This is a genomic window from Akkermansia muciniphila (assembly GCF_030848305.1).
Taxonomy (GTDB): Bacteria; Verrucomicrobiota; Verrucomicrobiia; order Verrucomicrobiales; family Akkermansiaceae; genus Akkermansia; species Akkermansia muciniphila_A.
Window position 1 is genome coordinate 173,015 of sequence record NZ_CP114598.1, and the last position, 57,671, is coordinate 230,685.

Consider the following 57,671-nt stretch of genomic DNA (forward strand, 5'->3'; position numbering starts at 1 on the left):
CTTCCCATGTTCCCGGTCGGCGTCCAGGCTGATATCCTCAAACAAATGGTTGTCCAGCAGCAGGGGACGCCACCCACGCACCTCCGGCCTCTTCAAATAGGACCGTTTGGCCCAATACAGGGGAATCACCGGGGATTCGGAAAGCATCAGCGCTTCCGCACGGGCCAGCAGGGCCATGCGCTTCTCCTGGTCTCCCGTGGCGCGGCTCTCCGCCAGCAGGCGTTCATACTCCGGATGAGACCAGCCCGTATTATTGTTCCCGGAGGCGGAACCCCACAAATCCAGAAAACTGGAAGGGTCCAGATAATCCCCGGACCATGAGGAGGAACTAAAATCATACTGCATGGAATTCTGCGCGAACTTGTAGGCCGTCCACTCACAGGAACGGATATCCACATGAATCCCCAGATGCTTTTTCCACATGCCCTGGATGGCTTCCGCCATCGTCTTCTGAACTTCGCGGGATGTAGTCATCAGCTCCAGCCGGGGAAACCCCTTCCCGCCGGGAAAACCGGCCTGGGCCAGCAGGGAACGCGCTTTCTCCGGATTGAACTCCACCCCATGCGGCGTCTTGTATCCGGCGCCGTCCGGCGTAAAGCCGAAGCACGGCTGGCCGCCGCCGCACACCACATCCCGCACCAGGGCCTCCCGGTCCACCGCCAGGGAAAGGGCCCGCCTGACCCGGGTGTCATCCAGAGGCGCACGCGACGTATTCAGACGGTAAAAAATAGTCACGTAATAATCATCCTGGCAAAAATCATCCCCTCCGCGCTCCCGGGCATAAGCCGTCATCTCCGGAGGCACATTGTTGGTGACATGAAGCTTGCCGTTGAAAAACATGCGGGTTTCCGTAAAGCCGTTCACGGTAGGAAGAAAACGGACTCCATTCAGCCGGACGGCGGAAGCGTTCCGGTACCGGGGATTGCGGCGCACCTCCACATAATCATTGAACCGGTGCTCCGCCATGAGAAAAGGTCCGTTCCCTACGGCCGCTCCGGGCCGCATCCATCCCCCCGTCCTGTCCAGCATGCCGCCGCGGGCTTCCACGGCATGGCGGGGAACCGGGAACCAGGTGCAGTGAAGCAGCAGCAGGGGAAGCTGGGGCATCGGGGAACGCAGCTCCATCTCCAGGGTATAATCATCCGCGGCGCGCACGCCCACGCGGGCTTCCTCCCATAAATCCGGCTTTCCGGCCCGAACATCCTCCAACATCCGCGCCGCAATCTTCCGCGCTCCTTCCTCCGGCATCCCGGCCGGCCACTCCATCAGGGAAGGAGCATCCCGCAGAGCCTCCAGCTCACCGGCTCCCATGCCGTCCAGCCTCTCCCAATCCACCCCGGCCAACACTTTCTCATCCAACCCCTCTTCCCCGGCCAGCCGGGAACCGGGACCGCACAGCAGCAGGCTGCGCCTGTTCCGGTTATAGGCTTCCGCATTCTTCAGCGGATAAAGCATGTCCGCGTACCTCCCGCCAAACCCCGGATGAAGCAGGCGATGATAGGCATAAACGAAATCATGAGCCGTCACAGGAACGCCGTCGCTCCACACGGTTCCCTTCCGCAGGGCAAAACGCCACTTGTCCGCCTCCGGACTGTGCGTCCACGACTCCGCCACAGCGGGATGAAAAACGGCATCATCCCTGGAATCCCCGCGCAGCAGCCCCTCCATGACGGCATTGATCATCTTGAAATCGGAAACGGAAGTGGCGATGTGGGGGTCAAAACTCTGGGGCTCCGCATTATTGCCCACGATGAGCACTCCTGCCTCCTGAGCCCGTTCCACGCTCGTGCGCGTATCGCATCCGGCGAGCAAAAGCATCACACAGAACATCATGAACAGGCGCATGGCGGGATTCTGTCAGGTTTCCTTCCCGTACGCAAGGCTTCACGTCAAGAAATACGGCGGCAAATCCACAACGGCCGGAGCGCCCGACCAGGAGCGGAAGGCCCCCCGGAACCTTTATCCCGCCCGGCTCTCAGTTCTGCGGCTTAACAATATATTTTCTTTCGTACGATCATCATACACATAAAATTTCACGGAAAGAAAGAAGCCCCTCTTCCTTGTTGGTCTTTTATAAAACGGGGGGGTTTATCCTGTTCCCCCGGTTATTCCTCCTCTAAATCTTTCCCATGTTTAAATTCAAACACCGAACATCCCGTATCTTGACCGTACTCGTGGGGATAATCTCCATTCAGGCAGGAAATGCCGTCACCGCCTCGTGGCTCAGACCTTATATTAATGGTGAAGAAATAGTCGGAACTACGCTGGAAAGCCGTTACAGCGCGCCTGACGGAGAATCCGCCAATCCCGTAATCCGGTGGGAAAAAGCAGATGTCCGGGACGGAAAAACCGTAGTGGTTCAGCAGGGCCGTGATGCGGAATCCTACACCCTGACGGACAAGGATGCAGGAAAATATTTCCGGATTATTGTGGGCTGCGGAACCAAAGACGCGGCTGCCAGCCAGTGGATCGGCCCGGTCATCACGGAAAAACAGGCGGAAAGCATCAATAACCGTTTCCATCCCGGCAGGAGCTACCGGGAAAATGTGGACGAGCTTCAAAAAGAACTATCTGAAAAACTCCGAAACGCCGTATACTTTACCGTAAATACGGACAAGCTGCATGGAGCTCCCTGCGCGATGGCCGGAAATAAACGAATCCCTCTGCCCGAAGATATCAGACCTTTCCGGGAAAACGGGAAAATCTATATCAGCCAACCCTTTGTACAGGCCGTTTTCAACAGGGAACTGCCCGATGAAATCATGGAGGAAGCAGCCGGACAGAAAGCTTATGAAATAAATAATGTGGCCAGGGTTCTGCAACTCAACCTCTGGCTGGGAGACAAGGCAAAATCTCCCGTACCAAACTTTCGCATGCAGCCCATGGCGGAAGGGCTGGTGATTCTCTCTCCTGAAAAAGACATCTTCTCTCCAGTAGAAGACCGTGACCTGATTAATGAAGCCGTCAACGGACTCTTCGATTTCAAGGCCGATAATAAACAGTTAAAATGGTTTCGGGATGCCAAATTCGGCTTGTTTGTTCACTGGAACCCTTCTTCCCTGCTGGAACGGGAAATAAGCTGGGAACGCAATGCTGCGCGTCCCAAAGACAGCGCCAGCGGCCATAACAATACTGTAGACTTTGAGTACGACTCCGCCCACCGCCGCTTCACCCCCAAGCAATATGACCCCAGAAAATGGATGTCCGTCGCCAAAAAAAGCGGTATGAAATATGCCGTGCTGACCACCAAGCATCACGACGGCTTCTCTAACTTCCCCTCCGACTACGACACGTTCACCATTGCCGCCACTCCCTACGGCAAAGACATCGTGGAACAATTCGCGGCGGCAGTTCATGCGGCCGGGCTCAGACTGGGATTTTATTATTCTGGACGAGACTGGTACAATCCCTACTACTTGACCGACCAGCACTACCGCTATCTGGAATACTACTTCGGCCAGGTCAGCGAACTGCTCACCCGCTACGGCCAGGTGGATGTGCTCTGGTTCGACAGCCTGGGCAATAGCTCCCTCAACCAGTGGGATCCCCGCACTATGATGCGCCGCATCAAGCAGTACCAGCCGGACATTCTGATCAACAACCGCATGAACAGCACCCGCGGAGGCAATAAGGAACCGCTGCCCGACGACCTGAAAGGGGATTTCCTGACGCCGGAATGCAAGCTAGGCCCCTTCAATACCCAAACGCCCTGGGAAAGCTGCATGACCGTAGCGGATATCCCCGGCACCCGCTGGACGGGCAACTGGTCCTACACATCCAAGGCAATACCCAAGCCCGTCGAAACCTCTATCAGATTCCTGATCAATAACATTGTCAAGGACGGCAACCTGCTTTACAACATCGGCCCCACTCCACTGGGAACATTTGATCCGAAACAGACTGAAACTTTCCTGTCCATGGGAAAATGGATTGCTCTCTACAGGGAGGCTATTTACAACACCCGCGGAGGCCCCTACAGGGACCAGCCATGGGGAGGCAGCTGCTACAGGGCGGATCACAACGGCAAAAAAACCGTTTATCTTCACGTCAGCCCGCTGATTGCCCGACAAGGAAAAGAGCTAAAGGGAAATACCCCCCTGTTCATCAAAGATATCGGGGAAAAATTCACGAGAGCGACCCTCATTGTGGACGGCATCGGAAACGGAAAAGCCGTCAGGCTTGAAAAGGAAGGAAACCAGTACAAAATCACTTTGCCCGAGGGTGTCACCTGGGACAGGTTGGACACCGTCATCAAACTTCAATAACCCAACAGCATGCTATTCCCGCACTCTCTCCTGGACCGGATTTTTAATGCCGGAGAAGAGTGTTGCCGCCACACGACACTCTTGCTTAGCCCATATACCCGACCTGACGGAATCGGCAGCGAATCCTGACTTTCATCACTCCCGCAGCAGGATGCGCCGGCAACGCGTGCCGCAGGAAAACAGCGGCCTTCATGAGCCACCATGTCTCCTTTCCGTCATCCCTTTTGAGTAACCGGAGAAACAGAGGGAAAGCAAAAACCCCGCAACGGCAGAAAACCGTTGCGGGGCCGATTCCCAAATCAGGGGAAAGGAAAAAGCAGCTTTAATTATTTGCTCTGCGCTTTTTTGGCGGCGTCAATCTGGGCCTTGATCTTATCCTTGTTGGCAAGAACGCCGGCCTTGATGCGAGGGGCCTGCATCCCGATTTCCGTTCCCGGCTTCAATTCGGCCACCTTATCCAGAATCAAAACGGCGCCGTCCACATCACCGGTGGAATTCAGATAGGTTCCGAACTCCATCATCAGCAACTGCTGCTGTGTTTCCGGCAGAAGCTTGTCACGGTCGGGATACGCCTTAACCACCTGAAGGGCTTCCGCAGGCGTCGTCTTGTCCGTCAGCTTGCCGGCAAGATAATTCTGCACGTCCTTCTGTTCCTTTTTAAGCAGGTCAGCATGGGCGTCTGCAGCTTTCAAGCCGGACTTGTCCTCTTTGTCCAGCTTCTTGATTTCCGCTTTCACGTCACCATAAAAATTGTCCACATATTCCTTAGGAGCCAGCTTGAGCACTTCCATCAAAGCGGCAACCTTCGCTTCATCCGTAGCAGCCTTGGCGACATTCGCTTCCGCGGCGCTTAGCGCTTCCTTGTTCTTCAGGGCATCCTGCATGGCTTTCATGACATCATCCCCGGAACGCCCCCCGACAAATCCCCCAAAAGGCTTGCCGGAAGCGTCCGCAAACACAACGGTCGGGAATCCCCGCACGCCGTACTGCTGGGCAAGTTTTTCATTGGCGGCTTTCATTTCCTTGGACTGTTCCTTGCCGCGCGGATAATCCAGCTCCACCAGAACGAAATTTTTCTGCGCTTCCTTCTGGAAGTCCGGCTTGCTGAATACGTTGGCGCGGAGCTGCATGCAGGGAGGGCACCAGTCGGAACCGGTGAACTCGATCATTAAATCCTTTTTCTGTTCGGCGGCCTGTTTTTTGGCGGCATCCATATCGGTAATCCACCCTTCCGCGGCAAAACAGGGAGCGACGCAGGCGGCAACAACTACTGGCAGAATTTGTCTAATCATATCTACAATTTGATATTGTAAAATCGGACAGCCCGCGTCAATCCCTTGTTCAATAATTTTTGGAAAATTCCAGACGGAAAGCATTTCCCGGGAAAAAATGCTTTCCGGAAACCAAAGTCACAGCCGGGCCGAACCGAAGGGAAAAGGGTATTGTCGCACAAAATCAGGGGTTGCCTTTCAGCCTGTTTTCACTTATGTACTGAACCTATCATGAATACGGTTTTAATCATTGGAGCAGGCGGCGTTGGACATGTGGTAGCCAATAAATGCGCCCAGCTGCCGGACATTTTTCAAAGCATTCATCTGGCCTCCCGCACGAAAAGCAAATGCGATGCCGTTGCGGAGGACGTACGCTCCAGAACGGGCGTCAGCATCACTACCCATTCCGTAGATGCGGACGACGTGCCCGCTACCGTGACCCTCATCCGGGAAATCAAGCCGCAGCTGCTGATCAACGTGGCCCTGCCCTACCAGGACCTCACCCTGATGGAAGCCTGCCTGGAAACCGGCGTCAACTACCTGGATACCGCCAACTATGAACCCCGTGACGTAGCCAAATTCGAATACTCCTGGCAATGGGCGTACCAGGAGCAATTCCGCAACGCCGGGCTTTTCGCCCTGCTGGGTTCCGGCTTTGACCCCGGCGTCACCAATGTCTTTACGGCATGGGCCCTCAAGCATCACTTTGATGAAATCCATACGCTGGACATCATTGACGTCAATGGCGGCAATCATGGCAAGGCTTTCGCCACCAACTTCAACCCGGAAATCAACATCCGGGAAGTAACGGCGCCCTGCCGCCACTGGGAAGAAGGAGCCTTCCGGGAAACCGCCCCCATGAGCATGCACCGGAGTTTCGCCTGCCCGCAGGAAGTGGGCACCTATGAAATCTACCGCATGTACCATGAAGAAATGGAAAGCCTGGTCAAGCACATCCCCACCATCCGCCGGGCTCAATTCTGGATGTCCTTCTCACCGAACTACCTCAAGCACCTGGAAGTGCTTCAGAACGTGGGCATGACCCGCATTGACCCGGTCATGTACAACGGAGTTGAAATCATCCCGCTGCAATTCCTCAAGGCCGTACTGCCGGACCCCGGGGACCTGGGCAAGACGACCAGGGGAAAAACCTGCATCGGCAACGTCATCACCGGAATCAAGGACGGCCAATTCAAGGCTGTGTACATTTACAACATTTGCGACCATGAACAATGTTTTGAAGAAGTAGGTTCCCAGGCCATTTCCTATACCACCGGGGTTCCGGCCATGATCGGCGCGGAAATGATCCTTACGGGCAAATGGACTGGCGCGGGAGTCTTCAACATGGAACAAAATGATCCGGACCCCTTCATGGACGAACTTAACAAGCGCGGCCTTCCCTGGCACTGCGTGGAGCTCACGGAAGAACAGGCCAAAGCCCTGCAAGTCCAATAATAACCAACGGAAGCCTCATCATCAAGAGCACCCCAAAGAAAAAATGCATAAACAATAATACATGAAAGCGTACTTTTTTCTGGCGTTGGCTATTGTGCTGGAAACCGTAGCTACCTCCTTCATGAAAGAAAGCGAACAATTTTCCAAACTCCTGCCTTCCGCAATAACTGTCATTGGATATGCGGGCGCTTTCTACTGCCTCAGCCTGGTATTAAAAAATATCCCGGTGGGCATTGCCTACGCCATCTGGTCAGGAATGGGAATTGTGCTGATTTCCATCATTGGATGGACTGTATTTAAACAGCACCTGGACTTGCCGGCGATTTCAGGCCTGCTCCTCATCATCGCCGGGGTGCTGGTCATCAACATATTTTCAAACTCCGTCTCCCACTGATGGAGAAAAACCGGAAGAGCGCTTCTCTTGCCAGGCAAGGGATGTTTTTTCTTCAGTCAACGGCCGCCGGAATAGGCAAACGCTTCTTTATTGAAAAAGAGCGAAACTCTTTCGGCGCGCCGTCAGCCAGCCCTCCGCAAGGGAACAGTACCATCGTGCGGTGCTTTTCCGGCGCACGCATAGTTTGCTGGTCGGGAAAATAAACGGATTGCAAAAACGGAATGCCATGAAATATCTTGCGCTATTTTTTATTTTTCTATTTCAGGCGGTACAAGCGCAGGACCCCGCCCCATGGAAAATCGCGATCATCGGCGATACGCATGACTCCCCCAAGCGCATGGAAGGAAGCGAGGGAGTAGCAGTCAACTTTATCAAAACCCTCTATGGGGAAATCCTGAAACACAACGTGGACATGGTCGTCCAGGTAGGGGACATGGCGGATATTGAAGGAAGCGCCCCCGTCAAGGGTCTGTCCAAACGCAAGGAACTCAACAACATTCTGAGGGAAAAAGGCATCCCCTTTTACGCCGTGCGCGGCAATCATGACTCCCTTCCTTTCCGGGCGGAACAATTCCGGGAACTCTTCCTGCCTACGCGGAAGCAGGGCGTCCAAGGGCTGGCCACCAGAAAACTGAACTACGGCATCCGCCATAAAAACGCTTCCCTGTATTTCATGGATATTGACCTCACCCCTGACCAGCTCGTGGACTTCAGCGCATGGGTCAAACGCAACAGAAGCAAGGCCAACACCGTTCCGCGGCACTGCCTGGTTTTCACCCACCGCACCCTGCAGACGCCCATGCAATTCCGGGAATGCCTGTGGGGCCGTTACAATGACAGCGCGGCGGAACAGCAAAATATCTTTTACCGTAATCTCCGGGATGCCGGAGTGCGCTTCGTCGTCACCGGGCACCTGCACGCCCATGACCTGTATGTAATTACCTCCCCGGACGGAAAAAACACCCTTACCTCCCTGATCTGCGCCCCCGCGGGAAACAAGGTGCTCCCCTTTCCCTTTTTGCCGCCGGCAAAATCCCGGGTAAAAACCCTGCAATACCGCTCCGGCATCACGGCCTACTACATCCTGACCATTTACCCGGATTCCATGACCCTAGACACCTACGCCGCCCCCAACAACGGCATTACCGACGAAGGCCCCCAAAGCGGAGAGTTCCACAAATTGAACTCCTATGCAATTCCGATGGATTAGAACATACCGCGGCCCCCGTTTCTTTCATAACGCGGCATCCCGGAATCTGCCTGCTCCCGTCTGCCATGCCCCCTGGCGTCCCTGGCGAAACAATGAAATTTCCGGGAAGTTTCCAATCCTCCATGTTATTTCATATGCCCGGAGCCACGGGACTTGATCTTTCTATCGTGCTGGCGCCCCCGGCCGCCCTTATATAAAAACTCCGTTTTTCCATCGCGGCCTACAGTCCGGTCAATCAGGTCTCCGATTTCCTGATCAGCGTACCCGGCCTTTTTAAGATATTTGACCACTTCACCAGCCTGCCCCGGATAAAAGCGGACCAGCATCTCCACAAACGCAGGCTCCAATCTCTTTTCCAAATGATACTTACCATTGTCATTGCTGTCTTCATTACGGTATCCCGATCCACACAGCAGCCGAATTTGGAAATCGTCACGAGATGGCATCGCTGCGGCCCCCAGATGTCCTGCCTGTAAAATGCCGAAAAACTGAAATGGCACCGAACTTCCATGATTTCGCGGCCGTCAAGACGTTCCGTTCCCTCTCCCCCTTCTCCATCATGGATGCGCCATGAACATATCCAATCCCACGACTGGGGGGAAACGGGCATGTTCCACGTCTGCGGCAACAACCGTACAGGAAAACCATGCGACCTATTAAAAGGATTTTTTATATTGTTAACAACAGTCACCATCAGACGCGAATGATATCCCATTGCCATTTTCCATTATTCAACAGCAAAAAATTCTAACATCCCGCAGCCTTTGCCTGCTACAAGATTCTGATGCTCTTCACGCCATAATACATTGCCGCGCCTCTGTTGACGTAGTCTTCCGGGTTTTGAGACAGGTCCACCCAGAAAATGAAAGAGCACCACGGGGAGGGAGGAGAGAGGGGAGGAACAATGATTTCCTGCATGCCGGCCTTTTTCTGCTCCAGAATCAGGCGGACGCGCTTTTCATGCTGCCCGAACAGAAGCAGATGATCATGAATGGTTGAAAAAACACATATTCCGGACAACGCCAGAAAAACAGCCACAGTTATCTGCGGACGGGGCACGGCACCGGGGATGCCGTACCACATACGAAGAAGGGCCAGCACGCCGATACCGAACAGCAGGGTGGCGGAAAACATGGCATGGTCCGCCGGAATGACGGCGGCGGCGAAAGAAAGAGCCATGGCATAAGACGCCAGAATATATGCCGCCGCTATTCCAAAGGGAATTTTCCATGCCCGGAAAGAGTTCCGGTCTCTGTGGAATTTTTTCCAGAGAACCCAGGCAGCCGCCACGCCCAGCAACACCGGAAGAGCCAGGTATTCATGCATCCGGAGCAGGAGCGAAGGGAGAGCTTCCCATCTGCTCCAAAAACCGGAAAGGGGTTCCGCACAGCCGGGAGTGGCGGAATGCATCCGGGCGGAAATGCCGGGCGCAAGCAGCATGCACAGGGAACCTGCCACCTGAAACGCAAGACCCGCATAAAACCACAGGGGAAGTTTTTCCTTCCGCACCAGGCGGACAAAGACGAACAAGGCTCCCAGCAACAGCCAGGTTCCCGGAATATTGTTTTCATTGGTCATGCCCGCCGGAAATCCCAGAACAGCCGCAGCGGCAAACTTTCCCCAGCCATTGTTCTTTCCGGCATCCCCTTTTCTCCCGGATTCCGCGTCTTCCAGCAAACCGCGGTACAGACACAGAAAGCCCAGCCAGACGGCGGCGCCCCAGGAATAGTTGGTGGCGCCGGAGAGCCAGTAAATCGTGACGCCGGGCCGGGCCGTGCACGTGAACAGGAGGAGAAGCCCCAATCCGAACAGCCGCACGTCCGGCCAGGAACGGGGATCCACCCTGCACCCGGAAGCCAGATAAAACATCATCAGCGCAAGGCCGACCTGCACAAAGGGGTTGATCAACATGAAGAGCCATTTCCCCGCCGTCGCTACGGCAAAGGCCAGGTATTCCCCGATTCTGGGATTCCAGGTCATGTAGGAGGCTACGCAGCGTTCCCAAACCATGCTGGAAGAGAAGCAGTGCTCCATGCCCGTCAGGGCATGATGATACGTGTCAGAAGTGAGAGGACTCCACCAGCTGAGCAGCGCCGTATATAATAAGGCGGCTGCGGTCAGCGCCCAAAACCACACCTTGGACGTGCGGGGGGACATCATCAGCTCGGATCCGGTTTCCTTTTCCGCAGAGCGGGAGGCAGATCCAGGTCTTCCCCGTCCAGAATGAGAGGACGCACACGGGCAAAAAGGCCGTGGCCCGCACGCTCTTCTTCCCCTTCCTCCGGAGGCAAGCCCTCTTCCAGTTCCTTGATATCAGGCATCGTGTCTGATTCCAACTCCGCCTCCGTTTCAGAACTTTGCGCAACAGGCGCGGATTCCAGAAGCGTTTCCTGCGCATCCGGCATATCGGAGACAGGCCTTACAGGCACCAGTTCCTCTTCCAATTCACGTTCATCCCTCTTGGGGACGGGGACAGAAAGGTCCGGCTCCGGATGCCGTTCCGGTTCGTCAACCGGGGCAGGAGGCGCGGGCTGAATAATAGTTTTTCCCTCTCCGAGGAAAGATTTTTCCTCCGGCACAAGCACTGTCTGCGGCTCCGCCTCCCGCTGAAACGCAACAGACGGGGAAACAGACGGCTCTACCACAGGCACGACGCCCAGCACGGTCAGGGACAGGCGGTCTTCCGGCTGCTGCGCCACGGAAGCGCCGATGTGGAGGCGCACGCCCCTTCCCAGGATTTCCGCCACACCGTCCACCAGGTCTTCCAGACGCTGCAGCGTCAGGGAACCTCCGCCGCGCACCAGAACCAGGACATCGTCCACTTCTCCCAAACGTTTTTCCAGAAAAAGCGGTGAATGACGGACCTGGTCCAATATATCCGCCACGGACGCATCCGCAGACGCTTCACCCACGCCAAAGGTGCAAATCCCTTTTCCCGTTCCGGCTACGCTGAGCAGGTCGTCCAGCCCCACCCGAAGCAGAGTTCCGGAAGAATTCAACAGAGACGGCACAATAAGCACGGCGCGGGCAATAAGGGCATTAACCACGGAAAAGGCTTCCAGCACCCCCTTGTCAGGGTCTATGAGGCTTTCCATGGCGTCATTATCAAACCGCAGCACCATGTCGGAATACAGGGCAAGCCGGGCCAAAGCTTCATCCGCCTGGGCAGCGCGCCGTTCCCCTTCAAACCTGAAGGGACGGATGACAACGCTGACGACATAAGCCCCCTGCTCCTTGGCCAGGCGGGCCGCTTCCGGAGCTACGCCGGACCCCGTTCCCCCTCCCAGCCCGGCGACAAGAACAGTCAACGCGCTGCCTTCCAAAGCACGGAGAATGGAAGATTCGCTTTCACAGGCCGCCTGAGTTCCTACGGAGGCATCTCCGCCGGAACCGAGTCCCCTGGTAAGCCTGGCGCCCAAATGGACCTTGCACGGAACGGCTGAGGCGTTCAATAGCCGGGCATCAAGATTCATGGCGCAAACGGAAACTGGCTGGGGAGCCAGCAGCAGCACTTCCTCCATTACCTTGGTTCCTGCGGCCCCAATGCCGCACAGGCAGATTTTTCCGGGCAGGCCGGACGGCCCCTGGGGAGAAATTTCCAGCATGGTTGTTAATTTGGATAAAGGTTGATCAGGAGTTCTTCTTTCCGAAGAAGCCCAGCATCCGTCCCAGCCAGCTGCGCTGCTGCGGCAGCTCGGCATCCAGAATCTGGGCATACCGTATCAGGCCTATGGCCGTGCAGTAGCGCGGATCATCCAGGTAGGAAGGCGCTCCGTTTTTAACCAGCGTAGGCCGGCTGATGGCCACGCCGAACACGTGGGAGGCCAGTTCCCCCACGCCGCGCATCAGGCTGGCGCCCCCGCACAGGTAAACGCCGTGGCAGCGGTTGCCCTTGAAGGTGTCCTTGGGCAGGGAGGATTTGACCAGATTGAAAATTTCCAGCAGTCGGGAACGGATGATTTCATTCAGCACATTGCGTTCGATGGCGGCATCCTTCATATGCCCGTCTCCACGCACGCGCACCATCTCGTTGGTTTTCCCGGAAAAGCTGTTGGCGTCCCCTTCCGTCTTCTTGAGCAGTTCCGCCTGGGCCAGAGGGATGCCGGTCATCAGCGTGATGTCGTTGGAAATGTGGTCGCCGCCCAGCGGCACGCATCCGGAGGCCACAAGCTGGCCGTCCAGGTAAAGCACATAGTCCGTCGTGCCCGCACCCATGTCAATAAGCAGGGCGCCTGCCTGTTTGACCTGCCTGTTAAGCACAAACTGGGCCGTGGCAATGGGGGCGAAAACCACATCCGCAATATCCAGCGGGACTTCCCGCACGCAACGGAAAGAGTTGGTAATGCGGGATTTGATTCCGTGGATGATATGGCAGTCAATGTCCAGGGTTCTTCCTGTCAAGCCGGCGGGATTGGTCAGGTTTTCCTGCCCGTCCACGGAAAAGAGACCGGGCACTCGGTGCAGAACGAATTGTTCCGGCCCCAGGGCGACGTCCCGGGCGATTTCCGTCACCTCGTCCATATGCTCCTGGGAAATAATGCTTTCATCCGGGGGAAGACGGAACGTTCCCCGGTTGTTCTGCCCCACAATATGAGCCCCCGTCACGGACAGATAGACGGTCATGATATCCACGTCCGCATGGTCCTGGGCCATATTCCAGGCGTCGTAAATGCACTGGATGACCTTGGAAGTGTCTTCAATCTCTCCGCGAACCACGCCCTCGCTAGGAACCTCACCCACGCCGATGATTGTCACGGTCGCATCGGGCTTCACTTCGCCCACGACCATGCAAGTCTTGCTTGTCCCTATCTCAAGCCCTACGTGAATTTTTGTCTTAGCCATGAAAATCAAGGAACTATCAACGTCCTCGCACCTGATAGCACATTACTTTTCATTATTCAAGAAAGCCTGCGCGAACATACGCAGAAAACGCGGTTTTCCTCCGCGCTGCCCCGGTTCAAAGGCCTGTGGGATGGCGCACCAGGAAGTGTCTGGTATTGCGGCCGTCCACTCTCCAGCGGGGGCCTTCTCCGCGGCGCCCGCTTCCCGTAGTGTCAAACCGGAGGCCGCAGATGACCATGAAGACGTGTCCATTCTTGGCATAAATGGAAATCCAGTCCCCGGCGCCTTTCTGCCCGTAATTCAGGAAAAGCCTGGAATGGCGGGTGGACGTAAGCAGACCGGCTTCCTTCAGCACAAAGGAAGTGCTGCCGGAACAGTCATAATGGGTATCATGATGCCTCCTGTGCCCCCCGCCCAGCCGGTACGGCTTGTTGACCAGGGAATTGGCCGCCGCAATGGCGCGCTTGACCTGCGAAGGGGCATTTCTGGGGGGAATGGCTTTCCCGTTGTGAAGCACGGCCGTCTTGCCGGGCACAAAGTGGTAGGCGGGAAGACGCGCAGGAGCTTCAACTTGTTGCTGGGAGGAGCAGGAAGAGAGAAAAAGGCCGGCCAAAAGGGCGCCAGCCACAGAGAGAGTTTTGTGGGCCGTAAATGTCATGAGAATTATAAACTGCGGAATTCCCGCCTCCTTGGCAAGAAAATAAATTTCCCCCGTCCACATTACATGGTAGACGGGGGAAAGAAATCAGCAATATTTAGCCATTGGAACGGCTGTGGGCATCTTTTTCCACGGCCGTCCACAGGGAATCCAGGGAAGCCTGGACTTTCGCCAATGCTTCCTTCACAGGAGCGCCCGGTTTCCCGTGCCCGAAGAGGTAGTATTTAATCTTGGGTTCCGTTCCGGAGGGGCGCACCGCAAAACTGCGGCCGTCCGCCAAATCTACGAAAATCATTTTTTCCGCCGGAATGGGATCGCCTTCCGCATCCACCATGTCTCCCTTGGAAAAGTCCCGGATGCCGCTGACGGCTACGCCGTCCACTTCCGTGGGAGGATTGGAGGAATAGGAAGCGGCGAGGGCGGCGATTCTGGCCGCGCCGTCCGCGCCTTCCATAACCAGCGATTTTCCCATTTCCAAATATACACCGAACTGCTCAAAGAGTTCATGCAGCAGTTCCAGAAGGCTCTTGCCGATGCTTTCCGCATACGCGGCCAGTTCCGCAAAGATGATGGCGGCGGAATTGGCGTCCTTGTCCCGCACAAAGTCCTGGGCCAGGTAGCCGTAGCTTTCCTCCCCGCCGAAGACAAAGTAACGGCTGTATTCCAGACGCAGGGCGCGCGTCTGTTCTTCGCTCATCTTGCGGTAGCCCTCCCGTTTTTCCGCCGGAATGGCCTGCTCATATTTACCGAGTTTCTGGGCAATATACTTGAACCCCGTGAGGACGTTGACCACTTCATAACCGAAGTGGTGGCCGATGGCGTCCTGAAGCCCCGTCGTCACAAAGGTTTTCACCATCACGGCGCGGGAACGGTTGGAGTCATTGATGATGCCAAGATCGGACATGCTCATGCAGCGGTACCACGCCAGCAGGGAACCGATCTGGTTGCCGGTCAGCAGGTGCATCTTTCCGTCTTCCCCGCGCACGGCCACCCCCATGCGGTCCGCATCCGGGTCCGTGGCGATGACGATGTCCGCTCCGGAAGCATCCGCCTGTTCAATAGCCAGGGCCAGAGCCGGCGGATTTTCCGGGTTGGGGGAAGCAACCGTCGGGAAACGTCCGTCCTGCACATCCTGCGCCGCCACGGTCTGCACGTTGCAGCCCAGTTCCTTCAACAGAGGCACGATGATATGGCCGCCCGTCCCGTGGAGGTTGGAGTAAACGATTTTAGCTCCCCCCTTGTTGAAAAGTTCCGGACGGAGCAGCACCGTTTTCAAGCGGTCCATGTAAATACGGTCAAAGGAGGAATCCAGCACATGAAGGGTTCCGCGCCGGTCTTCCGGCAACGGTTCATATTCTTCGGAAGTCAGGGAATTGACCTCCTTGATCACGGCCTTGTCATGCGGAGGCACCAGCTGGGCTCCATCATTGAAGTAAGCCTTGAAACCGTTGTCATGGGAGGGGTTGTGGCTGGCGGTCAGCACCACGCCGGAATCCGCATGAAGCTCCCGGATGGCAAAGGAAATTTCAGGAGTGGCGCGGGGGCTGTCGAACAGGTAAATGTCACATCCCAGGTCCGTGCCGATTTTTGCGCAGAATTCGGCAAAGTCACGGGAAAAGTGGCGCGTGTCGTGTCCGATGACCAGGCGGGGCTTCCTGCCCGGGTCCGTAGCCTCCACATGTTTGTTCACATAAATGATCAGGCCACGCATGGCCCGCCCCACATTGAAGTAGTTCATGCAGGCGGTCCCCACGCAGGGATATTCCGGCCGGCCGTTCACGCCGCCGTTCCCCTGCTCCGCCCGGGTGACGATGTTGCCGATGGTGCGTCCCCGCAGCCCCCCCGTGCCGAAGGCCAGCGTTTTGTAAAAACGGTCGTTCAACTCCTGCCATTCCCCGGCGGCGGCCAATTCTTCTACGGCCTCGCGCGCTATGGGGGATTTGGTACCATCCAGCAGAAGGCGGATATTGGTCCGGGAAGACTCCAAAAGCTTCCCTTCTTTAACGGCATTCATCAGGGATTCGTCCAGTATATTCATGCTGGCGGAATAGTACATCATGCCCCTTGTTTGACAATAGCTCTTTCCATCATGGCCTGAGAAAAAACGCCATATTCATTCCGGCGCGGACGCGGGAAACGCTTTCCTCCCCATCCCCTCCTATTTAGAGGGACTGGCGATCATACAGCTCCCGGTACAACGGGCAAGAGGCATAAAGCTCTGCATGGGAACCGTCCCCGACGATGCGACCGCCCTCAAACACCAGAATGCGCGTCGCCACGCGGATGGAACTGAAACGGTGGGCCACAATAAGCGCCGTCCTTCCCTCCACCAGCCGGTCCAGTTCCTGCTGGATCAGGGCCTCGCTTTCCGCATCCAGGGACGCGGTGGCTTCATCCAGAATCAGAATGGGAGCATCCTTCAGGAAAGCGCGGGCAATCGCTACACGCTGCCGCTGGCCTCCGGACAATCCGCTGCCTCCGTCGCCAAGCATGGTTTGATAGCCGTCCGGCATGCCCATGATGAAACCGTCCGCAGCCGCGGCGCGCGCCGCGGCCACCACCTCATCATCCGTAGCGTCCTGACGTCCCAGACGGATATTTTCCATAATGGTGCCGTGGAACAGGACGGGGTGCTGGGAGACGAAGGCGATATTCTTGCGCACATCATGCAGGGAAGCGTCCCTCACATCCACGCCATCCACGCGCAGGGCTCCGGAACTAACGTCATAAAACCTGGGAAGGAGGCTGGCAAATGTCGTCTTTCCGGCGCCGCTGGGCCCTACCAGCCCCACTACTTCCCCGGGGCGGATATGCACGTTGATGCCGTCCAGCACCTTGCGGGCGCCGTCATAGGAAAAGGAAACGCCGTCATAATCCAGGCGGCCGGCGGCGCGGCCCATAGGAACGGGATCAACGGCCTCCGGCATGGTATCCGGTTCTTTCAGGAGGTAATTGATGCGCTCCAGGGAAGCATAAGCGCTCTTCAAATTGGTGAGCGTCACGCCCAGCCGTTTGAGAGGGTCGTAACACATGAACAGGGCGGCGGCCAAAGCAGTGAAATCAGCCTTGGTGATGCCCATTTCATGTCCCCTTACCAGCAAAACGCCCAGGCCCAGCGCCGTCACCATTTCCAGCACGGGAACCAGGAAGTGCCTGTACTTCACCGTTCTGAGATTGATTTTGAAAAAACGCTGAATCAGCCCCAGGAAAAGTTTTACCTGCTGTTCCTGCATTCCGTAGGAACGGATTTCACGCTGGGAGGCCAAATTCTCCTGGGCGGCGGCCGTAATATTGCCCAGTTCGTCCTGAGCCTGTTTGGACTTCTTCATCACGCGGCGGCCGAAAAAGCGAATGGGCCATATGGCCAGCGCAATCAGCCCCAGATTCATCAGGACCAAAGCCGTATTCGGATCAACAAATACCTTGTACACCAGGAAGGCAAGGGCGGTCAGCAGAGTCAGGGGCTGCTTGATGATGTCATTGGCCGCAACCACCAGCCCCCCCTGCACGTTGGCGGCGTCATTGATAAGCCGGCTGATCAGGTCCCCCCGTTTCTGACGGTCAATGAAGGAAAGGGGCAGCGTCTGCAATTTGGAAAAGGCGTCCAGCCTGATTGCCTCCAGCACTTTCATGCTGACGATGCTGATCCAGTACACGTTGAAGAACGTGCCTATGCCCCGGACGGCGAAGACCAGAGGCAGCAGGGAGCATACGGCCAGCAGCACCGCCATGCGCATGTGTTCCGGGGCCACCAGCCGGGCGATCATGTCCTGGAGCTCCGGGGGAATCTGTGTATTGTCGAATACCACCGGAAATACTTTGGCAATCATCAGCGGAAAACCGAAACCGCTGGCGGCGGCGGCCAGAGCCCCGGCAGCCAGAGCGGCGATGAACAGCTTCATCACGGGCTTCAAATACCGCGCATATTCAAAAAACTGTCTTAACATGAGGCGCCTCCTTCCTCCTCCGCAATCATCTGCTGCTTATTGTAAAGTTCCCGGTACAGGGGAGAAGAAGCCATCAGCTCTTCATGCGTGCCGTCCGCAACCACGCTTCCCTTCTCCAGCACCAGAATGCGGTCCGCCATCCGGATGGTGCTGAAACGGTGGGCAATAATGAACGTCGTGCGGCCGGAAGCCAGTTTCTCAATCTCCTTCTGAATCTGTTCCTCGCTCTTCATATCCAGGGAAGCCGTGGCTTCATCCAGCACCAGGATGGGAGCGTTTTTCAGAAAGGCCCTCGCCAGGGAAACGCGCTGCCGCTGGCCGCCGGAAAGCCCTTCCCCCATTTCCCCGATCATGCGGGAATACCCTTCCCCCGTCTCATGGATAAAACTGTCCACGGCGGACATGCGCCCGGCTTCTTCCACTTCCGCGTCGGAAGCGTCCGGACGGCCGATGCGAATATTGTCCGCCACGGAGCCGCGGAACAGAACGGGATACTGGGAAACCAGCGCTATGTGGGAAAGAAGATCCTTTTTACCCATCTCCCGCACGTCGATGCCGTCCACCTTCACGCTGCCGGAAAGGACATCATAAAAACGGCACAGCAAATTAATGAATGTCGTCTTCCCTGCTCCGCTGGGCCCGACCAGGGCCACCACCTGTCCGGCCGGAATGCGGAGATCAATGTTCCTCATGACGGGAGAGTCTTGCTGATAACCGAAGCAAACATTGCGGAACACCACTTCCCCCTTCCATGCCTCCGGGCTTCTTGGATTTTCCGGTTCGGGCACGTCATCCGGAGCATTCAGCACGTGGTTGATGCGTTCCAGACCGGCATTAAGGGTTTCCGCCTTGTTATGGACGGAACCCAGCTTCTTGACCGGCTCATAGCAAAGATACATGGCCGTGGCCAGCGCGGCAAAATCCCCCATGTTCATGCCGTTCATATTGCCAACCAGCAGGGTGGCGGCCATGGCTATGGCGCTGACGAACTCAATCAAGGGGGTCAGCAGGCTCTGCCACCTGACCGCGCCGATAGACGCCTGGATATAACGGCGGATTCTGTCTCTGAACAGCCCTATCTGCTGCTGTTCCAGTTCAAAGGCCCGGATATCCCGCTGGGAAGAAAAATTCTCCTGAAGCGTGGAGGAAAGATCCCCCTGGCTGGATTGCACCACCCGGGCGCGGGCAAGCATTTTCTTTCCGATGTACCGAATGGGAATCACGCAAACGCCTACCAGGAGCATATTCGCCAGCAGAATAAGAAACTGCTGGCTGACGGAAGCCCTGTAAATCAGAAACCCTAACGCGGCCAAAAGAGTCAGGGGCTGGATAATAAGGTCATTGGCAATCTGCACCAGGCCTCCCTGGAGAAACTGGGTATCCTGCATCAGGCGGCTCAACAGGTCCCCCTTCTGCTGCCGGTCGTGAAAAGCCAGGGACAAATCCTGATACTTTCGGTAAACCTTGAGCCGCAACGTTTCCAGCACTCCCAGCCCTATTTTGGAAAGCAAATAGACATTGACAAAAGAAGACAGGCCGCGCACCACCACCACCAGCGGGAGCATGGCCGCCGTGGCCCACACCGTCACCAGGGGCAGGTTTTCCGGGCTCACATACCACAAGAGCACGCGTTCCGCCCAGGGGGGCAGCGGTTTCCCGTCAAAAATCACGGGAAACATCTCCTGTAAAATCACCGGAATGCCGAAACCGCTGGCAACAGCGGCCACCACGCCTCCGACCACAGCCCACGCCAGCGTGCCCCTATAAGGAAGAAGATACTCGCGCCACAATGCCCTGGCGCGCTGGATGGAGGATTCCTGCCCCTCTGTTGACTGTTTCCTCATAAGTATTCCGAATAGCCGCGCCCGGGAACGGACGGCGCGCAATCGGCAGGGATCATACCATGAAGACCGTGAATGACAAGCTCCTTGAAATAAAAACTGCATGAGTAAACGCCTGGGGGCGGACCTTCGGTCATCCCGGCTTGCCCGCCGCCCCGTAATGGTCTACCTTTCCGTCGCATGCTGAAGACAGGATTCATCCAACCGGAAACCATTCCCGGCCACTTTCCCCGAAACCTCAGAACCATCGTGGAACTGTACCGCTCCTGCCTGGACGCAGGCGCGGAGCTCGTCCTATGTCCGCCGCTGGCCCTCAGCGGCGTGCATACCGGTGAACTGGCTTTGCGCAGCGGCTTCCGGACCCAGCACCGGGCGGCCCTGGCCTACCTGGCACGGGAAATAGCGGACGTCCCCCTGCTGCTGGGAGCGGCGGACGCGGAAGGTATCCGATTCCATCTGTTGAGGAACGGCCTTTCCTTTCCCCGGCAGGCCGTTATCCCTCCCGCCCCGCATGGGAACGAACGCGTCCCCGTCTTTGGCATCCGGAGAACGGAGGATGAAGCCGTTTTTTCCATCGCCCCGTGGGAAGAAATTCCTCCGCCGCACGTTTCCTCCACATGCCTGCTGCTCCGCACGCCTGCCCATGCATGGCATGAGGGGCTACTGGAACAGGATGAGGCAGAAGCCCGCCGTACGGCGCGGGAAACAGGTCTCCCCGTATTGACGGCCCGCCTGGCCGGGGGAGAAGGCCCGTTTCTGCTGCCCGGCGCATCTTCCGTATGGTCCAGCAACGGACATCTTCTCAAACGGCTGCGTCTTTTTGAACGGGATTCCGCCGTCATTTCCCCGGAAAACTCCACAGGAACGGACTCCCCTCTGCCCTCCCCGGAAAAACAGCTCCGGCACGCCCTCCGCAAAGGGATGGAAGACTTCATTTTGAAAAGCGGGTATGGGGCCGTCTGCCTGAATTTGCTGGAAAATTCCGCTTCCCTTCTGTTAGCGGAACTATTGAAGGAAATGCGGCCCTCTCTGGCAGTAACGGGGTTTATCCCCTCCCTGCCCGGCATTCCGGAAGAGACAAGGGAAAAGGTTCAAGCCTTCGCCGGCGCGGCAGGCATTGGCGTTCGGACGGTTTCTCTCCCTAACAAAACCGAAGGGCTGGACGAAAGAGCCACGGCCGCATGGCTCATGCGCCAATGGGCGGAAGAAGAAGGAGCCCTGCCGCTCTCTTCTCTGACGGGAACGGATATCATGACGGCGCCCCGCTTCCTTCCTGCCGCTTTAGCCGCGGATTTCATGCCGCTGGGGGATTTATACGAGACGGAACTGGCAAACCTGTTCCCCGGTTTCATTTCCCCGGCTCCGGAGGCCGCCATGCGTGACGGATTTCTCATCCGCCTGCACCGGAAACATGAATCCGCCACGGAGCTGGCGAACCGGTTCCCGGAATCGGAAAGGGAAATACGCCGTTTGCAGCGGCAGGCCCGCGCATCCGAATGGACGCGCCTGAAACTGCCGCCCCGCCTCATGCTGCGCTCCATCCCCGGAACGCAGGAAACGCCTTATATCCATCGGCTGGCAGACTGACGCGAAACCTTCCTTTTCCTCCCGTGGCATACATTGCGCTTGCTCTTGAAGCGGAAGAAATGATTAGTAGAAGCCATGCAATTCCATATAGCAACCATGATCGGCCGCGCCGCTTTAAGGCTGGTTGACCGGTTAGGGTCAATCGGATTGCTGCTTTATCAAGTGGCTTCATGCATGTGGTCCGGCCAGTTCCGGATGCGCGTGCTTGTGGAGCAAATTGCAAAAATAGGGGTGCAATCCCAGCCGGTGGTCATCATCACCGGCGCGTTCACCGGCGCGGTGCTGGAAGCCCAGACACTGTTCCAGCTTCAAACGGTGAGAATGGAAACCATGGGCGGGGCCGTCGTCGCCGTGGGCATGTTCCGGGAGCTGGGCCCCGTCATCACTGGGCTGATGCTTGCGGGGCGCGTCGGGTCCGCCATGGCCGCGGAAATCGGCACCATGAAAGTCACGGAACAGGTGGATGCCCTCAACTCCATGAATGTGGATCCGGTAGACTACCTGGTGAAGCCGCGGATACAGGCCATGCTTATTTCCATGCCCATTCTGATGATGGAAGCCGTTCTGGTGGGCATCGCCTCCGCATACATCGTCAGCGTCACCGCTTTTAACGTAGACCAGGCCTACTGGATGCACTTCATGAGCAAATTCGTCACTATGGGGGACATCATCGTCGCCCTGGTCAAGGCTCTTGCTTTCGGCCTCATCATTTCCACCATCTCCTGCCGGGAGGGGCTGAACACCACAAACGGCGCCGTGGGCGTAGGCAAATCCACCATGCAGGCCATGGTGTACGCTTCCGTGGCCCTGCTCATCGCCAACTTTATCCTGACCATGATCCTCAACTCGTTCTTCCCCATGGGATTCATGAGATAGCCTTTCCCCGCCGCCATGCAGCCATTCATCCGCGTCCACCAGCTCAGACAAAGCTTCGGCACCCAGGAAGTGCTGAAAGGCGTAAGCTTTGACGTGGGCAAAGGAGAACTGATGGCTTTAATAGGAGGCTCCGGAGCCGGGAAAAGCGTCATTCTGAAACATCTGGACGGCCTGATGGAACCCTTGGACGGTTATGTGGAAATAGACGGCAGGCGCATCAGCGGCGCGCCGGAAAAAATCAAAAAGCAAATCCGCAGCAAAATCGGATTCATGTTCCAGCAGGGAGCCTTATTCGACTCCCTAAGCGTGGGAGAAAACGTAGCTTTCCCTCTGCAGGAGGCGGGGATCAGGGATGAAAACGAACTGGACACCCGTATTTCAGCCGCTTTGGACTCCGTAGGGCTGCTGGGACAGCAGGAAAAAATGCCGTCCAGCCTCTCCGGCGGCATGATCAAGCGCGTCGCCGTAGCCAGGGCAATCATTACCACTCCGGAATGCCTGCTCTATGACGAACCCACCGCGGGCCTGGACCCCATCGTCACGGACAGCATCAGCTTCCTCATCCGGCAGATCTGCAAGGACAAAGGCATCACCACCGTCATTGTCTCCCATGACATGCCCAGCGTGATCCGCATCGCGGACAAAATCGTCTATCTCAGAAACGGTGAGGTTTACTGGACGGGAACTCCGGAAGAACTGCTGCACTCCAAAGACGAAATCCTGCAAAAGTTCCTGTACGGGGACTCCGGGGAAAACTGGGCTGCCCTGTCCGGCAAAAATGAAAATTTCCAACGGGTTCTGCTGGAACGGGCGGAACGGGAACGCAAACAATAACCATCTTGCCACAGAGCCATGAAACAGAAACTTAAACCGGAAACATGGGTAGGCCTCTTTCTGATCGCCGGAATCCTGATGATTATCGGAGTCATCCTGGGATTCGGCAACATCAAAACATCCAAAGAGCAAACCTACCCCATCAACATTATTTTCAAAGATGCGGCGGGACTCATCAAGGACTCACAAATCCGCCTGGGCGGCGTCACGGTGGGGAAAGTCACCAAAGCCCCTGAACTCCTGCCTTCCGGCAATGAAGTCATGCTGGAAGCCAACATCCAGAGCGACGTGAAAATCCAGCAAGGGTCCGTCTTCCGGGTGGACATGCAGAACATCCTGGGCGACAAATACATTGATATCGTCCCTCCGGCCCAGCCCACGCATGAATACATCCTTCCCCATGCCACCATCATCGGTCAGCCGGAAAGCGATTTCAGCAAAATCAAAAACAATGCCGTGGGCGCCACAGAGGAAATCCTGAAAATCCTCAAGCAAATCGAAAAGAATTCAGACAACATTGACGACGCTATCCTCAACATCGGAGAGGCGGCCAAAGGACTGGCCCAGACGACCAGACTGATCAACGAGGGCGTTTTGAATCAGGAAAACCTCCAGCACCTCGGCAGCGTACTGTCTCAAATAAACCGGGCCGGAGAACAACTCCCCGGTCTCATGGAAGAAACGCGATCCTCGGTCGCGGCCATGAAAGATACCGTCCGGGATGCCCGCAAACTCATTGCCGGAGCCGAAGAAAAATTCAGCACTCTGGACCCCGCCATCAAGGAAATTCCCCCCACGCTGGCCGCACTGCGGAAAGCATCTGAACAAATCTCCTCCATCACGGCTGACGCACGTAAAAACCAGGGCTTTCTGGGATTGCTCATGTACGACGCGCGCTTCCGGGCCAACGCTCAGGAATTCATCCGTAACCTGAGGGATTACGGCATTCTGCGGTACCGGAATCCTAACGAACCCCAAGTCAAACCGGACCCCCGCGGCGGTTTTTCAGGAAGCCGCCGCTGACAGGCCGCACAATTCCGGGTGAAGCCGCTTTACACACTTGCCAATAGTGAGAAGCGTGCTAAATAATTTCCAATGTGAGAGGCGAAAACATGTAAGCCGACATGTTTTTCAACAGAAACCAACCCTTAATACTCTAATCAACCATGCAAGACAACCAAACCGAACTTGAAACGACCGCAGCAGCAAATGACACCTCCTGCTCCTGCCCTTCCGCCCGCGAGCTTGCCGTCACCAGATTCCAGCAGGCCAGGGCTTTCGCCGCGGCTAAAGTAAATCAAATCCGCAAGGCGGCTACGGAACAGGCCAGCACCATCTGCGACTACGCCCAGGAAAAGGGAGAAGTCATCCGTGACAAGGCCAAGAAGTTTCACGAAGCGGGTGAAGAATACGTGAAGGAAAAACCCACCCAGTCCGTGCTGATTGCCATGGGCGTGGGCCTTCTCATCGGCCTGCTTATCCGCCGTCGCTAACCCTCTCCTTTCATTCCGCGCCATGCGCGCCGCGCGCATGGCGTCCTCCCCTCATCAAACCGAACCATGGGACTGATTGACAAACTCAAGCGAACCTTCGTCACCCCCCTTGTGGAGGAAAAGGAAGAAGGAATGGCCATGGTCCGGTCCCTCCGGGAAACCGGGACGGCAGCCCTGGCCCATGCGGAAGCCCTGGCCGCACTGCTCAAACTGGAACTGAAGGAAGCGTCCAAACGGCTGGGCAAAAAAACGGCCCTTCTCCTGATGGGGGCTTTCATGGCCTTCTTCGGCTATCTTTTTCTGTGGTGCCTGCTGACCGTGGTCATGGCGTACTTCTGGGGATTCATCGCCGGGCTTGCCGTCACCACGGGGCTTCATCTCCTGGCGGCCGCCGCGGCGTTCATCCTTTTCTGCCGAACCCATGTAACGCCTATCGCTCCTGCGACGGCGGAAGAACTTAAAACGGATTTATCATGTCTGCAAATGGCTCTCAAGAAAAGCTCGCACTCCTGATGCGGGTGGCTTCCTCCCGGCTGGATATCGTTAATGAAGCGGACAGCCTGGTGCAAAAGACGCAGCAGCAGGCCGACCACTTCCGTAAATTGAAAAAAAAGGCCATGTCCCTGCCTGTGATCGGCTCTATTGTCGGTACGGTGGGTGGCGTTCTTCTTATCCGCATGTTTACGGGGAAAAAAAGAAGAAATCCGGCCCCTTCCCCGCAGCCGCCCGCTTCCGGAAGCTGGATTCATTCCTCCATCTTCCGTTTCATCGTTGAAATCCTGATCACCCTGGCTTTTCCTTCCCTGAAAAAAATGGGGCTCGGCCTGGCCGGCAAAAAATTCCTCAGCCTGTTTAAATAACAGGATTTTCCGGCTAAGACAGCGGCTTTTTGCCGCCTCTTGAAAAAGGTTCGGGAATGCCGTCGTCGCAAAAAAACAGAGGCATTCCCCTGCGGCGTTAAAGAAAAACCGCCCCCCCTCCCTGTCTTCCAGGGAACGCCAAACCAGGCCCGGAGGGAAAAGACAATCTCCCGCGCCGCTCCCCTGTGTGATCCTCCTTCCCTTTCCCGGGAACAAACGTCCGCGGATCTTCCGCAAAGCCCCCTTTCTCAAAATTCTGCATCTGTCGCGGAACGGCGCGAAGCCGCTTTTACAGAAATCGGTTCCCGAATATTTTTTGCTGGTCAAAAAAGCTCTGTTTTCGTTAGTATGCAGCTTTATCAGTTTGCTGCATTCACAACATGAGCGAATACATTTTGCCCCACGTCGACGGATATCTCAAACTTGGACAGGATTACGACTGTTCCGATATCCACCTTGCCGTCAACAGCCGTCCCACCTGGCGCCGGTTCGGCCAGCTTCTCCCCATCTGGGAGGAAGCGCCCAATCTCACGCCCCAGGACACGGAAGTGCTGGCGAGGGGCTTTCTGGAAGACCCGGAATGGAACCGCCTTCAGCAACGGGGGGACGTGGACTTCGCCTACGCCAATGACTTTGGCCGTTACCGCGCATCCGTGGTTAAACAGCGCCTGGGTTATGACATCTGCTTCCGCATCATCAACACGCGGGTGCGCACCATGGAGGAAATAGGCCTGCCGACGGAATACGTGGTGCCCCTCACCCGCTACACCAACGGCCTCATTTTAGTCACGGGTTCCGTAGGTTCCGGTAAATCCACCACGCTGGCCTCCATCGTGGATTTCATCAACCAGGACCGCCACGACCACATCATCACGCTTGAAGACCCCATCGAATACCTGATTCCCTCCAAAAATTGCCACGTCAACCAGCGTGAAGTGCATAAACACACGGAATCCTTCGCCCGGGCGCTCCGCGGCGCCCTCCGTGAAGACCCTGACGTCATCATGGTGGGGGAAATGCGCGACCTGGAAACCATCTCCCTGGCGCTCACGGCGGCTGAAACCGGCCACCTGGTGCTCGGCACCCTGCACACGGGCTCCGCTGCCCGTACGGTGGACCGCGTGCTGGACGTCTTCCCGGTGGAGCAACGCGACCAGATCCGCATCATGGTCAGCGAATCCCTGCGCGGCATCATCTCCCAGCAGCTGGTTCCCAGAGCGGACGGCAACGGCCGCGCTCTGGCCATTGAAATGCTGGTTAATACGCCCGCCATCGCCAACTGCATCCGCGAAGGCAAGACATTCATGATTCCCGGCTGCATTCAGACCGGGAAAGCCCAGGGCATGATCCTGATGGACGACTCGCTCCGGGCCCTGCACCAGGCGGGCCTCATCACCACGGAAGACTGCATCTTCCGCGCGGAAGACAAAACCATCATGAAATCCTTCCTGGGAATCAAGTAACCTTTAATTTTGAAACACTCCTGTTATGGCAGTCATCGACCAATACTTCAAATATCTCGTAGAAGCGGGCGGCTCCGACCTTCACCTCAGCGAAGGCCAGCCTCCTAAAATCCGCGTCAACGGGACCATCTCCGCCATTTCCGACGAAAACCTGGAAGGCCAGGCGTTCAAAAACCTCCTTGCGGAAATATGCGATCCCCAGGCTTTTCAGAAATATCTGGAAGAAGGGGACCTGGACTTTGCCTATGAAATGGATGAAACATCCCGTTTCCGCTGCAACTATTTCAAGCAGCAGCACGGCCTGGGGGCTGTTTTCCGTCTTATTCCCACCAAAATAGCCACGCTGGAAGAACTGGGCGTGCCTACGGTCGTCAAGGAATTCGCCCACATGAGATCCGGCCTTGTGCTGGTCACGGGACCCACCGGCTCCGGTAAATCCACCACGCTGGCCGCCATCATCGACTACATCAACAGCAACCAGGCGCGGCACATCATCACCGTGGAAGAACCTATTGAATTCGTCCATCCCAATAAAAAATCCATCGTCACCCAGAGGGAAGTGCCTCTCCAGACGCCTTCCTTCGCAGACGGCCTCCGGGCTTCCCTTCGTGAAGACTCCGACATCGTGCTGGTGGGTGAAATGCGTGACCTGGAAACCATCTCCCTGGCGCTCACGGCGGCTGAAACCGGTCTTCTGGTATTCGGCACCCTGCACACGAACAACGCCAGCAAAACCATTGACCGTATCATTGACGTATTCCCGTCTGACCAGCAATCCCAGGTGCGCACCATGCTTGCGGGCTCCCTCCGCGGCGTTGTGGCGCAGCTCCTGATGAAGCGCAGTGACAAACCGGGACGCGTAGCCGTCAACGAAATTCTCTTTGCCACGCCGGCCGTGGCGGCCATCATCCGTGAAGGCGCCACGCAGAAAATCCCTGACGTCATCGTCGGCGGCAAGGCCATGGGCATGCAATTCATGGATGACGCCATCTGGCAGAAACTCCAGCAGGGCATCGTCTCCCCGGAAGAAGCCTACATGAAGTGCATTGAAAAGAAGAGATTCCGCAACTTCCTCCCACCGGAATCCGCCCGTCTGGCAGACGCCGGCGGCGGAAACTAAGCTCTTTACCCTCTTTCTCCTGCCATGTCTCCCACTGGAAAGTTCACGCTCAGGCTTGTGATTTATGGAGCATTCCTGCTCTATCTGGTGGGGGACCTGTTTGTCTGGCACGGCTTTTTGGCCGGCAGAATGGACGCGTACCTGAAACCGATGCCGGGGCCGCCAGGAGACACCTCCGCCCGGATAGCGGAAGTGTATGGAGAACCTGTCACCGCCAACCAGCTTTCCCGGAGGATTACGGAACTGAAGCTGCTGCGCCAGCCTCCCGTGCTGGATATGGACGGCGGGTTCAAACTTACCCATGAACCGGACATCCCCGGCGATCTGGCTCCGCGGGCCAGGTATGACCTGATCGGCTCCTCCCTTTTGCGCCTGAAAACCAGCGTCAATGACCTCCAGCTTCCCAACCGCAATGCGGAAGCGGCGCGCGCCGTGGAACAAATCCGGTCCCGTTTTGACGGAAACACGGAACAATACCTGAAAACCCTGCATGACCAGAAACTGACGCAGGAACAATTTCAAAAAAAAATAGCAGCCAGGCTCAAACAGACGGAACAGCTCTACCGGGCAACCGCCCAGGCGGCGGAACCGTCCGGCGAAGACCTGAAAACCTGCTACAATCTGATCCGGGACCAGCTCACCCCGCCTGATTTGCGGAAAACCAGGCACATCTTCCTGGCTACCTTGCACAGGGATGAAGCCCAGGTCAGGCAAACTGCGGAAACGCTGCTGGCGCGGCTGGAGGCGGGGGAATCCTTCTCCCGGCTCGCCAGGGAATTCAGTGAAGACGAACGTTCCGCTCCCGCAGGCGGGGAACTCGGCTGGATCAACCCCGCCCGCGCAAAGGAAACCCTGGGTCTGGCTTTGGCAGACGTTCCGGACAACAAGCCGGCGCTTCTCAAAAGCCGGTGGGGGTGGCATCTTGTGGAAGCATCCCCTGTCAAAAAAGGGAAAACGCCATCCTATGAAGAAGCGCTCCCGGCTCTTAGGGATGCAGCCCGGAGCCTCAGAAAAGCTCAAGCCGTGGAATTGTACATGGACGGTCTTTTTGAAGAAGCCCACCTCAGAAACCGCATCAAAAACAAGCAGGTCCGCTGACGCTCCAATTCCGGCAAACGGACCTTCATAAAAACCGGCCCCTCCCCGCCTTCCCTTAATCCGGAACATTTCCCGGAGTCACACGGCTTCCCTGCGGCCGGCTTCCGGCAGGCATGAAACGTCTGCATGAAACGGGGAAAGGCGGCAACCTCCCTCTTATTTGCCTTTCCTGACGAATTCCGCTTGCTTTCAAACGCGGGATGAATTAAATTCCTTCCGGTATTTCCCACGGGGTATTAGCTCAGTTGGTAGAGCGTCTCGTTCGCAATGAGAAGGTCAGGGGTTCGAATCCCCTATACTCCACCATCCATCTCTTTTTCCCGCCACTGTTTTTCATTCGGGAATAACGGGTAGCCCTATGAATGGTAACTTATTTAAAATTGTACTGGTTTCAGTCGTTGCCATTCTTCTGGCCATCATAGGCGGCATCATGTCGGCGGACGGGGATCCCCTTTCCATCGTTCTGGCTGTTTCCCCTTTTGTTCTGGCCGCCTTATTCCTGATGAAAGGGAAAGTGTGGTATCTGTGGATGTTGATACCCATTCTTTTCCTGCCCATCCCCTCTTTAAGGGACTACGCCCCTCTCCTTGCTTACGGAATAACCCTTCCTTTTTACTTGTGGAACGCCATGCTCAGGCGTTCAAATTTGACGTGGAATTCCGCTCCTGTTCTGGACGCTGTCGTCCTCGTGCTGTTCATGCACGTGGGCTACATCTTCCTGAGCCACCCCTTCGCTCTGGGGCTGGATGTGCTGGAAGACTACTACGGAGGCAAGGGATATATCCTTTTCCTACAGGCCCTCCTGGCCTATCTCTGCCTGTCCTCGCTAAAAACAACCAGCCATGAACTGGGCAAAGTGCTTCAATGGGCCGTTTTCCTGACCATCGTTTTTACCCTTATCTCAACTGCCCGGAATCTCCTTTCACCGGACAGCGCCGGGGCGGATCTTGCCGCAAACGCGGGTTCTCCAGACACGCTCTCCGAAGATTCCCGGAACTCCTCTTTCCTCAGAATTTCTATCTTGGTGCTGCAACTGCTCATCATCAACTACTCCGTGTGGCAGATGATCAAGCGTCCCTGGTGGGGGGCGCTGCTTCTTCTTGGAACCGTCGGCATCCTGTTAAGCGGATTCCGCTCCGCCATGGCCCAGGTTCTGTTGCTGTTCTTCACCATCTCCCTGATCTACAAAAGGTGGTTCTTCTGCCTTCTGGTTCCCTTCTTCGGAGCGCTTCTGCTTTTGCTGCTCTCCTCTGCGGGAATGCTTCATTCCCTGCCTTTCGGCATCCAACGTACGCTTTCAGCCGTTCCTTTCCTGGACGTCAGCGCGCAAGCCAAGGCAAACGCCGAAGACTCCGTCAACTGGCGTTTTGAGATGTGGAGCTGGGCTCTGGATGACCGTGAACACTTTATTCAGGATAAAATATTCGGAGACGGCTTTTCACGGGATATCAGCATCGTGAAAGCCAATGTTTATGAAGAAGCCTACAACCTGAGCAAAGACCAAAGCGCCTTTGCATGGAACGGTCAGTGGCACAGCGGCCCCATTTCCACGATTCAAACGCTCGGCTACATCGGGATTTCCCTGTACCTCATCCTGTCCGTCGTTGGCATGACCTACGCATGGATCGTCAGTAAAATCTACCGCAATCATCAATACAAACTCGGCATCCTGTATGTTTCCGCCGTCTATTTCACCAAACCGATCTTTTTTTTCCTGATCTTTGGTGAAAGCATCACCATTGCGATGGACATCATATCCCTGGGCATCATTAAAGTACTCTACTCCTGCGCCAAGAGGGAGGGGCTCTACGTATCCCTCCATGTCCGCAAGGAATACATGCCGCTCATGATCCGGAGAACGCAGGAAAAACGGCAGGCCGCCGCAACGGCATCCATTTCCGCCTGACCGCCCCTTTCCTTCCCCGGGAAAAACAGGCGTTCCTGATGCTTGAGGCTGGACTAATTCAAAGGGAGTTGCTACCTTTCGGTGCGGTTCCTTTTCCCATGTCAGCAGATACTTCCCACCATATCATCGGTCTCATTCCGTCACGCTGGGGTTCCTCCAGATTTCCGGGCAAGCCCCTCCACCTCATTGCAGGAAAACCTCTTGTTCAGCATGTATGGGAACGCGTCTGCCGCTGTTCCCGCCTGGACGCCGTCGCCATCGCCACGGACGACCAGCGCATTTTTGACGCCGCCGAATCCTTTGGGGCCAGGGCCATCATGACCTCTCCGGACCATCCCAGCGGCAGCGACCGCCTGGCGGAAGCGGTACGTTCCTTCCCTGCCGCCACGCATGTCGTCAATATCCAGGGGGACGAACCTCTCATTGACCCGTCCCTGATTGACAGGCTGGCGGATGCCCTGGTCTCGGACGAAGCCCTCTCCATGGCCACCGTCGCCTGCCCCATCAGCGCTCAGGAGGACCTGGACAACCCGAACATCGTCAAAGTAGCCCTGGCCTGTAACGGAGACGCCCTGTACTTCTCCCGTTCCGTCATTCCCTACGCCCGCCATCCCCGCGTAGCGCCTCCCTTGCGCCATCTGGGTATTTACGCCTACCGCCGCGACTTCCTTGAAAACTATGTCCGCTGGGAGCCAACTCCCCTGGAACAAACGGAATCCCTGGAACAGTTGCGCGCACTGGAAAACGGGGCCAGAATCCGGGTCATCCTGACGGACCACGTCAGTGTGGGCGTGGATACGCCGGAGCAGGCGCAACAGGTGGAACAAATCTTACTAAACATACACTAGGAACCAAATCATGAAATACATCTTCGTCACAGGCGGTGTTGTCTCCTCTCTCGGCAAAGGGCTGGCAGCGGCATCCATCGGCACGCTGCTGGAACGCTGCGGCCTCAAGGTAACCCTTCAAAAATTCGACCCTTACCTGAATGTGGACCCCGGAACGATGAGCCCGTTCCAGCACGGGGAAGTGTACGTCCTGAACGACGGGGCGGAAACGGACCTGGACCTGGGCCATTACGAACGCTTCGTTCATTGCAGCCTCTCCCGGCTCAACAACCTCACCTCCGGCCAGGTCTTTGAAAGCGTGCTGCGGAAGGAACGCCGGGGAGACTATCTGGGAAAAACGGTTCAGTACATTCCGCATGTTACGGATGAAATCAAAAACCGCCTCTATGAAGTCACGGAAAAATCAGATGTGGACATCATCATCACGGAAATCGGAGGCACGGTTGGGGACATGGAAGGCCACATCTTCCTGGAAGCCCTGCGCCAATTCGCTCTGGAAGTGGGCCGTGACAACGTCTGCTTCATCCATGTCACCCTGCTCCCCTATATCAAGGCCGCCGGGGAAATGAAAACGAAGCCCACCCAGCAATCCGTCGCCAAGCTCCGGGAAATCGGCATCCAGCCGGACGTGATTATCTGCCGGACGGAATACGACATGAGTGAAGACGAACGCCGCAAAATCGCCATGTTCTGCAACGTGGAGGCCAAAAACGTCATTGCCTTCCGCGACGTCAAAAACACTATCTACGAATGCCCCCTGGATCTCAGCCAGGATAAAATAGACCGCATTGTCACCAGGCGCCTGGGGCTGGACGTTCCGGCGCCCAATCTGGCGGACTGGCAGCGTTACGTCGGCCGGGTCATCAGCCCCAGCCACTCCATAAAAATTGCCGTGGTAGGCAAATACATCGCCCTCCAGGACGCCTACAAATCCATCTATGAATCCTTCACTCACGCCGGAGCGGAAAATGACGCCCGTGTGGAAATTCTCCGGATAGACGCGGAAGAAATTGAGGAAAAGGGCGCGGAGGCCATGATCGGCTCCGTGGACGGCATTCTGGTGCCGGGCGGCTTTGGCGACCGCGGCATTGAAGGAAAAATCCAGACGGTGGAATACGCGCGCGCCAAAGGAATCCCGTTCCTGGGCATTTGCCTGGGCATGCAGGTGGCCGTCATTGAATACGCGCGCCACATCTGCGGCATGGATGACGCCAACTCCACGGAATTCGACCAGAAAACCACCCACCCCGTCATCAGCCTCCAGGAAGAACAAAAAGGCATCCAAGCCATGGGAGCCACCATGCGCCTGGGCGCCTACAAGGCCCTGATCCGGCCCGGAACGCTGGCGCACAAGCTCTACGGCAAGGACAGCGTCACGGAACGCCACCGCCACCGGTACGAATTCAACCCGGCCTACCGCGACGAACTGGAAAACGCAGGGCTGGTCATCAGCGCCGTCAATGACGAACACGGACTGGTGGAAGTCGTGGAACTTCCCGAACATCCCTTCTTCATCGCCTGCCAGTACCATCCGGAATTCCAGTCTGCTCCCAACCGGGCCCACCCGCTCTTTTCCGGTCTGGTTTCAGCCGCGCTGGAACACAAGAGCCACTCTTGATCCCTTCATCAAGCCCGGGGCCTTTTCCGGAATCTCCATTCCGGAAAAGGCCTTCTCTTTCCAGGCATGCTCACGGACCTTTTCGTCATCGTCATCTACTTTCTGGCTATCTTCTGCATAGGCATCTATGCGGGACGAAGGCAAAACTCCCTGACAGACTATGCCCTGGGCAACCGTTCCCTGCCCTGGTGGGCTATTCTGGCCTCTATCCTGGCGGCGGAAATCAGCGCGGCCACCTTCCTGGGAGCTCCCGGGGAAGGATACCATACCCGCAACTTCACGTACGCCCAGCTCTGCATCGGCACCATCCTGGGCCGCATCATCGTCGGCAGGCTCTTTCTCAAGCCCTACTATGACTACAAGGTCGTTTCCATCTATGAATACCTGGAAAAAAGATTCGGGCTCCTGACGCGGCGGACGGCCTCCATGGTCTTTCTGGTCAGCCGGGTGCTCGCCAGCGGAACCAGGCTCTATTTCGCGGGCATTCTGCTGGTCATCGCCTACCAGTTCCTGACAGGCGCCACGGCGGACGCCAGCCAGACTGTCCTGCTCTACATTGCCGCCCTGGTTGCCATCTCCGTCGCCACGACCATTTACACCGCGATCGGCGGATTGAAAGCCGTCGTCTGGACGGACGTCCTTCAGGCCGTCGTGCTGGGAGTCTCCATGCTCTCCGCCCTGTGGGTACTGTTTTCCCATATCCCCGGAGGGTGGAGCTCCATCTCCGCCGCCATGAATGGTGGGGACGACTGGAAATTCTTCTCCTGGGGAACCGGAGAAGGGCTGGACTTCCTCCAGCAATGCGCCCACGTGCTGGGCCAGGAATACACGGTGTGGGCAGCCTTCCTGGGAGCAACCTTCATCACCATGGCTACGCACGGCACGGACCAGGACATGGTGCAGCGCATGCTGGCGGCAAAAAACAGCAGGGCGGGAACGCGTGCAGTCATCGTATCCGGCTTGCTGGACTTCCCCATCGTCATCGTTTTCCTCTTCACGGGCATTCTTCTCTATGTCTTCTACCAATACAACCCGTCAAACCTCCCCGCAGACACGCCGCAGCTGCATGTGTTCCCCTACTTCATCATCCATGAACTGCCCAACGGCATCCGCGGGCTGCTGATCGCCGGCCTGCTGGCTACGGCCATGGGGTCCCTTTCCACGGCTCTAAACTCCCTGGCTACTACCGCCACCAGGGACTGGTACCAGGGAATATTCAAACCGGAAGCCACGGAACGGCAGCTGCTCCGGTGCGTGCGCTGGGGGACGGCCGGGTTCTCCCTGCTGCTCATCCTCGTGGGCTCCGTCACGGCATGGTATGTGGTTCATCACCCGGAAATCCGCATCATCCAAATAGCCCTGGGCATCTTCGGCTACACCTATGGCTCCCTGCTTGGCATCTTCCTGTTGGGAATGCTGACCCGCACCAGAGGAAACGATTCGGGAAACATCATTGCCATGGCGGCAGGATGTCTTGTCATCGCTTTACTGACGGGACTCATCCCCCTGCCCTCAGGCTGGCAACAATATATCCCGGAAATAGCCTTTCCGTGGCGCGTGACCATCGGAACGCTGGTTACTTTTATCGTCGGGTTCTGTTTCAGGAATCGCCGCCTCTCCGTGCGCTGAACGGGGGACTGCCGTCGCCCCGCCTGATTTATAAGCCGCAGTTTCCCTTCAAACCTCCTGTGAAAGGAAGTGAAGGAGCAAGCGAAAAACAGGGAAGTCGGAGAGAAAAATCCCTAAGGAGGCATCTTTGTTAAACGGGAGTATCTCCACTATCCCCGGAACAGGGGAAAATCGTCTTTCGTCCTTTCTGCCCTGATATCTTCCCCCTCTCTCCGGACGCAAAAGCGCCGCTTTCCCGGGAAAGGAAAAGCGGCGTGAAACGGAATGGAAACGCGCTCCCTTTGCTACACTTCTTCCGGGACAGCCAGCGGAAGGAGACGATATTGAACTTTCTTCCAAACGCCTTGTTCACGGCGCTCAGCTCCGTATCCTCCAGCGCTCCGCTCTTCATGTTGACCTTCCGGGCAGGAGTTTCCGGGCTGTTCACCGGATCCACGTAGTTGATCCCCCTCTGCACCACCGCTTCGCACCACGCGCGCGACAGCACCATCCCTTCGCGGTTGGTCAGCTCCCCGTAGGCGCGCACCGTAAACGTATCGTCCCGCGTCGTCAGGATGTTGCCCAGCACCGCCAGCACGTCCGACTGGATCAGGTAGCCGGGGGCGGCCGTATACACCGACCCCCTGGCCGCGTCCTGGTTCGGATAGCCTCCCCTGGGCGCGATCACCATGTCGGAGAGTTCGTCAAACGTGCTGTTGATGGAGCTCTCGTCAATAGCCGCCTGAAGCGCTCCCTTCACCCCCATTTCACCGCTCTGCAGACGGCGGTTGACAAAGTCGGACATGTTCAGGAAGGGCCCCCTCTTCCTGACTTCCTTGACCATGTTCCGGGCCAGGGACCTGATCTGGGAGTCGCTCAGGGTTCTCAGGTCCGACCACGCCATGGCCTCCCCGTCCGGGATGCCCTGGGTCACCCCTATCGAGCCGTAGTCGTCCACGTGGGACTTGTCGCTGCTGGCCACCCCGAAACGGGAAAAGGCCGTCTGGGAGTTGCCGAGCACGGAAGGCCTCCCGTTTCTGGAATAAAGGATTTTGCGCTTCTTGAGCCCCAGCAGGGTGGCTTCCCAGGCGCGCTGGGAGGTGGAGTTGACATTGAATCCGCCGGCGATGGTGAGGTACTTGGAGGCATGCTTGTAGCCCTCGTCCGTCCTGGCGAGTTCTTCGACGACAGCTTCCGAGGGTTTGCCCTGAAGGTCGGGCATGAAGCGGCGGTTGGCGATGCCGGAGGCCCTGTTGGAGGAAGCGTCCGTGGAGAAAGCCTGCTGAAGAACGGTTTTCAGTTCTTCCCTGCCCGTGCCCCCAAGGCTGGAAGGGCGGGCGGCCAGGGAGGAGGCGAACCAGGAGTCCCAGAGGGCGTCGTTGATCATCAGGCCGTGGTCCCAGAAGTCCCCCAGGGCGGCGTCCCCCATGATTTCGTTGTGGGAGAACACCTTGTCGGCGGGAAGCATGGGATCGGCAAACGCGTTGCCGATGCCTACGCCCGGCACGCCGGACTGGTAGGCGAAGCGCTTGGCGATGGCCGCCTTGGAGTCGCTCCTGTACCATCCCGGGGTGAGGCGGCATCCGGCAAAGCCGGCCAGGCTGGAGGGCTGCTGGAAGGGAAGTTCCGCGGCGACAATCTTGTTGACCTGTTCGGCTCCCGGCCCTCCGAAGGGAGAGAGCCTGGTGCCGTCATTGGAAAGGATGTTGGAGATGGTGATGGGGAAGAAGTCGCTGTTGGCGTTCTTGACTTCAAACTGGTACGGGCTGTAGAGGCGCCCCAGTTCGGAGGCGGTGGGCATCTGGCCGCCCCAGAAGAGGGGGCTGGAGTGCTGCCATGTCTTGGCGCGGTAGTCCTTGCCCTCCGGGTAGGCTCCAATCACGGGCGGCTTGCCCCATTTTACTGATACTCCGTAGTAGGCTACAAAGGTGGAATCCAAGGTAGGCCTGCCGTATTCCCCCGCCTTCTTGGCTTCCTCATTGGGGCCTTCGTTGCGTTCCCACATTTCTGCGGGAAGTTTAATCTGGTCAACAAGAGGTTTTTCCCAGGCGCCCCAGTTCAGGTTAAGGATGGCCGGCATGGTCTTGGAGAAAATGTCTATCTCCGCCGTGCTTTTCCCATTCAGGGAGGAAGAACTGTTCATTCTGTTGGGATCCATCAGGCCGGCCCCCATCACGAAAGTCCCCAGGGCTTTGGAGGAGCCCTTGTCTCCGTATTTGACGGCAAGAACGTGATTGTCCGGCGTGCCGTTGAGCTGGCTGGTGTTTTCCGCGAAGATAACGGAAGCCTTGGCAATGCCTACCTGATTGTATCCGCTGCCGTCCAGAAGCTCATAACGGACGCCGTCCGTCAGGTTGACGGCATAGGAGCTGACCTGCCCCGGTTCCTGGGACCAGCCTTCCTTGAGCGGGAACCTGTCCGGTTTGAAATCACCGCTGTTGGGTTTTGTTTTATAAACTTCGTTGCCGTTGGCGATGTTGGAAACGACCGGCTGGGCGAAGACGACGATTTCGCCCGCTTTCAGGGTGGAGGGCTCTCCTTTGACCGTGGAACCGTCGCTGTTAAGTTTGGAGGTAGTCCGGAAAGAGGCTCCGAAATCCGCTACCTGGCGGTTGTTGTAAGAGGCGTTCAAATAGGGGACCAGGCAGGATTCCCCATAATTGGAGAGCGCGTTTTCATCCAGTTGGTTCCAGGCGAATCTGACATTATGGGAAAGCAGCAGGGGCATGAAGCGGTGCTCGCCGAAGTAGGCTCCCCAGACGCCTCCATTGGCCCCGGTCAGCTTCATATCCACATTATACGGATTCCACCAGACATAGACGGGAATGACGGCGACACGGAAGTCAATCCATCCTCCGCGGTTGGGGTGCTTGTTGCCGTGTCTGACATAGTTCAGCCCTACGAAGGAATAAAAGCGCAGGAGGATGGGATGGCGCATGTACGTGTGGCGGTTGTCCATCATCTCCATGCTGGCTGCGGAGTCCGCCGCAATCAGCGTGCTGGGAGAGCTTCCGTTCCATTGCAGGGTGGCGGAGGCGTCCTGGCCTTCCCTCTTCGTGGAGGAGTCCCACACGTTGGCCCACAGGTAAAGCTGGTTCCAGGAGCCGATCGGCCGGTTCTGGTCCGACGGGTTGCCGTCCTCGGACGTGTACGGCCGCAGCCCTATGTCCGCGGTATCGCCGCGAAATTCTTCGGGCAGTTTTTCCTGGGAAAACATAATGTTGAGGTCCTGTTTAAGACCACCGAATTTAGAATCCGTCAGCAAACTGGAAGAAACCAGAGAGATGTCGTGGTAAACGTCTCCCAAATCCTTCAAACGTCCGTTTTTATTGTTAGCCAGCAGAGAATCAAGAGAGATAAGCTTTCTGACAGCGGACATGTCGCTCCCGGAACCCGCCGTCATGACGGAAGAAAGATTGAGGGCTTCCAAATCGGGGCCGGGCGTATCCCAGGTGGAACGCAGTACCGTCAGGGCATCCGTACTTTCTTCAGAAGCATGCGGCATCAAATTGATGCGCGCTTTCTGATTTTCCCCGGTGACCCACCAGGCTATATATTTACGGGAGTTGGCATTTTTTTTCAGCCCTGTGGTTTTGGAGGAATCATCCACACGCACCATACGGGCGTAGATCTCCTTTTTATCCTGATTCCTGGCCCCTACGGGCGTCCCTATCGTGCCTGGCCCCACCAGGGCGACACTGCGGAAATTCTGGTTGGAAAGAGAACGTTTGCCCAACAGGTTTTTACCCGCTTCCAGGGAACTGAGTCTGCGCAGGTCAGGGTCGGAAATGAGCCAGCGGCGGAACATGGATTTTCTTCCTGTATCATACGTGGCCGAGATGTTCATGCCCTCGGAGTTGTTCGTATTGAGCCAGGAATCCCAGCTGTTCCAGACACCCAGAATATAAGGGGCGTTTCCTTCGCTGGTTCCGGAAGAAAGAATGCCGGAATTGGCGGAAACGCGCTGGTCGGGCCCCAATTCACACTGAAGCTGACCCAAAGCTACTTCCAGAGAAAATCTGGCGAGGGATTTGGCTTCCGCCGCAAAAAGCTGTTTCTCGGAGATGCGGACTTGTGAAGACGCAATGGTTAAAAGGCCAACGCTGAGGAGAGCCAAAAGCATCATCAGGGTAATGGTGGCAATCAGGGCAAACCCCTTGCTGACATGCCTGACAGGACGTTTAGTGAAAAGTTTGATCTTCATGAAAATGATGGTTTCCGGCAGGCGCTTTCCCGTTCGAGTGTGAGGAGAAAAACCTCTGCTGTCACGAAGGCGCGAAGAGCCAATTCTTAACTCTAGCCAATACAAAAAAGAGGCAGTTCATGCAAGCTCAAAGTTGGTCCAGCAAAGCACACGTTGAACAAAGAAAACAGGCTTTGTAACAGTTAAAAATAAAGATAATTTAAGAAAAATAGCATTTTTATCCAATTACCATCTTAAAGGTTTATGTTATGATTTTTACATAAAAAACGGATTCTAAATTCGGTGGGTTAAAAAAAGACTTGAATATCATATTTTCCCAGGAAAAGCTGCCCGAAGAATTTCGCGGCGATACCGCGGACATAGGGCTGCGGCCGTACACGTCCGAGGACGGCAACCCGTCGGACCAGAACCGGCCGATCGGCTCCTGGAACCAGCTTTACCTGTGGGCCAACGTGTGGGACTCCTCCACGAAGAGGGAAGGCCAGGACGCCTCCGCCACCCTGCAATGGAACGGAAGCTCTCCCAGCACGCTGATTGCGGCGGACTCCGCAGCCAGCATGGAGATGATGGACAACCGCCACACGTACATGCGCCATCCCATCCTCCTGCGCTTTTATTCCTTCGTAGGGCTGAACTATGTCAGACACGGCAACAAGCACCCCAACCGCGGAGGATGGATTGACTTCCGTGTCGCCGTCATTCCCGTCTATGTCTGGTGGAATCCGTATAATGTGGATATGAAGCTGACCGGGGCCAATGGAGGCGTCTGGGGAGCCTACTTCGGCGAGCACCGCTTCATGCCCCTGCTGCTTTCCCATAATGTCAGATTCGCCTGGAACCAACTGGATGAAAACGCGCTCTCCAATTATGGGGAATCCTGCCTGGTCCCCTATTTGAACGCCTCTTACAACAACCGCCAGGTAGCGGATTTCGGAGCCTCTTTCCGGACTACCTCCAAACTTAACAGCGACGGTTCCACGGTCAAAGGAGAGCCCTCCACCCTGAAAGCGGGCGAAATCGTCGTCTTCGCCCAGCCGGTCGTTTCCAACATCGCCAACGGCAACGAAGTTTATAAAACAAAACCCAACAGCGGTGATTTCAAACCGGACAGGTTCCCGCTCAAGGAAGGCTGGTCCCAGGAACCGGGGCAGGTCAGCTCCTATGCCGTCAACCTGACGGACGGCGTCCGTTATGAGCTTCTGGACGGCAGCGGATACAATCAGGTAGGCATTGCCAAGGCTTCCGTTATCTTCGCGGAAAACACCAGCCAGCTCAACGGCACGCCGGACAATCACGTTCTTGCCGTCAAATACGGAGACAAGGGCTCCTCCAAAGCCCTGGGGACTTTCGTGATGGGGGCCGGCCTGATGGATCCCAACAGAATGAACAGTTCTTCCTCCCTGAATGGGAAAAGCACGGCGGAGATAGACATTTTCTCCAAGACCATGCCGGCCATCCTTAACCTGAACTGGGGCGCCTGGGAAAAACCTCTTGTTGACCAGATTAAACTTCCCGCAGAAATGTGGGAACGCAACGAAGGCCCCAATGAGGAAGCCAAGAAGGCGGGGGAATACGGCAGGCCTACCTTGGATTCCACCTTTGTAGCCTACTACGGAGTATCAGTAAAATGGGGCAAGCCGCCCGTGATTGGAGCCTACCCGGAGGGCAAGGACTACCGCGCCAAGACATGGCAGCACTCCAGCCCCCTCTTCTGGGGCGGCCAGATGCCCACCGCCTCCGAACTGGGGCGCCTCTACAGCCCGTACCAGTTTGAAGTCAAGAACGCCAACAGCGACTTCTTCCCCATCACCATCTCCAACATCCTTTCCAATGACGGCACCAGGCTCTCTCCCTTCGGAGGGCCGGGAGCCGAACAGGTCAACAAGATTGTCGCCGCGGAACTTCCCTTCCAGCAGCCCTCCAGCCTGGCCGGCTTTGCCGGATGCCGCCTCACCCCGGGATGGTACAGGAGCGACTCCAAGGCGGCCATCGCCAAGCGCTTCGCCTACCAGTCCGGCGTGCCGGGCGTAGGCATCGGCAACGCGTTTGCCGATCCCATGCTTCCCGCCGACAAGGTGTTCTCCCACAACGAAATCATGGGGGACGCCGCCCTGGGGGACTTCTGGGACCACGGCCTGATGATCAACGACGCCCTCTGGGACTCCTGGTTCGCCTCCTCCCTGGCCGCCCGCCCTTCCAGCCTTGGGGGCACGGGCAGGGAAGAACTGAAAACCGTTCTTCAGCAGGCTTTCTCCACGGACGCTTCCTCCAACAGGGCCTCCGGCATCGCCAACCGCCGCTTCATGCCCGACCTTCAGGGCAAACCCTCGGAAGCTGTCGTCGAAGAACTCGCCAGGACGGACGAGGGCTACAAGCATGCCTCCAAGTACCTCACCATCGCCGGCGGATTCAATGTCAACTCCACCTCCCAGCGCGCCTGGGAAGCCACCCTGCTGGGGCTCAAGAAGCGCAAAATCCTTTATTCCAGAAACGGGAGGCCTTCCGTGCTCGGCAACTCCCAGACGGCCTTTTCCCGTTTCGGGGTGGCCAGCAGCGACAAGTCCCACGTGGACGACTACGGCTCGATAGGGGTGACCCAGGGCATCCCGGACGGGGAGGCCATGGCGTGGTCGGACCTGAGAACCCTGAGCGACTCCCAGATCAGGTCCCTGGCCCGGAACATGGTCAAGGAAGTCAGGAAGAGGGGGCCCTTCCTGAACATGTCCGACTTTGTCAACCGCCGTCTGCAGAGCGGTGAAATGGGGGTGAAGGGAGCGCTTCAGGCGGCTATTGACGAGAGCTCCATCAACAGCACGTTTGACGAACTCTCCGACATGGTGATCGCGCCCAGGGGAGGCTATCCGAACCAGGACGCGGCCAGGGGGTCGGTGTATACGGCCGCCCCCGGCTACCTGATCCAGTCGGACGTGCTGGCGGTGCTGGGCAACATCCTGACGACGCGGGACGATACGTTTACGGTGCGCGCCTACGGGGAGCTGACCAACCGCGAAGGGATGGTGCTGTCGCGCGCGTGGTGCGAAGCGGTGGTGCAGAGGGGGATCAACTACGTGGATCCGGTGAACAGCCCGGAAACTCCTGCCCGGAAGGTCAACATGAAGAGCGGAGCGCTGGAGGATACGGAGCTGAGCGCCGTGAACAAGGCGTTTGGAAGAAAGTTCAATATCGTCTCCTTCCGCTGGCTGTCCCGGAAGAAGTGTAGCAAAGGGAGCGCGTTTCCATTCCGTTTCACGCCGCTTTTCCTTTCCCGGGAAAGCGGCGCTTTTGCGTCCGGAGAGAGGGGGAAGATATCAGGGCAGAAAGGACGAAAGACGATTTTCCCCTGTTCCGGGGATAGTGGGGCTTTCTTCCCTTTTCCCCCTGCTTTGGACATCTTCGGGAGTTTCGATAAGCCCGGGAAAAACCGGATCGACTTATTGAATACGGAGCCGACGTTTATTTCCTTTTAAGTTCAACAATAGCTCCGTAATGCAACACATCAAATTCGGCCGGGGCAATTTCAACAAGCAGTTTCATATGCTCCTGTTCCCATACGGCCGTTTTCCTGAAATTCAGCCCCTGACCTGCATGGATGATCTGCGCCGCCTCTCCGCGCAACTAACCACAAACCTTCTTATCCGCGCGGCCGCCGTCCAGGCATTTGCTCCACCACGCATGGATAAGACTGACATTTGATGATGCTCCTTGCCTATATCCTTTCCTTAAAAAAGAAATCCCATTGTCTTTAGGAATTTTATCCCAGGCATCCCTACTTTGAGCTTGCACGGACATCTTCATTCATGTACTTCACAAAGGATATCAAAACTATTGAAACCATCAGCGCACGCTGCTGCACGGTTCAATGGATTTTCCCTCCGCCTTTTTCCCGCGCGGTTATCCTCCAAGGGTCACTGCCGGGGAAACCAAAACACTCTTTTCCTCATTCCACTTCCCAAAATATATGCGTATTTTACCCCTCCTGGCCTTTACCTGCCTTTTCGGAAGCATCTCCTTCGCCCAAGGACAAAGCCGCGCATCCTCCAGGCCGGAACCGGCCCAGCCGGCGGCCAATGCCCCGGCGTCCGATACTGTGGACAAATCCCTGCCCCCCGCCGCCGTCAACGGCATCCGGTTCGTCCTGAAGGAGCCCATGTCTCTTCCTTCTCCCATTTACATGCCTATTGATTCCAAAAGGCTGGAAAAAGTGGAAATCCGCGCCGCCCTTCCGGGACGCCGCAGCGTTTACCCCAAGAGCAAGATCATTACCCTGTTCGGAGGCCTGGACCAGAAAGGCATGCCGACCGATAAACTCGTCAGCAAGCCCCTGCCGGCCGATCTTGGCTCCAAAACCCTGGCTCTGGTGGGCAAAAACAGTAAAGGGGAATTGACGCTGGATTTTATTAATGAGTCGGAATTGCCGCTGAACTGCGTTTACATCCAGAACCTGACCGGCCGCACGTTCACCCTGGAGCTTCCCAAGCCTCCTTCAGGAGAAAAGAGCGCTATCGAACTGCCCAGCAAGTCCACTTACATTTTCGGCAAGAATGCCACAGACAGCAGTATTTCCCGCACTACCCCCGCCAATTTGACGTACATGACCCGTTTGAAGAACGGCAAAGTCGTCAAGGTGAAGGACAGAGGCATGATGCTGACGACCTACCCGGGACGAAAAGTAGTCATGATTATTTCCCCGGATTCCACCGGGCGCACCGTCGTTTTGACGGAATTGATGATTTTCAAGGAAAGACCGGGAGCGGCTTCCTCAGACAAGTAAGTTCTCTTCCAATATCCGGGGAGCCGGAAGCGGCTCTTGAGCATATCCGGATTATTCAGAAAAACGGGCATTTCTGCCCGTTTTTTATTTCTCGTTTTGCTTCCCCAGCCGCCACTGATTGAGGGAATAAACCACTCCGGACATTGTTCCGGCACGGGAACAACGCCCGCCATATTTCCCACGGCTCCAATGCGGCAGGCGGACTGTTCCTGACGCCGGAAACGGTTCCCGCAAAAAAGCCAACGGCCCCCCAGCAGGGAGACAGGGCAATTCCGCCTATGCTCCCATACGAAGAAAGAGAGCCTGAAGCCAGACGGTTCGCCGGAAGGTTCACTCGTTGCCCTCCGGCATCAGGACAGGCTTAATAAACTTTGGGCACCAGACCCTGACGGCTCATCTTATCTTCCACTTTTCGCCGGTTTTCCTCCAGACGCCGGGCGTCATAGGAATCATCCACAGGCTGGGCCTCCGGAATGTTTTCTCCGCGTCCCGCCTTGTATTGCTGCACCTGCGGGAGCACTCCTTCCACCAGTTCCCTGCATATCCAGGAAGGCAGGATATAGGTCTCCGTGCGTCCGGCCCGGCTCAGGGCCAACCCCACAAATTTTCCGTTGACGTCAATGACCGGGCATCCGGCCCGTTCCGGGAACAAGGTCATGTCCGACTGGATGACCAAAGGGAATTCATCCCTTTTCAGGCTCATCCGGTTGCCCATGGAGTTCATCATGTCGAGACGCTTTTGCGGGAATTTCATCACTTTGGGCCTGGGCCCCGTGAGGAGTTTTCCCTCCACTACCTGGTTCCGCCGCCTTACTTCCACGGGAACCGTCTCACCGGGACGCACTCCGACCATGGCGGCACGGATGGAGTACATTCCGTCCACCGGCTTTCCATTCAGCTTCATCAACACATCGCCGGCCATCAATCCGCTGCGGTGCGCGCCGCTGCCGGCTTCCACGCCGCCTATCATGACCCCCTCCCCGTCCCAGCGGGGATCGGAAACGATGCCGAGATAAGGCTGGTCATCCGCCCTCAGGCTGCGCTGGGCCACGGAAACGACTCCGAAGTCGCTCACATGCCCCGTGGGCGATACGGCTGCAATCACGTCCCCTTCCTTCGCCTGCACATAGGAATTCAAGTCAATGGGAGGAGCGGGAAGCCCCGGCACATCCATCATCAGCAAATCATGCTCCGGAAGGGCAAAGAGCACCTTGGCGTCATAAACCCGCCCGGAAGAATCCACCAGCATGACCGGACGCCGCTCCTTCTGGAGATCGCTCAGCTTGGTGAGGACCTTTCCCTTCCCCACAACCGTTCCCAAAGCCACCTGGGTATTGCCGGCAACCAGCGCCACCACGGACTGCCCCACCGGAACAGCCACTTTGTCCCATTCCCGGAAAATCTCCTTGGCCTGGCTGTCCAGCACGCTTTTGTCCTCCGGCGCAATCATCTGGTCCGGAGGCAGGGGAGAAGCTATTTCCTGGGCACACGCGGAAGCCGCCGCGAATGCCGCCCATAAATATTTCATCATCATCCTTGAGTTTGTTCCTGGTATTTCAGGCCGGACATCAGGTCGCCGCGCCTGCCGAATGTAAGATCCGCCTTGTAAGCCGTACCTTTCCTCACCACCACCAAGGGAACGGTTTCCCCCGGACGGTGCCTGCCCAGTTCACGGAGCATATCCCGCACGGAACGCAGGCTCCGGCTGTCCATGTGGGTAATGACGTCCCCCGGCCGGATGCCGGCGGCATCCGCCGGAGAATTCACCACAACATCTTCCACCACCACGCCGTCCACGCCCAGCACGTCCATCATGGCAAACCCGAGCACAGGAGATTCGGGGTCCGCCATGGGATGAAGGCCCAGCTGGCCCCAATGCCTGCCGGAGAGCAGTTTGTCCCAGTCTCTCCTGAAAACGGAAACAGGGACATGGTTGTTGATTTTCAACATAGGGCCAATGGAGGAATGGATGCCAACCAACCTGCCGGACAGGTCAAAGAGGGGACCGCCGGAATCTCCGCCAATCAGCGTGCATTCCGAAATAAGGAAGCGCTGCTTTCCGTCCGTGCACAATCTTCCCATGCGGATGGGCGCGCGGCGTTCCGGGTCAAATCCCTTGGAATGGCCCAAAGCCACCACAAAATCCCCCACATGAAGACTGTCGGATTCACCCAGTTCCACATGGGGATAGTTTCCTCCGTCCATGATCTGCACCATGGCGGCATCCCGCGTGAAGTTGGCTCCCAGCACCCGGCCCTTGACTACGCGCCCGTCGGCAAAGACCACACGCATGATTTCATCGCCGCCCACGACGTGGGCCGCAGTCAAAATCAGGCCCTGCGGAGTGACAATGACGCCGCTGCCCGTCTCCCCCCCGTCGGAAACCAGAGCCACTGTAGCAGCCGTAACGCTGGAGGCCACTTTATGCACATGTTTCTGCAAATCCGCCATGGAAGAAACATTCCCCGCAAGGCCCGCCCCTCCCAACAACAGGGACACAAGCCCCCCAACGACCAAGTAGCGAAAACTCGTCATTCTCAATAATGATATCATGAAATTACCGATAATCGAATGATAGGACATATCCTACTGTATAAACGTTCAAAACGGCAGAATTTTGTCTATGGATTGCGACATGACGCCTCATCTTTTGCTTAGACCATTCCGGTTATTTATGATAAAGTCCACCCCACGGATGGGGTTAAACGACAAATCAAGGAAACGACATGACGCCTCCTGGAGGGAACGCATCCAAGATGGAGAAATGTCTTCCCGTTCCCGGACGGAACGCAAAAAAAGGCCCATTCCCCGTCCATCCTACCCCGGGCTGCCGCAGGAAGATCCTGAGCCGGCCGTCATTCCCGGCCCTACCCGCAGAACGGGGAATTCCCGCAACGGTCCTTCCCGGTATGACACGCCGCCCCAGCGACGAGCCTCCCGCCCGTCTCCGAAGGAAGATTTTGAAGACAGTCCGGGAAGAGAAGAAGAAAGCCGTCCCGCGCGCGCAGGAACCATGCGCAAGCCGCGTTTCACGATTTTCGGAGCCCTGCTGTTCGTCCTGCTGATGCCGTTCCGCTTCATCGGCTCCCTGACGCGGAATATCCGCTGGTTCATCTGCTGGCCTCTGCGCATCCTTCTGGGATGCTGCTTCGTCGGCATCGTGATCGGGTCCATCCTGGTGTTCCTTTACGGCGCCATTTCCAACCGCTATGACATTTCCGAGGTAAAGAGCAACATTCCGGAACGCACGGTGATTCTGGACCGTAAAAACCGCACCATCGGCACCCTGCACGGGGAAAACCGCAAGCGGGTATCCCTTCAGGAAGTTCCTCCCATTTTTATTGATGCCCTGCTCCTGCGCGAAGACAACCGCTTTTACGACCATGGCGGCGTGGACTGGATAGGCGTGGGCCGCGCCTTTGCGCAGGTGCTCAAACACAAGAGAGCTACGCAGGGGGCTTCCACCCTGACGATGCAGCTCGCTAAAATTACGTACAACCACCGGGAGCGCAACCTGCATTCCAAACTGACGGAAGTAGCTCTGGCGAAACGCATTGAAGCCACTTACACGAAGGATGAAATTCTGGAGACTTACATCAACCGTATTTTCTGGGGGCACACCTTCCTGGGAATAGCGGCGGCGGCGCGGGGATATTACGACAAGGAACCCCGGGATTTATCCCTGGCGGAATGCGCCACCCTGGCCGGCATTATTTACGGCCCAAATGACTTTTCCCCCATCAAACACCCGGAAGAAGCCAAAAAAGTGCGCGATATCGTCCTTGGCCTGCTGAAAAACGAAGGCAAGATTACGGAAGTGCAGTATCAGGCGGCCCTGGCGGAGCCTATCGCCACCCGGACGCCCCAGTCCCGGTCTGAGGAAAATTACGCCATGGGGCTCGTGCGCCGGGAGCTGGACGCCATTCTGGAGGAAGAAGACATCCGCCTGGGAGGGCTGGTGGTTCACACCACATTGGACCTTGATCTGCAGAACGCCACGCTGGACGCCATCAACAAGCACATGGACGCGCTGGAAGCCCGCAAGGATTTCAAGAAGCACCTGGCCTCCCTGCAGGCCAGGCGGGAAAAGAGGGGCATCCTGAAAAACAAGCTGACCACCAAGGCGGAATATGAGGCCACCCTGGCCGCCTGGAAGGCGCTCCCTGCGGAACAGAAGGAAAAGACGCAGCCGCCGATGCCTAATTACATCCAATCCGCCGCCGTAGTCATGAACAATGCCACGGGGGCTCTTCTGGCCGTCGTCGGCGGCCGGGACGCGGAAGAATCCAAGCTGAACCGCGCCATTCAGTCCAGGCGGCAGACCGGCTCCCTGTTCAAACCGTTCATTTACGCCACGTTTTTCCAGCAGGGCAATTCTGCGGATACCCGCATTTCGGATGACCGGATTGCGTACGGGGAAATACGCGGAGCCGCCAACTGGTCCCCCCGCAATTCGGACGGAACGTATCGGGGCATGAAGCCGGCCTCCTTCGGCCTCATCCTTTCCCGCAACACCATGTCCGTGCGCATCGGCAACCGCGCCGGCTTGTCCAATGTCATTCAATCCGCACAACTGGCGGGCTTTCACGGAAATATTTCCCGCACCCCGGCCCTTTATCTGGGCACGTGGGAAGCGTCCCCTCTGGACATCGCCAGCGCCTACAGCGTTTTTGCCAACGGGGGCGTACGCCCCACGCCATACATCATTGACCATATTACGGATTCGCAGGGCCAGCCGCGCTTCGCCATCACCAAAAGCAAGCGCACCGTCTATTCCCAGCGGGCGGCGAACATAACCTCTTCCATCCTCCAGCAGGTCTGCAAGCCCGGAGGCACGGCAGGAAAAATTACCGCGCTGGGCTTTAAATCCCCCTGCGGCGGCAAAACCGGAACCACGAATAATTATACGAACGCATGGTTCGCCGGATATACGTCCAACCTCACCTGCAGTGTCTGGGTGGGGTTCGATTCCTCCACCAAAATTCTGGAAAAAGGCTACGGAGGCACCCTGGCCCTGCCCGTCTGGGTGGATATTATGCTTGCCGCCCAGAAGGAAGGCTATCCCGCCAACGCCATCCGTACGCGTCCCGGTTCGGAAGGACAGGCCGTACTCGTCTGCCGGGAATCCAATCAACTGGCCCATTCCGGCTGCCAGTACGCCAAGACTGCGTATTTTGAAACCTCCGCAGGCTACCAGGCCCCCGCCAACATGTGTGAACAGCACATTCCCATGGCGGAACCGGATTCGGAAGAGAGCATTCCCTATGCGGAACCGCTGGACGGCAGCGACGATAACATCCCACTGGCCGAACCCGTGGAAGAAACGGACGGCATCCCCTACGCCACCCCCATCTGATTGCTTATTTTTTCCTTATGATTTCCCCATTTTTTCCCTGGTTCCTGGCCTTTTTGCTGCTGATCGCCTGCGTGGCGCTGCTGGTTTTGCTGCTGCGGTACCGGGACCGCTCCGTCCGCCTCGAAGCGGAATCCCGTTCCTGGCAGGAACGGGCGGAAGACAGAACACAAATGCTCCGCCGGGCGGAAGAAGTGCTGAAAGATTCCTTTGCCGGCATCAGCGCGGAAGTCCTCCGGAACTCGGAAAAACAATTCCTGAATCTGGCGGAAACGCGTCTGCAAAGCCAGCGCCAGCAGGCCAATCATGACCTGGATTCCCGCAAACAGGCTATTGAGTCCATGCTGAAACCGGTGAGCGAATCCCTGAAACTGGTCCAGTCCCGGCTGGGAGAGATGGAAAAGGAACGCGTGGGCGCCTATACGGACCTGAAAACGCAAATCCGCTATATTCTTTCCGGCAATGAAGCCCTGAAAAATGAAACCGCCAGGCTTTCCCAGGCTCTGCACCACAACAGCGTTCGCGGCCAATGGGGGGAACTCCAGCTGCGCCGCGTGGTGGAACTGGCGGGAATGGTGGAGTACTGCGATTTCACGACTCAGGAAACCCGTTCCAGAGAGGAGGAACGGATACGGCCGGACATGGTCATTCACCTTCCTGGAGGCCGTTCCATCATCATTGACGCGAAAGCGCCCATGGCTTCCTACCTGAATGCCGGGCAGACGGAGAATCCGGAAGAGCGCAGCCAGTGGATGGCACGCCATGCCGCGGACGTCAGGAGGCATTTGCAGCAATTAAGTGCCAAGAATTACTTTGCCCAGTTTTCCCCATGCCCCGAATTCGTCATTATGTTCCTGCCCGGGGAATCCTTCTTCCAGGCGGCTCTGGAAGCAGACCCCACCCTGATTGAATTCGGCGCGGAGAATAGGGTCATTCTTTCCACTCCATCCACCCTGATTGCCCTGCTGAAAGCCGTCGCTTACGGATGGAAGCAGGAGCAGCTGGCGGATAACGCCAAGAAAATTTCGGAAGCGGGCGCGGACCTGTTTAATACCTGCTCTATCCTTTCCGGCCATTTTTCCTCTCTGGGCAAGAGCCTGAACCAGGCGGTAGCCCAGTACAACAAAACCGTTTCCTCTTTTGAACACCGGTTCATTCCCCGGGCTCAGAAGTTGAAAAACCTGGGCGTCACCTCCACGAAGGAACTTCCCCGCGCCCTGGAAGACATTACCGAACAGGCCAAATCTGCGGACATTCCGTCCTGAAAGAGCAACAACCATGCGGCTTTCCCTCTCTGCCCATTTCCGGGCCGGGAAAATACAGCCCTAAAGAATCCCCCGCAGACGTTTTCCTGCGCCTGAAAGAATCTTGATGATACAGAGGAATTCGGTTTCCGGAACTCTGCCCCAGCCGGAACTTTCAAGAATTTTTATGAGCGGGAACGGGAAACGGCAGGCTGTTTTCATCATGCAGCCGGGCAGATAATTCCCCCGCAGAGGCGCACACCGGCACCCGGAAAGCGTCCAGAGCGGAACGGGAGCTGTAGCCCCACCCCACCAGAACAAGCCGTGTTCCGGCGTTCACGGCCGTGTTGCCGTCATGGGCGGAGTCCCCCACCATGCACACCTGCGCAGGAGCCCTGCCCCAGGAGCGGACGATGGACAACAGGGAGTCAGGGTCCGGCTTACGCGGAAAACGTTCGGAAAATCCCATCACTTCCCGGAAGGGAATTTCAGGCAGGATATGGCGCACCAGCGGCACCGTAACCGCATGGGGCTTGTTGGATAAAACACCCAGAGGATGGCCTTCTCCGGCCAGGGACAGAAGCATTTCCCGGATGCCGGGGTACGGCACCGTGCCCTCCTGCCAGGTGTGCGGGTATTCGCGCATGAATCCCCGGTGCACCGCTTCAAAAGCTTCCTCCGGCACATTTCCATTGAAATAGCCTTTCAGGGAAGCCAGGCAAAGCTCCCGGGCCCCCTTGCCCACCATTTCCCGGATGGCGTCCACGGAATGCTCCGGATACCCCAGCGCTTCCAAGGCCAGGTTCAGGCCGCGGGCGATACCGGGAATGGAGTCCACCAGCGTCCCGTCCAGGTCAAAAACAAAACCCGTTTTCATGGATTCAATGGCAGAACCCCCGTTCGGAAGTTTCCACGAACTGGATGATTCTCCTCAGGCAGGCATTTTCCGCATAATCCGAATGCCGCAGTTCCTCCAGAGCTTCATGAACGGTCAGCTTTTTATTGACGAAAAGCTTTTTATAGCACATGCGCACGGCTTTCAGGTCTTCTTCGGAAAAACCGCGCCTCTGCATGCCGATGGAGTTAACGGACCGCGTTACGGCCGGATGGCCTTCCACGATCGTGTACGGCAGCACATCCTGGCTCACGCGGGCCATCGCCCCCACCATGGCATGTTCTCCAATGCTCACAAACTGGTGTACGGCGCAGCATCCCGCCAGAATAGCGTAATCCCCCACCGTAACGTGGCCGGCGGCAGTAGCGAACCCGGAAAAAATCACATGATTGCCGATCTGGCAATCATGCCCGGCATGGCAGGAAACCAGGAAAAGGTTGTTATTCCCTATCCGCGTTGCGCCGCCAATATCCGTAGCCCTGTTGATGGTGGCGTTTTCACGGAAGACATTGTTATCCCCCACTTCCAGATAGGTCGGCTCCCCCTTGTATTTCAAATCCTGGCTTTTCAGGCCGATGACGGAAAACGGGAAAAATTCGTTGCCGCAGCCAAAGGAGGAAGGACCGTCGATAACCACGTGGCTGTGCAGCACGCAGCCGGGCCCCAGTTTGACATGTTCCCCGACAACGCAAAAGGGACCGATTTTAACATCATCCGCGATCTCTGCAGTAGGATGCACTACTGCCGTTGGGTGTATTTCTGGCATGGCTGAAACAAGTATGAAACAAATTCAGGTGATTAAAAGCCTAAACCCCGCACGAACGCCTTTTTATCACATTTGGCCGGAAGCGGCCGCATAAGCCTCCATCTCAGGCAGCCAGGGAATCAGCAGAACGTAGATGAGTTGAAGGCACAGAATAACCAGCGCCAACGTCATCACCACTTTGCGGAGCGTCAGGGGGCTGTTCAGCACATCCGTAGTCCCCAGCTTCCTGTCCCAGGGAGTGAAGCCGAAGCGGCGCACCCACCACCAGGAAAAGAACAGGGCCAGCAGCATCAGGGAAGGAGCAAAACACCCCAGGCCAAGCACCATGACGAACAGGGAGCGCCGGAATGCCGTGGGGAAAGAAAGACGCCTTCCCCGGTAGTCCCTGACGGAAACGCCCAGCATGGCTTTTCCCGGGGTTGTTCCCAATGTACCAAGAAAGGCGGTTTCAACGAGAACCATCGGGAGGCAGAGGTAAAGCAGAGCTTCATAGGAACCAGGAAGGAAACCGGGATTGAAAGCCAGGCCGAAAACTCTGAGCACGGACAAATACAGCGTCATGTGCATCATGATATCCGCCATTCTGCCGAGAAAACGGACGTACGCATACGGAACCACCAGCGGCGCTCCCTCCTCCGGGGCCGTCCCCCCTTCTTCCTGCGGGCAATCCGCATCCGCGGCAAGCGTCGGAGCCTGCTCTTCCCCTGCGTTTTCCAGTCCCTCTTCCTCCCGGTTCCGCCGTTCTCCTTCTCCCCTGCTGACGGCGCCTGCCCCCTTCAATGCCGGAAGGTCACGGATACATACCCATTCCGGGCACCCGGCATGCCACGCCCGGGCGTTTTCCGGAATGAGGCCCGCCTCCAGCATGGAAATGACCTCCACTTCCGGCAGAGGCCCCTTCTGTTCATGACCCTGAATCCAGTAAATATCCATAGGCGATTCCTGTTACATGCTGCGCAGGGAGCGGGCCGGATCCTGGCGCGCCGTGATCAGGGCAGGAATGATGGATGCCACCACGACCATGACAAAAGCTTTCACCGCCTGCCATGCCAGCTCCGCCCAGTCAATCACCACCGGGATATTCGCCGTGCCGTGGAAGGCCACGGGGAACGGGTCAAAGCCTATTCCCGCCAGAAAACCCTGAATCTGCATACGGTATTCCAGCACCAGCAACCCCAGCCCTACCCCCAGGAGGGCTCCCACAAAACCGATGATGACGCCCTGCCACAGGAAGACGCGCACCACCTGGAACGGCGTGGCTCCCAACGCCTTCATCACGGCGATTTCCTTTTTCCTCTGGATGGAAACGGTAAACATCACCGCCATGATGCAAAAAGCGGAAATCAGGGAGATGAAGGACAGGACAAAGCTCATCATCATGCGCTCCTTCTGCATCAGTTCAAACCACGCGTTAAAACGGTCATGCCAGGTTTCCAGTGTCCATGCGGAAGAAGGCTTTTCCTTTTCCAGCGCCTGCATCACAGGAGCCAACATCGTTTCCACATGGTAAGGATCTTCCACGCGCAGGGCCACGGCCTGCACCACGTCATCCTCATACCCCAGCAATTCCTGGCCGATGACCAGCGGAATGAACAAGTCAGGGCTGGGCGTATGCTGGGAAGCCCGGTAAATTCCAATCACCTCCAGGTCCTTCGGCATCACCAGCTCCTTGATCTTGCGGAAACATTCCATATCCGCCTCATTCCTTGCCCCATCCTTGAAACCGCTCAAAACGGTTTCCCATTCCTTCCGCGTGCCCTGCGGAAAGGCCACCCTGCCGTTGTCCGCAAGCTCTCCGTCGTTCAGCACGGCAAGCAGATCCATCAGGCAGGAACGTTCCGCATCCCTGCGAGGGACGGACAACAGCCCGTTAAGCAGGGAAAAGGCCCTGTCCACGGAGGCTCTGTCGGCCGTTTCACGCTCTCCCTCCGTCTTCAGGGATTTACCCCACTCTTTCAAATCCTTGAGTTCCCGCGCGTTTTTCTCCGCCAGCATCGGCAGCTCCGTCTGCTGGTAGGCGTGGGAAATTTCCTGAAAATTGCGGGTCGTGTAAACCCGGGCAACATCTCCCACATTCAATCCCATGTTCTCTGCCACGATGGAGGAAACCACAGCTTTTTCCCCCATGTCCAGTTCCGCATCGCCGGCGACCACCAAACGCTTCAAATCCTCCAACTGGGCGGCGTTTTCCGTATCAATGGCCCGGAAAAAGCAAGGCCTCTGCCGCCCCTGCACATCCGCCAGCGCATAGTCTTCTATCAGGGCGTAGGCGGACTGGACGCCGGGAACGTGCCTGAGTTTCTCCCCCAAATCCAGCCAGTCCGGAATCACTTCCCTCGCGCCGAAGTCGTTCCGGTAGCATACCTGGACGTGCGGAGAGTGCGCAAACAGATTCCCCTGAATTTCCTTCTGGAGGCCTCCCATGACGGACAACACGACGATGAGCACCATTACCCCCAGAGAGACGCCCAGCAGGCAAATCAGGGTAATAATGGAAAAGAAAGTCCGCAACGGGTTCAAATACCGCAGCGCCAGGCTCAGGCTGATGTACCGGCTCAATAGGTTCTTCATGAATAACGCGGCACACCTTGCCTGATTGCGCTTCCCTTTCCAAGCCTAAAACATGTTCCGGAAAACGGGCGGCCTTTCTTCTGCCGCGCAATCAGGCAGAAAAGGGACATCCCATCTTTTCCTGCGTTGGGAACTTTCCTGTGCCCCGCGCCCGGAAAACATCCCGCGCCAGAATTATTCCCTGCATGCAAACGGATGGAAAAAACAGGAGAAAATCATCATATCTTGTTGACTTCTATTTTTATAGATGTATCCATAGGTTTAATTGCTAAATGGCGCACCTTATCACAAAATTATTGTTGATAAGCAGAAATTATTTAAAGATAGCCAATTAGAATGAGATCTAACTTTTCCATCTGCAACAGCGTCCGGGGCAATCATCATCTTGGTTTTACCGTTACGCCGGTTTTACAGAAGAGGGAGGGCGAATCGTCCGTCTCCTTTTCCTATAATCATGCCGCTCCGTCCTATCCCGGAGACGTGATGCCGGAAACCTCCAAACAAATTCAAGTAGGGGAAGGCGGAGGGGATACCCGTCTATACGTACTGACGGCCACCGGCACGGTGGATGACCAGGCCACGATTTCAGTAGCGGGGCAAAGCTATACGTCACCCTCAGGTGCCGGAGTAAGAATTAACGGCAGCTTCCCCGGCATCAAGGCCGGGTTTTATACAGTGTCCGTCTCCCACATCAACATTGACTATCCTCCCAGGGGGAACGTCTCCTTCCTCAATTGCACCGTAGGCCCGGCCAGCGCCATCTCCATCACGCCTGAAAAGAACGACCCGCCGCAGGAATGCGATTGCGACTGCCCGCCGTGCTCCTGCAATTCGGACGGTGAAACTGCTCCCGGAGGCGCCCCCTCCAGCAGCAGCGCCCCAGTCAGCGGCCGCTCCTCCCTGCGCCGTTTCTTTTCCGATCTGACCTCAACCTCCGGAGGCAGCGGGGTGATGCGGCAATCCTCCGTTAATGACATGGCCTGGTCGGCGCAGTTCGGCGTGTTCCGCGGCATATCCCACATGCCGGCGGGACGTCTGGAAATTTCAGCCCACCGCTCTTTTTCCCCGGATTTATCCTCCCCGGCTGGCTTGGCCCTGCAGCATCCGCTAGCCACCTTCCTCGCGCTGCCGGAAGGGGGCATGGCGCCCAACACGCTGGTTGCTCTGCTGGATGGAGCCAGTTACACCAACTACATGCTTGACGGCACGGGAAGCGCGTTTTTCCCGGTAGGCGCATCGGGCATCACAACGACCATCCTGGCCCCCGTCCCGGCCATGAGCAGGGAAGCGGAGGCATGCAGCCTTGAGCAGGCCTCCTTCATCCGCGCTTCTTATGCGGGCGGAGGCGCCGCCTTTTACTCTCTTTCCACAGGGCAATGCGAAGGCTATATCTCCGCGGGCGGGTATTTGATGACCGCATCGGAAGGAGAAAATTACCTGGCGATTGTTCGTGGCGAACACGGCGTTATCCGTCAAATATGGAACACCTGGGATGGGCTGGCGGATGTGCTCCCCCTGGAAGGAGGAGGGTATGCCATCAGCATTTATCCGCCCGCGCAGGTCATGGAACCGGAGGAAGAAGGAGCCCTGTTCACCGTTGAAGGGACTCCGGCGAAAATCTTCACAGTGACGGGAGACGAAGCTTTGCAAACCCTCGTCATCTCTGAACGCGACAACACGTTGCCGGCCACTGTACCCGACTTCGTGACCAAATGGACATGGTCGCAAGAAGCCTGGAGCATGGCGGAAGGAACAGGAGAAGATGCCGTTGAAACGCGGAGGGAACGTCTTCAACCGGAGGAAGATTCGCAGGAAAACCGCTACCGCGTCCTCACCCGTCTGATGAAAAACAATGTGGTGGCCTCCTGCACGCTTGAGGAATATGAAACGACCATCACCGGAGAACACCTGCTGAGCCGCACGGAAGGGTACGGAGCCGAAGGGGCGTTGACTACTGTTTACTCCTATGATGACTCCGGCCGGCTTATCTCCTCTGCTTCTCCCAACGCGGGGGAACATAAAACCGTCTACGATGCCGCAGGACGCCCGGTGCTGGAAAACAGCCCATGGGGAGCCAACGGATTGCGGACAGTAAGCACAAAGTACCGTGACAGCGCCGCAGGCTACACCAGTGAACCGGCTGAAATAAAAATCCAGCTCTCTACCGTTTCCGCAGTCAACACGTTAAGCCTTGCGGTATATACCTATGCGGAAGAAAACCATGTCAAACGCGTGGAAAAGCGTGAAACGGCGGCAGGCTCTTCCGTCACGCAGCTCAGCGTTACGGAAACCTGGCTGGCCGGCGCGCCGAATGCCTTCGCGGCGGGACGCCTCAAGATGGAACAGGCCGTCAACGGCGTACAGACTCATTATACCTACGCCCCAACCACAGATCATGGGGCCCTCTACAGCGTCACGGCGGAAACGCGCATCAACGGAGAACCCGTTCCCGGCCAGTCAACCCGCCGCGTCAGCTACATCACCGCTGAAGGAAACACCGCAAGGGAAGAAAACCTCGTCCTGCTCCCCACGGGCGAGTGGAGGCAAACCGGCGGCGCTTCCTACTCTTACGACCTTCTCAACCGCCGTGTGGAAACGGTGCGCGACAATGGCCGCACTTCTTCCCGCGCCCTGACCTGCACAGGAGAACCCCTTTGGGAAGTTGACGAAGAC

40 protein-coding genes, 1 tRNA gene and 1 pseudogene (2 of these 42 running past the window's edge) are annotated in these 57,671 nt (G+C 56.9%); 24 read left to right on the forward strand and 18 right to left on the reverse strand.

The window, feature by feature from the left end; translation table 11 throughout:
* Positions 1 to 1,845: the 5' portion of a peptide ABC transporter substrate-binding protein gene (locus O4G22_RS00765; RefSeq protein ID WP_306701926.1), read on the reverse strand. It extends 15 nt beyond the left edge of the window; the window shows 1,845 of its 1,860 coding nt (coding positions 1–1,845); the start codon lies at positions 1,843 to 1,845; its stop codon lies off the left edge, out of view.
* A 284-nt stretch (positions 1,846 to 2,129) separates the two neighbouring features.
* Between O4G22_RS00765 and O4G22_RS00770 the strand changes: the two genes are divergently transcribed.
* Positions 2,130 to 4,265: an alpha-L-fucosidase gene (locus O4G22_RS00770; protein ID WP_306701927.1), complete on the forward strand. Its 2,136-nt coding sequence runs from the start codon at positions 2,130 to 2,132 to the stop codon at positions 4,263 to 4,265.
* 326 nt (positions 4,266 to 4,591) lie between these two features.
* Here the strand turns inward: O4G22_RS00770 and O4G22_RS00775 are convergent, their stop codons facing one another.
* A complete protein-coding gene (locus O4G22_RS00775; protein ID WP_306713893.1) occupies positions 4,592 to 5,557 on the reverse strand; it encodes a thioredoxin family protein in 966 nt (321 codons plus the stop codon).
* 210 nt (positions 5,558 to 5,767) lie between these two features.
* Between O4G22_RS00775 and O4G22_RS00780 the strand changes: the two genes are divergently transcribed.
* The 3 genes from O4G22_RS00780 (at position 5,768) to O4G22_RS00790 (ending at position 8,595) form a co-directional block, all read left to right on the forward strand.
* Positions 5,768 to 6,991, forward strand: a complete 1,224-nt coding sequence (locus tag O4G22_RS00780) for a saccharopine dehydrogenase family protein (RefSeq protein ID WP_306701930.1) — start codon at positions 5,768 to 5,770, stop codon at positions 6,989 to 6,991.
* Between the two features lie 61 nt (positions 6,992 to 7,052).
* A complete protein-coding gene (locus tag O4G22_RS00785; RefSeq protein ID WP_295979911.1) occupies positions 7,053 to 7,385 on the forward strand; it encodes a DMT family transporter in 333 nt (110 codons plus the stop codon).
* A gap of 226 nt (positions 7,386 to 7,611) precedes the next feature.
* A complete protein-coding gene (locus tag O4G22_RS00790) occupies positions 7,612 to 8,595 on the forward strand; it encodes a metallophosphoesterase family protein (protein WP_306701931.1) in 984 nt (327 codons plus the stop codon).
* A 125-nt stretch (positions 8,596 to 8,720) separates the two neighbouring features.
* On the opposite strand, the gene O4G22_RS00795 is transcribed toward O4G22_RS00790, so the two are convergent.
* From O4G22_RS00795 to O4G22_RS00830, 8 genes are all read right to left on the reverse strand, one after another.
* Positions 8,721 to 9,095: a hypothetical protein gene (locus tag O4G22_RS00795; protein WP_295979907.1), complete on the reverse strand. Its 375-nt coding sequence runs from the start codon at positions 9,093 to 9,095 to the stop codon at positions 8,721 to 8,723.
* A 271-nt stretch (positions 9,096 to 9,366) separates the two neighbouring features.
* Entirely contained in the window at positions 9,367 to 10,755 is a 1,389-nt protein-coding gene (locus O4G22_RS00800; protein WP_306701932.1) for a DUF6056 family protein, read from the reverse strand.
* On the reverse strand, positions 10,755 to 12,200 hold the full coding sequence (locus O4G22_RS00805; RefSeq protein ID WP_306701933.1) for a cell division protein FtsZ: 1,446 nt from the start codon (positions 12,198 to 12,200) through the stop codon (positions 10,755 to 10,757). Before O4G22_RS00805 ends, O4G22_RS00800 begins: the two co-directional genes overlap by 1 nt.
* 25 nt (positions 12,201 to 12,225) lie before the next feature.
* Complete coding sequence (ftsA, locus tag O4G22_RS00810; protein ID WP_128154263.1) at positions 12,226 to 13,437, reverse strand: cell division protein FtsA; 1,212 nt, start codon at positions 13,435 to 13,437, stop codon at positions 12,226 to 12,228.
* Positions 13,438 to 13,552: 115 nt separating this feature from the next.
* Positions 13,553 to 14,065, reverse strand: coding sequence for a hypothetical protein (locus O4G22_RS00815; protein ID WP_046436133.1), 513 nt, complete (start codon positions 14,063 to 14,065; stop codon positions 13,553 to 13,555).
* A 127-nt stretch (positions 14,066 to 14,192) separates the two neighbouring features.
* A complete protein-coding gene (locus tag O4G22_RS00820) occupies positions 14,193 to 16,133 on the reverse strand; it encodes a phospho-sugar mutase (RefSeq protein ID WP_306713894.1) in 1,941 nt (646 codons plus the stop codon).
* Between the two features lie 124 nt (positions 16,134 to 16,257).
* Positions 16,258 to 18,042, reverse strand: coding sequence for an ABC transporter ATP-binding protein (locus O4G22_RS00825; RefSeq protein WP_094135614.1), 1,785 nt, complete (start codon positions 18,040 to 18,042; stop codon positions 16,258 to 16,260).
* Positions 18,036 to 19,886, reverse strand: coding sequence for an ABC transporter ATP-binding protein (locus O4G22_RS00830; protein ID WP_306701935.1), 1,851 nt, complete (start codon positions 19,884 to 19,886; stop codon positions 18,036 to 18,038). The genes O4G22_RS00825 and O4G22_RS00830 overlap by 7 nt, the downstream gene beginning before the upstream one ends.
* A gap of 177 nt (positions 19,887 to 20,063) precedes the next feature.
* Between O4G22_RS00830 and O4G22_RS00835 the strand changes: the two genes are divergently transcribed.
* From O4G22_RS00835 to O4G22_RS00905, 15 genes are all read left to right on the forward strand, one after another.
* Positions 20,064 to 21,470 (forward strand): hypothetical protein, encoded by a 1,407-nt coding sequence (locus O4G22_RS00835; protein ID WP_306701936.1) that lies wholly within the window; start codon positions 20,064 to 20,066, stop codon positions 21,468 to 21,470.
* 75 nt (positions 21,471 to 21,545) lie between these two features.
* Positions 21,546 to 22,346, forward strand: coding sequence for an MlaE family ABC transporter permease (locus O4G22_RS00840; protein ID WP_094139832.1), 801 nt, complete (start codon positions 21,546 to 21,548; stop codon positions 22,344 to 22,346).
* 15 nt (positions 22,347 to 22,361) lie between these two features.
* On the forward strand, positions 22,362 to 23,180 hold the full coding sequence (locus tag O4G22_RS00845; protein WP_297405702.1) for an ABC transporter ATP-binding protein: 819 nt from the start codon (positions 22,362 to 22,364) through the stop codon (positions 23,178 to 23,180).
* Positions 23,181 to 23,198: 18 nt separating this feature from the next.
* Positions 23,199 to 24,203, forward strand: coding sequence for an MlaD family protein (locus tag O4G22_RS00850; RefSeq protein ID WP_306701937.1), 1,005 nt, complete (start codon positions 23,199 to 23,201; stop codon positions 24,201 to 24,203).
* A gap of 143 nt (positions 24,204 to 24,346) precedes the next feature.
* On the forward strand, positions 24,347 to 24,673 hold the full coding sequence (locus O4G22_RS00855; protein ID WP_012419221.1) for a DUF883 family protein: 327 nt from the start codon (positions 24,347 to 24,349) through the stop codon (positions 24,671 to 24,673).
* Positions 24,674 to 24,739: 66 nt separating this feature from the next.
* Positions 24,740 to 25,186, forward strand: a complete 447-nt coding sequence (locus tag O4G22_RS00860) for a phage holin family protein (protein ID WP_306701938.1) — start codon at positions 24,740 to 24,742, stop codon at positions 25,184 to 25,186.
* A gap of 5 nt (positions 25,187 to 25,191) precedes the next feature.
* A complete protein-coding gene (locus O4G22_RS00865) occupies positions 25,192 to 25,533 on the forward strand; it encodes a hypothetical protein (protein WP_306713895.1) in 342 nt (113 codons plus the stop codon).
* A 380-nt stretch (positions 25,534 to 25,913) separates the two neighbouring features.
* Positions 25,914 to 26,996, forward strand: coding sequence for a type IV pilus twitching motility protein PilT (locus O4G22_RS00870; RefSeq protein WP_012419224.1), 1,083 nt, complete (start codon positions 25,914 to 25,916; stop codon positions 26,994 to 26,996).
* Positions 26,997 to 27,021: 25 nt separating this feature from the next.
* Entirely contained in the window at positions 27,022 to 28,116 is a 1,095-nt protein-coding gene (locus O4G22_RS00875; RefSeq protein ID WP_094135599.1) for a type IV pilus twitching motility protein PilT, read from the forward strand.
* A gap of 24 nt (positions 28,117 to 28,140) precedes the next feature.
* Positions 28,141 to 29,214, forward strand: a complete 1,074-nt coding sequence (locus tag O4G22_RS00880) for a peptidylprolyl isomerase (protein ID WP_306701940.1) — start codon at positions 28,141 to 28,143, stop codon at positions 29,212 to 29,214.
* Between the two features lie 230 nt (positions 29,215 to 29,444).
* A tRNA-Ala gene (locus O4G22_RS00885) sits at positions 29,445 to 29,520 on the forward strand.
* A gap of 52 nt (positions 29,521 to 29,572) precedes the next feature.
* Entirely contained in the window at positions 29,573 to 31,120 is a 1,548-nt protein-coding gene (locus O4G22_RS00890; RefSeq protein ID WP_306701941.1) for an O-antigen ligase family protein, read from the forward strand.
* 98 nt (positions 31,121 to 31,218) lie between these two features.
* On the forward strand, positions 31,219 to 31,968 hold the full coding sequence (kdsB, locus tag O4G22_RS00895; protein WP_094135593.1) for a 3-deoxy-manno-octulosonate cytidylyltransferase: 750 nt from the start codon (positions 31,219 to 31,221) through the stop codon (positions 31,966 to 31,968).
* Between the two features lie 10 nt (positions 31,969 to 31,978).
* Positions 31,979 to 33,586 (forward strand): CTP synthase, encoded by a 1,608-nt coding sequence (locus O4G22_RS00900; RefSeq protein WP_094135591.1) that lies wholly within the window; start codon positions 31,979 to 31,981, stop codon positions 33,584 to 33,586.
* 66 nt (positions 33,587 to 33,652) lie between these two features.
* Positions 33,653 to 35,215 (forward strand): sodium:solute symporter, encoded by a 1,563-nt coding sequence (locus O4G22_RS00905; RefSeq protein WP_297673707.1) that lies wholly within the window; start codon positions 33,653 to 33,655, stop codon positions 35,213 to 35,215.
* A gap of 130 nt (positions 35,216 to 35,345) precedes the next feature.
* Here O4G22_RS00905 and O4G22_RS00910 read toward each other — a convergent pair whose 3' ends face one another.
* Positions 35,346 to 39,398 carry a hypothetical protein gene (locus tag O4G22_RS00910; RefSeq protein WP_306713896.1) on the reverse strand — a complete coding sequence of 1,351 codons (4,053 nt, stop codon included), beginning with the start codon at positions 39,396 to 39,398 and terminating at the stop codon, positions 35,346 to 35,348.
* Positions 39,399 to 39,697: 299 nt separating this feature from the next.
* On the opposite strand from O4G22_RS00910, the gene O4G22_RS00915 reads away from it, so the two are divergent.
* On the forward strand, positions 39,698 to 42,865 hold the full coding sequence (locus tag O4G22_RS00915) for a hypothetical protein (protein ID WP_306713898.1): 3,168 nt from the start codon (positions 39,698 to 39,700) through the stop codon (positions 42,863 to 42,865).
* Here O4G22_RS00915 and O4G22_RS11545 read toward each other — a convergent pair.
* Positions 42,852 to 42,950: pseudogene (locus tag O4G22_RS11545) on the reverse strand (class I SAM-dependent methyltransferase); the annotation flags it as partial. The gene O4G22_RS00915 and the pseudogene O4G22_RS11545 overlap by 14 nt on opposite strands.
* 406 nt (positions 42,951 to 43,356) lie before the next feature.
* Between O4G22_RS11545 and O4G22_RS00920 the strand changes: the two are divergent.
* Positions 43,357 to 44,169, forward strand: a complete 813-nt coding sequence (locus O4G22_RS00920; RefSeq protein ID WP_295980228.1) for a hypothetical protein — start codon at positions 43,357 to 43,359, stop codon at positions 44,167 to 44,169.
* A 361-nt stretch (positions 44,170 to 44,530) separates the two neighbouring features.
* Here O4G22_RS00920 and O4G22_RS00925 read toward each other — a convergent pair whose 3' ends face one another.
* Both O4G22_RS00925 and O4G22_RS00930 read right to left on the reverse strand, forming a co-directional pair.
* Positions 44,531 to 45,700, reverse strand: coding sequence for a PDZ domain-containing protein (locus O4G22_RS00925; protein WP_161994269.1), 1,170 nt, complete (start codon positions 45,698 to 45,700; stop codon positions 44,531 to 44,533).
* Positions 45,700 to 46,704, reverse strand: a complete 1,005-nt coding sequence (locus O4G22_RS00930) for a S1C family serine protease (RefSeq protein WP_179222812.1) — start codon at positions 46,702 to 46,704, stop codon at positions 45,700 to 45,702. Before O4G22_RS00930 ends, O4G22_RS00925 begins: the two co-directional genes overlap by 1 nt.
* Before the next feature lie 229 nt (positions 46,705 to 46,933).
* Here O4G22_RS00930 and O4G22_RS00935 point away from each other — a divergent pair, with 229 nt between their 5' ends.
* The gene (locus O4G22_RS00935) at positions 46,934 to 49,525 is read left to right on the forward strand and encodes a transglycosylase domain-containing protein (protein ID WP_306713899.1); all 2,592 of its coding nucleotides are present in this window, start codon (positions 46,934 to 46,936) and stop codon (positions 49,523 to 49,525) included.
* A 17-nt stretch (positions 49,526 to 49,542) separates the two neighbouring features.
* Positions 49,543 to 50,787 (forward strand): DNA recombination protein RmuC, encoded by a 1,245-nt coding sequence (locus O4G22_RS00940; protein WP_094136565.1) that lies wholly within the window; start codon positions 49,543 to 49,545, stop codon positions 50,785 to 50,787.
* A gap of 154 nt (positions 50,788 to 50,941) precedes the next feature.
* On the opposite strand, the gene O4G22_RS00945 is transcribed toward O4G22_RS00940, so the two are convergent.
* From O4G22_RS00945 to O4G22_RS00960, 4 genes are all read right to left on the reverse strand, one after another.
* Entirely contained in the window at positions 50,942 to 51,643 is a 702-nt protein-coding gene (locus tag O4G22_RS00945) for an HAD family hydrolase (RefSeq protein ID WP_306701945.1), read from the reverse strand.
* A 4-nt stretch (positions 51,644 to 51,647) separates the two neighbouring features.
* Entirely contained in the window at positions 51,648 to 52,427 is a 780-nt protein-coding gene (gene lpxA / locus O4G22_RS00950) for an acyl-ACP--UDP-N-acetylglucosamine O-acyltransferase (RefSeq protein ID WP_306701946.1), read from the reverse strand.
* Positions 52,428 to 52,493: 66 nt separating this feature from the next.
* Positions 52,494 to 53,360: an RDD family protein gene (locus tag O4G22_RS00955; RefSeq protein WP_306701947.1), complete on the reverse strand. Its 867-nt coding sequence runs from the start codon at positions 53,358 to 53,360 to the stop codon at positions 52,494 to 52,496.
* Positions 53,361 to 53,372: 12 nt separating this feature from the next.
* A complete protein-coding gene (locus tag O4G22_RS00960; protein ID WP_306701948.1) occupies positions 53,373 to 54,998 on the reverse strand; it encodes an FtsX-like permease family protein in 1,626 nt (541 codons plus the stop codon).
* A gap of 336 nt (positions 54,999 to 55,334) precedes the next feature.
* On the opposite strand from O4G22_RS00960, the gene O4G22_RS00965 reads away from it, so the two are divergent.
* A protein-coding gene (locus tag O4G22_RS00965; protein WP_306701949.1) for an RHS repeat domain-containing protein crosses the window boundary here: on the forward strand, positions 55,335 to 57,671 show its beginning. It continues 2,772 nt past the right edge of the window; only the first 2,337 of its 5,109 coding nucleotides appear in the window; the start codon lies at positions 55,335 to 55,337; its stop codon lies beyond the right edge, outside the window.

Bases quoted from the DNA above. Each gene is read 5' to 3' on its own strand.
- O4G22_RS00840 (WP_094139832.1), top strand. From the start codon at position 21,546: ATGCAATTCCATATAGCAACCATGATCGGCCGCGCCGCTTTAAGGCTG.
- O4G22_RS00960 (WP_306701948.1), bottom strand. From the start codon at position 54,998: ATGAAGAACCTATTGAGCCGGTACATCAGCCTGAGCCTGGCGCTGCGG.
- O4G22_RS00875 (WP_094135599.1), top strand. From the start codon at position 27,022: ATGGCAGTCATCGACCAATACTTCAAATATCTCGTAGAAGCGGGCGGC.
- O4G22_RS00925 (WP_161994269.1), bottom strand. From the start codon at position 45,700: ATGATGAAATATTTATGGGCGGCATTCGCGGCGGCTTCCGCGTGTGCC.
- O4G22_RS00905 (WP_297673707.1), top strand. From the start codon at position 33,653: ATGCTCACGGACCTTTTCGTCATCGTCATCTACTTTCTGGCTATCTTC.
- O4G22_RS00845 (WP_297405702.1), top strand. From the start codon at position 22,362: ATGCAGCCATTCATCCGCGTCCACCAGCTCAGACAAAGCTTCGGCACC.
- ftsA (WP_128154263.1), bottom strand. From the start codon at position 13,437: ATGGCTAAGACAAAAATTCACGTAGGGCTTGAGATAGGGACAAGCAAG.
- O4G22_RS00820 (WP_306713894.1), bottom strand. From the start codon at position 16,133: ATGAATATACTGGACGAATCCCTGATGAATGCCGTTAAAGAAGGGAAG.
- O4G22_RS00770 (WP_306701927.1), top strand. From the start codon at position 2,130: ATGTTTAAATTCAAACACCGAACATCCCGTATCTTGACCGTACTCGTG.
- O4G22_RS00945 (WP_306701945.1), bottom strand. From the start codon at position 51,643: ATGAAAACGGGTTTTGTTTTTGACCTGGACGGGACGCTGGTGGACTCC.
- O4G22_RS00835 (WP_306701936.1), top strand. From the start codon at position 20,064: ATGCTGAAGACAGGATTCATCCAACCGGAAACCATTCCCGGCCACTTT.
- O4G22_RS00825 (WP_094135614.1), bottom strand. From the start codon at position 18,042: ATGTTAAGACAGTTTTTTGAATATGCGCGGTATTTGAAGCCCGTGATG.
- O4G22_RS00955 (WP_306701947.1), bottom strand. From the start codon at position 53,360: ATGGATATTTACTGGATTCAGGGTCATGAACAGAAGGGGCCTCTGCCG.
- O4G22_RS00935 (WP_306713899.1), top strand. From the start codon at position 46,934: ATGTCTTCCCGTTCCCGGACGGAACGCAAAAAAAGGCCCATTCCCCGT.
- O4G22_RS00805 (WP_306701933.1), bottom strand. From the start codon at position 12,200: ATGCTGGAAATTTCTCCCCAGGGGCCGTCCGGCCTGCCCGGAAAAATC.
- O4G22_RS00930 (WP_179222812.1), bottom strand. From the start codon at position 46,704: ATGACGAGTTTTCGCTACTTGGTCGTTGGGGGGCTTGTGTCCCTGTTG.
- O4G22_RS00830 (WP_306701935.1), bottom strand. From the start codon at position 19,886: ATGAGGAAACAGTCAACAGAGGGGCAGGAATCCTCCATCCAGCGCGCC.
- O4G22_RS00860 (WP_306701938.1), top strand. From the start codon at position 24,740: ATGGGACTGATTGACAAACTCAAGCGAACCTTCGTCACCCCCCTTGTG.
- O4G22_RS00880 (WP_306701940.1), top strand. From the start codon at position 28,141: ATGTCTCCCACTGGAAAGTTCACGCTCAGGCTTGTGATTTATGGAGCA.
- O4G22_RS00940 (WP_094136565.1), top strand. From the start codon at position 49,543: ATGATTTCCCCATTTTTTCCCTGGTTCCTGGCCTTTTTGCTGCTGATC.
- O4G22_RS00785 (WP_295979911.1), top strand. From the start codon at position 7,053: ATGAAAGCGTACTTTTTTCTGGCGTTGGCTATTGTGCTGGAAACCGTA.
- O4G22_RS00920 (WP_295980228.1), top strand. From the start codon at position 43,357: ATGCGTATTTTACCCCTCCTGGCCTTTACCTGCCTTTTCGGAAGCATC.
- O4G22_RS00870 (WP_012419224.1), top strand. From the start codon at position 25,914: ATGAGCGAATACATTTTGCCCCACGTCGACGGATATCTCAAACTTGGA.
- O4G22_RS00775 (WP_306713893.1), bottom strand. From the start codon at position 5,557: ATGATTAGACAAATTCTGCCAGTAGTTGTTGCCGCCTGCGTCGCTCCC.
- lpxA (WP_306701946.1), bottom strand. From the start codon at position 52,427: ATGCCAGAAATACACCCAACGGCAGTAGTGCATCCTACTGCAGAGATC.
- O4G22_RS00850 (WP_306701937.1), top strand. From the start codon at position 23,199: ATGAAACAGAAACTTAAACCGGAAACATGGGTAGGCCTCTTTCTGATC.
- O4G22_RS00890 (WP_306701941.1), top strand. From the start codon at position 29,573: ATGAATGGTAACTTATTTAAAATTGTACTGGTTTCAGTCGTTGCCATT.
- kdsB (WP_094135593.1), top strand. From the start codon at position 31,219: ATGTCAGCAGATACTTCCCACCATATCATCGGTCTCATTCCGTCACGC.
- O4G22_RS00910 (WP_306713896.1), bottom strand. From the start codon at position 39,398: ATGAAGATCAAACTTTTCACTAAACGTCCTGTCAGGCATGTCAGCAAG.
- O4G22_RS00790 (WP_306701931.1), top strand. From the start codon at position 7,612: ATGAAATATCTTGCGCTATTTTTTATTTTTCTATTTCAGGCGGTACAA.
- O4G22_RS00900 (WP_094135591.1), top strand. From the start codon at position 31,979: ATGAAATACATCTTCGTCACAGGCGGTGTTGTCTCCTCTCTCGGCAAA.
- O4G22_RS00855 (WP_012419221.1), top strand. From the start codon at position 24,347: ATGCAAGACAACCAAACCGAACTTGAAACGACCGCAGCAGCAAATGAC.
- O4G22_RS00800 (WP_306701932.1), bottom strand. From the start codon at position 10,755: ATGATGTCCCCCCGCACGTCCAAGGTGTGGTTTTGGGCGCTGACCGCA.
- O4G22_RS00780 (WP_306701930.1), top strand. From the start codon at position 5,768: ATGAATACGGTTTTAATCATTGGAGCAGGCGGCGTTGGACATGTGGTA.